The 57,671-nt window shown below is 68.1% G+C and carries 36 protein-coding genes and 1 tRNA gene (2 of these 37 running past the window's edge); 12 read left to right on the top strand and 25 right to left on the bottom strand.

The genetic code is table 11. From position 1 onward, the window contains the following. The 21 genes from ACIBAF_RS23670 to ACIBAF_RS23570 form a co-directional block, all read right to left on the bottom strand. Positions 1 to 663: the 5' portion of a F0F1 ATP synthase subunit delta gene (locus tag ACIBAF_RS23670; protein WP_399465431.1), read on the bottom strand. The gene continues 159 nt to the left of window position 1, outside the view; the window shows 663 of its 822 coding nt (coding positions 1-663); its start codon is at positions 661 to 663; its stop codon lies off the left edge, out of view. Beyond that, positions 660 to 1,211 (bottom strand): F0F1 ATP synthase subunit B, encoded by a 552-nt coding sequence (locus tag ACIBAF_RS23665; RefSeq protein ID WP_079659516.1) that lies wholly within the window; start codon positions 1,209 to 1,211, stop codon positions 660 to 662. Before ACIBAF_RS23665 ends, ACIBAF_RS23670 begins: the two co-directional genes overlap by 4 nt. A 42-nt stretch (positions 1,212 to 1,253) precedes the next feature. After that, a complete protein-coding gene (locus tag ACIBAF_RS23660; protein ID WP_020131181.1) occupies positions 1,254 to 1,499 on the bottom strand; it encodes an ATP synthase subunit C in 246 nt (81 codons plus the stop codon). Positions 1,500 to 1,573: 74 nt separating this feature from the next. After that, a complete protein-coding gene (gene atpB / locus ACIBAF_RS23655) occupies positions 1,574 to 2,383 on the bottom strand; it encodes a F0F1 ATP synthase subunit A (RefSeq protein WP_399465429.1) in 810 nt (269 codons plus the stop codon). A gap of 222 nt (positions 2,384 to 2,605) precedes the next feature. Beyond that, positions 2,606 to 3,019 (bottom strand): hypothetical protein, encoded by a 414-nt coding sequence (locus ACIBAF_RS23650; protein WP_079659518.1) that lies wholly within the window; start codon positions 3,017 to 3,019, stop codon positions 2,606 to 2,608. Between the two features lie 302 nt (positions 3,020 to 3,321). Then, complete coding sequence (locus ACIBAF_RS23645) at positions 3,322 to 4,689, bottom strand: MraY family glycosyltransferase (protein WP_399465428.1); 1,368 nt, start codon at positions 4,687 to 4,689, stop codon at positions 3,322 to 3,324. Positions 4,690 to 4,864: 175 nt separating this feature from the next. Next, entirely contained in the window at positions 4,865 to 6,103 is a 1,239-nt protein-coding gene (glyA, locus tag ACIBAF_RS23640) for a serine hydroxymethyltransferase (RefSeq protein WP_399465427.1), read from the bottom strand. Between the two features lie 120 nt (positions 6,104 to 6,223). Next, positions 6,224 to 6,901, bottom strand: coding sequence for a protein-tyrosine-phosphatase (locus ACIBAF_RS23635; protein WP_399465425.1), 678 nt, complete (start codon positions 6,899 to 6,901; stop codon positions 6,224 to 6,226). Next, complete coding sequence (locus ACIBAF_RS23630; RefSeq protein ID WP_399465423.1) at positions 6,898 to 7,545, bottom strand: L-threonylcarbamoyladenylate synthase; 648 nt, start codon at positions 7,543 to 7,545, stop codon at positions 6,898 to 6,900. Before ACIBAF_RS23630 ends, ACIBAF_RS23635 begins: the two co-directional genes overlap by 4 nt. A gap of 53 nt (positions 7,546 to 7,598) precedes the next feature. Continuing rightward, complete coding sequence (gene prmC, locus ACIBAF_RS23625; RefSeq protein ID WP_399465421.1) at positions 7,599 to 8,444, bottom strand: peptide chain release factor N(5)-glutamine methyltransferase; 846 nt, start codon at positions 8,442 to 8,444, stop codon at positions 7,599 to 7,601. Between the two features lie 45 nt (positions 8,445 to 8,489). Next, positions 8,490 to 9,566 carry a peptide chain release factor 1 gene (prfA, locus tag ACIBAF_RS23620; protein WP_079659526.1) on the bottom strand — a complete coding sequence of 359 codons (1,077 nt, stop codon included), beginning with the start codon at positions 9,564 to 9,566 and terminating at the stop codon, positions 8,490 to 8,492. 107 nt (positions 9,567 to 9,673) lie between these two features. Further along, entirely contained in the window at positions 9,674 to 9,898 is a 225-nt protein-coding gene (gene rpmE / locus ACIBAF_RS23615) for a 50S ribosomal protein L31 (protein WP_079659527.1), read from the bottom strand. A gap of 151 nt (positions 9,899 to 10,049) precedes the next feature. Next, positions 10,050 to 11,186 (bottom strand): LCP family protein, encoded by a 1,137-nt coding sequence (locus tag ACIBAF_RS23610; protein ID WP_399465420.1) that lies wholly within the window; start codon positions 11,184 to 11,186, stop codon positions 10,050 to 10,052. A gap of 169 nt (positions 11,187 to 11,355) precedes the next feature. Next, the gene (locus tag ACIBAF_RS23605) at positions 11,356 to 13,170 is read right to left on the bottom strand and encodes a trypsin-like serine protease (RefSeq protein ID WP_399465418.1); all 1,815 of its coding nucleotides are present in this window, start codon (positions 13,168 to 13,170) and stop codon (positions 11,356 to 11,358) included. A 143-nt stretch (positions 13,171 to 13,313) separates the two neighbouring features. After that, entirely contained in the window at positions 13,314 to 15,338 is a 2,025-nt protein-coding gene (gene rho / locus ACIBAF_RS23600) for a transcription termination factor Rho (RefSeq protein ID WP_399465417.1), read from the bottom strand. Positions 15,339 to 15,746: 408 nt separating this feature from the next. Continuing rightward, positions 15,747 to 16,676 (bottom strand): homoserine kinase, encoded by a 930-nt coding sequence (thrB, locus tag ACIBAF_RS23595; protein ID WP_399465415.1) that lies wholly within the window; start codon positions 16,674 to 16,676, stop codon positions 15,747 to 15,749. Between the two features lie 294 nt (positions 16,677 to 16,970). Further along, positions 16,971 to 18,032 (bottom strand): threonine synthase, encoded by a 1,062-nt coding sequence (gene thrC / locus ACIBAF_RS23590; protein ID WP_399465414.1) that lies wholly within the window; start codon positions 18,030 to 18,032, stop codon positions 16,971 to 16,973. Positions 18,033 to 18,038: 6 nt separating this feature from the next. Then, positions 18,039 to 19,337 carry a homoserine dehydrogenase gene (locus ACIBAF_RS23585; RefSeq protein WP_399465461.1) on the bottom strand — a complete coding sequence of 433 codons (1,299 nt, stop codon included), beginning with the start codon at positions 19,335 to 19,337 and terminating at the stop codon, positions 18,039 to 18,041. A 233-nt stretch (positions 19,338 to 19,570) separates the two neighbouring features. Continuing rightward, positions 19,571 to 20,962 (bottom strand): diaminopimelate decarboxylase, encoded by a 1,392-nt coding sequence (gene lysA / locus ACIBAF_RS23580; protein ID WP_399465412.1) that lies wholly within the window; start codon positions 20,960 to 20,962, stop codon positions 19,571 to 19,573. 20 nt (positions 20,963 to 20,982) lie between these two features. Next, a complete protein-coding gene (nrtL, locus tag ACIBAF_RS23575; protein ID WP_399465410.1) occupies positions 20,983 to 22,011 on the bottom strand; it encodes an ArgS-related anticodon-binding protein NrtL in 1,029 nt (342 codons plus the stop codon). A 392-nt stretch (positions 22,012 to 22,403) separates the two neighbouring features. Then, positions 22,404 to 22,889 (bottom strand): response regulator, encoded by a 486-nt coding sequence (locus ACIBAF_RS23570; protein ID WP_399465409.1) that lies wholly within the window; start codon positions 22,887 to 22,889, stop codon positions 22,404 to 22,406. A 190-nt stretch (positions 22,890 to 23,079) separates the two neighbouring features. Here ACIBAF_RS23570 and ACIBAF_RS23565 point away from each other — a divergent pair. Next, positions 23,080 to 23,151 (top strand) — tRNA-Arg (locus ACIBAF_RS23565). 211 nt (positions 23,152 to 23,362) lie between these two features. On the opposite strand, the gene ACIBAF_RS23560 is transcribed toward ACIBAF_RS23565, so the two are convergent. From ACIBAF_RS23560 to ACIBAF_RS23550, 3 genes are all read right to left on the bottom strand, one after another. After that, entirely contained in the window at positions 23,363 to 24,739 is a 1,377-nt protein-coding gene (locus tag ACIBAF_RS23560) for a tyrosine-type recombinase/integrase (RefSeq protein WP_399465407.1), read from the bottom strand. After that, positions 24,736 to 24,909, bottom strand: a complete 174-nt coding sequence (locus tag ACIBAF_RS23555; protein ID WP_334648894.1) for an excisionase — start codon at positions 24,907 to 24,909, stop codon at positions 24,736 to 24,738. Before ACIBAF_RS23555 ends, ACIBAF_RS23560 begins: the two co-directional genes overlap by 4 nt. A 457-nt stretch (positions 24,910 to 25,366) precedes the next feature. Further along, the gene (locus ACIBAF_RS23550; RefSeq protein ID WP_399465406.1) at positions 25,367 to 25,687 is read right to left on the bottom strand and encodes a MarR family transcriptional regulator; all 321 of its coding nucleotides are present in this window, start codon (positions 25,685 to 25,687) and stop codon (positions 25,367 to 25,369) included. A 729-nt stretch (positions 25,688 to 26,416) separates the two neighbouring features. Between ACIBAF_RS23550 and ACIBAF_RS23545 the strand changes: the two genes are divergently transcribed. The 9 genes from ACIBAF_RS23545 to ACIBAF_RS23505 all read left to right on the top strand — a co-directional run bounded on the left by ACIBAF_RS23545 (position 26,417) and on the right by ACIBAF_RS23505 (position 54,046). Then, entirely contained in the window at positions 26,417 to 27,934 is a 1,518-nt protein-coding gene (locus ACIBAF_RS23545; protein ID WP_399465404.1) for a TIGR02677 family protein, read from the top strand. Further along, on the top strand, positions 27,934 to 29,352 hold the full coding sequence (locus ACIBAF_RS23540) for a DUF2398 family protein (RefSeq protein ID WP_399465403.1): 1,419 nt from the start codon (positions 27,934 to 27,936) through the stop codon (positions 29,350 to 29,352). The genes ACIBAF_RS23545 and ACIBAF_RS23540 overlap by 1 nt, the downstream gene beginning before the upstream one ends. Continuing rightward, positions 29,349 to 33,668, top strand: a complete 4,320-nt coding sequence (locus tag ACIBAF_RS23535) for a TIGR02680 family protein (protein WP_399465401.1) — start codon at positions 29,349 to 29,351, stop codon at positions 33,666 to 33,668. The genes ACIBAF_RS23540 and ACIBAF_RS23535 overlap by 4 nt, the downstream gene beginning before the upstream one ends. After that, on the top strand, positions 33,665 to 34,993 hold the full coding sequence (locus ACIBAF_RS23530) for a TIGR02679 family protein (RefSeq protein ID WP_399465400.1): 1,329 nt from the start codon (positions 33,665 to 33,667) through the stop codon (positions 34,991 to 34,993). Before ACIBAF_RS23535 ends, ACIBAF_RS23530 begins: the two co-directional genes overlap by 4 nt. Before the next feature lie 195 nt (positions 34,994 to 35,188). After that, positions 35,189 to 36,340, top strand: coding sequence for a serine/threonine protein kinase (locus tag ACIBAF_RS23525; RefSeq protein WP_399465399.1), 1,152 nt, complete (start codon positions 35,189 to 35,191; stop codon positions 36,338 to 36,340). A 171-nt stretch (positions 36,341 to 36,511) separates the two neighbouring features. Next, complete coding sequence (locus tag ACIBAF_RS23520) at positions 36,512 to 39,526, top strand: SNF2-related protein (protein ID WP_399465398.1); 3,015 nt, start codon at positions 36,512 to 36,514, stop codon at positions 39,524 to 39,526. Further along, entirely contained in the window at positions 39,523 to 45,042 is a 5,520-nt protein-coding gene (locus tag ACIBAF_RS23515; RefSeq protein ID WP_399465397.1) for a hypothetical protein, read from the top strand. Before ACIBAF_RS23520 ends, ACIBAF_RS23515 begins: the two co-directional genes overlap by 4 nt. Next, positions 45,039 to 51,755, top strand: coding sequence for a DEAD/DEAH box helicase (locus ACIBAF_RS23510; RefSeq protein ID WP_399465396.1), 6,717 nt, complete (start codon positions 45,039 to 45,041; stop codon positions 51,753 to 51,755). The genes ACIBAF_RS23515 and ACIBAF_RS23510 overlap by 4 nt, the downstream gene beginning before the upstream one ends. After that, a complete protein-coding gene (locus ACIBAF_RS23505) occupies positions 51,752 to 54,046 on the top strand; it encodes a UvrD-helicase domain-containing protein (protein WP_399465395.1) in 2,295 nt (764 codons plus the stop codon). The genes ACIBAF_RS23510 and ACIBAF_RS23505 overlap by 4 nt, the downstream gene beginning before the upstream one ends. A 91-nt stretch (positions 54,047 to 54,137) precedes the next feature. On the opposite strand, the gene ACIBAF_RS23500 is transcribed toward ACIBAF_RS23505, so the two are convergent. Beyond that, positions 54,138 to 55,193, bottom strand: a complete 1,056-nt coding sequence (locus tag ACIBAF_RS23500) for a hypothetical protein (protein ID WP_399465394.1) — start codon at positions 55,191 to 55,193, stop codon at positions 54,138 to 54,140. A gap of 666 nt (positions 55,194 to 55,859) precedes the next feature. On the opposite strand from ACIBAF_RS23500, the gene ACIBAF_RS23495 reads away from it, so the two are divergent. Both ACIBAF_RS23495 and serS read left to right on the top strand, forming a co-directional pair. Then, complete coding sequence (locus ACIBAF_RS23495; protein ID WP_399465393.1) at positions 55,860 to 56,366, top strand: ATP-binding protein; 507 nt, start codon at positions 55,860 to 55,862, stop codon at positions 56,364 to 56,366. 549 nt (positions 56,367 to 56,915) lie between these two features. Then, on the top strand, positions 56,916 to 57,671 hold the 5' portion of the coding sequence (serS, locus tag ACIBAF_RS23490; protein WP_399465392.1) for a serine--tRNA ligase. It continues 531 nt past the right edge of the window; 756 of the gene's 1,287 nt are visible here — the first part of the coding sequence; the start codon lies at positions 56,916 to 56,918; its stop codon lies beyond the right edge, outside the window.

Below are 57,671 nucleotides of genomic sequence, written 5' to 3'. Positions count from 1 at the left end.
GAGGCGCTGCTTCTGCGGGTCGCTCAGCGGTACCGCCGAGGTGACGACGGCGACCATGCGGTCCCGGCGCTCCGCGGCGAGCTTGGACAGGGACTCGAGGCCCGCTTCCAGGCTACGTCCCCGGGGTGCGGTCACGAGGCGCGTCACCAGTCGCTCGGTGGCCGCGTCGGCCCGGCCGCCGAGCAGGCTGCGCAGCAGCTCGCTCTTGGCCGAGACGGTGGCCTTCCGGTCGGTCAGTGCGGCGCGCAGCTCGGTGCTGGAGGAGACGATCCGCCCGAAGCGGAACAGCTCGTCCTCGACGTCGTCGAGCGTGCCGGCCTGCTGTGCGGCGGTGAGGTCGGCGATGTTCGCCAGCTCCTCCAGCACGTCCACCAGGTCGCGGGACTGCGACCAGCGGGAACGCACCGTGCCGGACACCAGGTCGGCGGTGGTGGCGCCGATCTGGGAGCCGAGGAGGCGCTGGACCAGGTCGGCCTTGGCGTCGCCCGCCTGCGCCGGGTCGGTGAGGACCCGACGCAAGCTGACCTCGCGGTCGAGCAGCGCGGTGACGGCCGCCAGCTCGCCGGCCAGCTGCGCCGCGTCCACGGACGTGGAGTCCGTGAGCGCGTCGAGACGCTCACGGGCTGCTGCGAATGCCTCGCGGCTCGCTCCGTGTGCGGTCATCGAGACGCCTCGGCCTTCTCCTCAAGCTCGTCGAGGAAGCGGTCGATGACGCGGCTCTGGCGGGCGTGGTCCTCGAGGGACTCGCCGACGAGCTTGCCGGCCAGTTCGGTGGCGAGCTTGCCGACGTCCTGACGCAGCGCGGACGCGGCGGCCTTGCGGTCGGCCTCGATCTGGCTGTGTCCGGCGGCGACGATCTCCTCGCGCTGGCGCTGGCCTTCCGCACGCATCTCGGTGATGAGCGCGGCGCCCTGCTCCTGCGCCTCCTGGCGCAGTCGCGCGGCCTCGTGACGGGCCTCGGCGAGCTGTGCCTTGTACTGCTCCAGAACGCTCTGCGCCTCGGTCCGAGCAATCTCGGCCTGTTCGATCCCGCCCTCGATGGCGTCGCGGCGCTCTTCCAGAACCTTGTTGATGTTCGGAAGGAGCTTCTTGCCCAGGACGAAGAACACGATCGCGAACGCGATCAGGCCGATGACGAGCTCGGGGATCTCCGGGATTAGAGGATTCTGGGACTCCTCCTCAGCCGCGATTTGCAGCAAGGGCGAGATCACATCAGTTCCTTCCGTGGAATTCTCTCGTCTGCGAAGACCGGATCAGGACGTCGGGTAGACGAAGCCCATGACCAGACCGATCAGGGCGAGCGCCTCACAGAGCACGAAGCCGAGGATCTGGTTCTGGCGGATGAGGCCGGCGGCCTCGGGCTGGCGGGCCAGCGCCTGGGTGCCGTTACCGAAGATGATGCCAACGCCGACGCCGGGGCCGATGGCCGCGAGACCGTAGCCGATGGCAGCGAGGTTGCCCTTGATTTCGACCGCGGCGAGGGTGTCGAGAGCGGACATGCCGTAACTTCCTTCTCTTTACACAGGCCGGTGGGGGTTGGCCACCGGAAGTTCAGGGGATGGTGATCGCGTGCTCAGTGGTGCTCGGCGAGCGCGCCCTGGATGTAGCTGGAGGACAGGAGGATGAAGACGTAGGCCTGGAGGGCCTGGATGAACAGCTCGAAGACCGTCATCACGAGGACCATCAGGAACGAGACCGCCGAGTAGGCGATGCCGATGCCGTTGAGCAGGTACCAGGTTCCGATGGTGAAGATCAGGATCAGCACGTGGCCGGCGAACATGTTGGCGAAGAGCCGGACGGCGTGCGTGAAGGGCCGGATGAACACGTTCGAGAGGAACTCGAAGAACATGACCATCGGGAACACGGGGCCGAGCGAACGGTCGTAGCCGGTGATGTTCTTGAAGCCGCCGATGAAGCCGTGGCGCTTGAACGTGATGCTCATCCACACGATGTAGACGAGCGCGGCGAGACCGGCCGGGAAGGCGATGACCGCGGTGGCCGGGAACTGGGCGACCGGGACGATCGACCAGAGGTTCATGATCCAGATGAAGAAGAACAGCGAGAACATCAGCGGGACGTACTTCTCGCCCTCGCGCTTGCCGATCGTCTCGTAGACGACCCCGCGGCGTACGAAGTCGTAGCCGGCCTCGCCGACCATCTGGAGCTTGCCCGGAACCAGCTTCGGCTTGTTGAAGGCGGCCCAGAAGAATCCGATGACGAGGACGGTGCTCACCAGCGAGAGCAGCATCGGCTTGTTGAATTCGATGCCGCCGACGGTGAAGAGCGGCTCGAACATGAACGAGTGCAGGCCGGGGGTCGGGAAACCGCACCCGTCGAAAATATGACAGTCGGTCTCGAAGGCGAGCGTCTTGGCGTTACTCACCGCGAGCTCCTTCAGCGTGGCGCATGGGTACGGCAACCTCGATGTGTCGGCGCGGCCTGCGACCGCGGGACGGCACTGGACTGGACTTGCGGATAAGGGGGCGGCGACTGGGCTCCGAACCGTGAGACGTCACAGGCACGCTTGCCGCCCGCGCCAGCTCTGCCGCAGTTGTGGCGAGACCATAGCAAAAGAGCGGAAGTCCCTTTACACCGGCCCTACAGGTCACGACGACGTCCGAGCGGAATCCGGCTCGACGTAGAGGATCTTGGCTTTCATGTGCGAGCGCACCTGCGCAGCCATCCACACCAGGGTGGACGCGAGCAGTGTGAAGGCGAAGCATTTCGGGTTGAAGGCCGAGGTCCCCTTGAACGTGATCAGCACGATCATCAGCAGCAGGATCTGGGTGGTGTAGAGCAACAGCCCCATCGACTGGAACAGATGGGGAAGTTGGCGCGCGGTGCGCAGCAGCACCACCAGTCCGCCGCCCATGAACAGCAGAACGAGTACCGCGCCGAGGACGGCGCCGAGCGCTCCCTTGCCGCCGGCAACGGCGGCGCTCACCGCGACTCCCGCCGCACCCGCGAGCGCGGTGGGCAGGGCACAGTGCAGGAGCGTTCGTACGTCGTTGGACTGCATGGCGGCAACTCCGCATTCAAGGGGGGCAGGTGTCGTCATGGACGAGCGTAGTCCCGGCCCGAGGGGCGAGAGACCTCGCGCCACCTCGCTCCGATGGGCCGTCGTACTGCGGCCCTTCGGCTCTATCCGGGGGTTCTCGTGAACCGTATCACAAACTATTTGATGAGGTCTTTACCTGGAAGGTGTGCTCACTGTCACACATGAGAGTGACAGTGCGCGTCTGTGCAGGAACCGGGGGAGGTTGTCTGGTAATGGGGGACTTTGCCCTCTCCCGGTTCTCCCACGAGTTGGCAATGCTCTAGTCAGATTCTTACCTTGGAGCTGCGGCGACCACCGATCGCGGTCGCCCCGTTGACCCTCGCCACACCCACCCCGACCGGCGTCTGCTGCTCCTGCTCTTCCCGCTCGTCTTCCTTCTCTTCCTTCTCTTCCTTCTCCGGCTCCTCCGCGACGGCGGCCGAAGCGACCGCGGACTGCTCCTGCGCGGCGGCCACGGCGGCACGGCGACGCCGGTAACGCGGCGGGACGAAGGCCTCGGCCCAGCGCGGCGCCCGCGGCGTGAAGCGCGGCAGCAGAAGCAGCGCCAGCCCGATCGCACTGAGGAACACCACACCCAGCACGATCCACATGGAAGCCGAGTTGACCGAGTAGGCGAGCGCCCCGAACCCGATCAGCGCCGACCAGAAGTACATGATCAGCACCGCGCGGCTGTGCGAGTGGCCGATCTCCAGCAGTCGGTGGTGCAGATGCCCGCGGTCCGCCGCGAACGGCGACTTGCCGCGCCAGGTGCGGCGCACGATCGCCAGGATCAGGTCGGCGGCCGGGATCGCGATGATGGTCAGCGGCATCAGCAGCGGGATGTAGACCGGCACCATCTGATGGACGGCGTTGCGCTCGGACCCGGAGAACAGCTTCATCACATCGGGGTCGACCTGGCCCGTCACGGAGATCGCGCCCGCGGCCAGCACCAGCCCGATCAGCATCGAGCCCGAGTCGCCCATGAAGATCCGCGCCGGATGCATGTTGTGCGGCAGGAAGCCCAGGCACATGCCCATCAGGATCGCCGCGAACAGCGTCGCCGGGGCGGCGGCCTCGATGCCGTACGAGTACCAGATGCGGTAGGCGTACATGAAGAACGCGGCCGCCGCGATGCACACCATGCCGGCGGCGAGACCGTCGAGGCCGTCCACGAAGTTGACCGCGTTGATGGTGATGACGACGAGCGCCACCGTCAGCAGGGTGCCCTGCCACTGGGTCAGCGCGACCGTGCCGACGGTCGGGATGGGCAGCCACAGGATCGTCAGACCCTGCATCACCATCACGCCCGCGGCGATCATCTGCGCGCCCAGCTTGATCAGGGCGTCGATCTCGAACTTGTCGTCCAGGACGCCGATCAGCCAGATCAGCGCGGCCCCCGAGAGCAGGGCGCGCGGCTCGTTCGACTTCTCGAAGACCTCGTTGAGGTTGGTGAGATGGTCGGCGACCAGCAGACCGGCGCACAGGCCGAAGAACATGGCGATCCCGCCGAGCCGTGGAGTGGGTTCCCGGTGCACGTCACGGGCCCTGATCTGCGGCATCGCTCCGGCCACGATCGCGAACTTCCGTACCGGCCCGGTCAGCAGATACGTCACCGCGGCCGTGATGCAGAGCGTCAGCAGGTATTCACGCACAGGCTTCCCCACAGGTCTCGCTGGCCATCTCAGTCCCACACCCTAGCGATCGACTCCTACACGGCGCATATGTGTGAGGACTTCCGGGTAGTGACGATGGTTTCACGTGAGGCTGTGCGAAGCGGCGTACGGGGGGGTGCGCCCCAGGGTGTGCACGGGGCGCGCCTACCCCGGTTCAGCCGGGATACGGCGGAAACGCCAGGCTCAGCTCGCGGACTTCCTCGCGGGCCTTCTTGCCCTCGATCTCCTCCCGCAGCACCCCCGCCAGCAGCGCCGCGATCCGCGTCATCTCCTGCTCCCCCATGCCCTGCGTGGTCACGGCGGCGGTGCCCAGCCGCAGGCCACGGAGGTGATCGTGCGGCAGAGCGCAGCAGTCCAGCACCATCCCGGCGGCCGCGAGCAGGCCGCGGGCGGCGCGCCCGTCGACTCCGAGGGGCGCCGGGTCGGCGGTGATGAGGTGGGTGTCGGTCCCGCCGGTCGTGACGGCCAGCCCCTCCGCGTCCAGGGCGGCCGCGAGAGCCCTCGCGTTGGCGACCACCTGATGGGCGTACGCCGAGAACGCCGGGGTTGCCGCCTCGCCGAACGCGACCGCCTTCGCGGCGATGGTGTGCATCTGCGCGCCGCCCTGCGTGAACGGGAACACGGCCCGGTCGACCCGTTCGGCGAGCTCGCTCCCGCAGAGGATCATCCCGCCGCGCGGCCCGCGCAGCACCTTGTGCGTGGTGGCGCAGACGATGTCGGCGTACGGCACCGGGCTGGGCGCCGCTCCCCCGGCGACCAGGCCGATGGGGTGGGCGGCGTCGGCGATGAGATAGGCGCCGACCTCGTCGGCCACCTCCCGGAAGAAGGCGTGGTCGAGGTGGCGCGGGTAGGCGATCGAGCCGCACACGATCGCCTTGGGCCGATGGCTGCGGGCCAGCGTCCGCACCTGTTCGTGGTCGATGAGCCCGGTCTCCGCGTCCACCCCGTAGGGCACGAAGTCGAACCAGCGCCCGGAGAAGTTCGCCGGCGAACCGTGCGTGAGATGACCGCCGTAGGGCAGCCCGAGCGCGAGGACGGTGTCGCCGGGCCGCAGCAGCGCCGCGTAGGCGGCCAGCACCGCCGAGGAGCCCGAGTGGGCCTGGACGTTGGCGTGTTCGGCGCCGAACAGCGCCTTGGCACGGTCCACGGCGATGCGCTCGGCGACGTCCACGATCTCGCAGCCGCCGTGGTAGCGGGCCCCCGGATACCCTTCCGCGTACTTGTTGGCGAGGGACGAGCCGAGGGCGGCCAGCACGGCGGGCGAGCTGAAGTTCTCCGCGGCGACCAACTGCAGCGTCGTCGCCTGCCGCTCGCGTTCCCCGAGCAGGATCTCGGCCAGCTCGGGGTCCTGCCGGCGCAGGACATCGGCCTCGGGGACATGGGTGACCGACATATGGCACTCCGGGCGTCGACGGTGACGTACGTCCAATGTAGGCCCGGGGAGAGCGGGGTGCGCGGCTTGTTGCACCCGAGCGGGCGCCCCGGTCGGCGCGGTGGCCCCACCCGCCCCCCGTCAAGCCCTCGCCGGTACCCCCGTCAGCGCCGTCACCACGGGGTCCAGGGCCTGGTGTATCTCGTCGCCGATCGAGCGGAAGAAGGGGAGGGGGGCGCCGTAGGGGTCGTAGACCTCGTCCGCTTCCAGGGTGGGGGCCAGGAGCCACCCGCGTAGCGCGGCCGCCGCGCGGACCAGGGCACGGGCGCGCATCACCACGCCCTCGTCGAGCGGGGGCAGGGTCGCGGGGTCGATGGCGTTCACCAGGCGGGTGAACTCCTTGAGGGTGAAGGTGCGCAGGCCCGCCGAGTGGCCCATGGAGATGACCTGGGCGCGGTGGTCACGAGTCGCCGTCAGGACCAGATCGGCCATGATGACGTGCTCGTCGAGGAGCTCGCGGCCGGTGAACCCGGACGCGTCCGCGCCGAAGTCGGCCAGCACGGTCTCCGCGTTGGCCTCCATCGGCGCGCCCTCGTGGCCCCAGGTGCCCGCGCTCTCCACGATCAGCCCGCCGCCCAGCACCCCGAGCCGCTGCGACACGAAATGCCGGGTCAGCCGCTCGGTGATCGGCGAGCGGCAGACGTTGCCGGTGCTGACGTGGAGGATGCGGAAGGTGTCGCGCGGAAACCCGAACGTCGTCGTCTGTTCCGCGGCACGCTCCCCGTTGCCTATGCCACGCCCCGCGTCAGGGGCTGTCAATTCGCCACCTCGAGGTCGGGTACGACCTTCCGCAGCTCGTCCGCGGAGATCGCGCCCGCACGCAGCAGCAGCGGCACGTCACGGCTGACGTCGACGATCGACGACGGGACGTTGCCGGGGGTGGGGCCGCCGTCGAGGTACACGGAGACGGAGTCGCCGAGCATCTCCTGCGCGTAGTCGCAGTTCTCCGGCGCCGGGTGGCCGGTGAGGTTGGCGGAGGACACCGCCATCGGGCCGACCTCCGTCAGCAGCTCGATGGCGACCGGGTGCAGCGGCATGCGGACGGCGACCGTGCCACGGGTGTCGCCGAGGTCCCACTGCAGGGACGGCTGGTGCTTGGCGACGAGCGTCAGCGCGCCCGGCCAGAACGCGTCGACGAGCTCCCAGGCCAGCTCGGAGAAGTCCGTGACGAGGCCGTGCAGCGTGTTCGGGGAGCCGATGAGGACGGGGGTGGGCATGTTACGGCCCCGGCCCTTGGCGTCCAGGAGGTCGGCGACGGCCTCCGAGGAGAACGCGTCGGCGCCGATGCCGTACACCGTGTCGGTCGGGAGGACCACGAGCTCGCCACGGCGGACGGCGGACGCGGCCTCGCGCAGACCGGTCACGCGGTCGGTCGCGTCGTTGGTGTCGTATCGCCGTGCCATTTAGCGAGCCTCCTCGTACACGTACTGCTGCGGGTCGAACGTATGGGGCGCGCTCACGGCATCGCCCTGCGGGCGGTGGCGAAGCGCGGGCGGTTGTTGAGGTCGGGGTGGTCGGCCGCGTCGGCCCAGCCCCGCTCCTCGGTGAAGATCCACGGCACCTGGCCGCCCTGCGTGTCGGCGTGCTCGATGACGACGACGCCGCCCGGGCGCAGCAGCCGGTGCGCGGTGCGCTCGATGCCGCGGATCAGGTCGAGGCCGTCCTCCCCCGAGAACAGGGCGAGTTCGGGATCGTAGTCGCGGGCCTCCGGCGCCACGTACTCCCACTCCGTGAGCGGGATGTACGGCGGGTTGGAGATGACCAGGTCGACCTGGCCGTCGAGGTCGTGGAAGGCGTCCAGGGCGTTTCCCTGACGCAGGTCGACCCTGGACCCCTCCGTGTTCTTCCGCGTCCAGCGCAGGGCGTCCTCGGACAGCTCCACCGCGTGCACACGGGAGCGCGGGACTTCCTGGGCGAGGGCGAGCGCGATGGCGCCGCTGCCGGTGCACAGGTCGACGATGCGGGGCTCGACGACGTCCATGGCGCGTACGGCGTCTATGGCCCAGCCGACCACGGACTCGGTCTCGGGGCGCGGCACGAAGACGCCGGGCCCGACCTGGAGCTCCAGATACCGGAAGAAGGCCCGCCCGGTGATGTGCTGCAGCGGCTCGCGCTGCTCGCGCCGGGCGATGACCTCCCAGTAGCGGGCGTCGAAGTCGGAGTTCTTCACGGAGTGCAGTTCACCGCGCTTCACACCGTGCACGAACGCGGCGAGCTCCTCCGCGTCGTTGCGCGGCGAGGGCACGCCGGCGTCGGCCAGCCGCTGGGTGGCCTGAGCCACCTCTGCGAGCAGCAGGTTCACGCAAGTCCTCCGTGTCGTACTCGTCGTGCGTACGTCCTACAACGCCTACGCGGCTGCGAGCTTGGCGGCCGAGTCCGCGTCGACGCAGGCCTGGATCACCGCGTCGAGGTCGCCGTCCAGGACCTGGTCCAGGTTGTACGACTTGAAGCCGACCCGGTGGTCCGAGATGCGGTTCTCCGGGAAGTTGTACGTGCGGATCTTCTCGGAGCGGTCGACGGTGCGGACCTGGCTGCGGCGGGCGTCGGCGGCCTCCCGCTCCGCTTCCTCCTGCGCCGCCGCGAGCAGCCTGGAGCGCAGGATACGCATCGCCTGCTCCTTGTTCTGCAGCTGACTCTTCTCGTTCTGACAGGAGGCGACGACTCCGGTCGGAATGTGCGTGATGCGCACGGCGGAGTCGGTCGTGTTGACGGACTGTCCGCCCGGCCCGGAGGACCGGTACACGTCGATGCGGAGGTCGTTCGCGTTGATCTCGACGTCGACCTCCTCGGCCTCGGGGGTGACGAGCACACCGGCGGCGGAGGTGTGGATCCGGCCCTGCGACTCGGTCGCGGGCACCCGCTGCACCCGGTGCACGCCGCCCTCGTACTTGAGCCGCGCCCACACGCCCTGCCCGGGCTCGGTGGCGCCCTGCCCGCCCTTGGTCTTCACGGCGACCTGGACGTCCTTGTAGCCGCCCAGTTCGGACTCGGTGGCGTCGATGATCTCGGTCTTCCAGCCGACGCGCTCGGCGTAGCGGAGATACATGCGCAGCAGGTCCCCCGCGAACAGAGCGGACTCGTCGCCGCCGGCGCCGGCCTTGATCTCGAGAATGACGTCCTTGTCGTCGGACGGGTCCCGGGGCACGAGCAGCAGCCGCAGCTTCTCGGTCAGCTCCTCGCGCTGCTTCTCCAACTCCTTGACCTCGGCGGCGAAGTCGGGGTCGTCGGCGATGAACTCGCGGGCGGTCTCGATGTCGTCGCCGGTCTGCTTCCAGGAGCGGTACGTGCCGACGATGGGGGTCAGCTCGGCGTAGCGCTTGTTCAGCTTGCGCGCGTTGGCCTGGTCGGCGAAGACCGACGGGTCGGCGAGCTTCTTCTCCAGGTCGGCGTGCTCACCGAGCAGTTCCTCGACGGCCTCGAACATGGTGGGCTCCTGATGACGTACGTGGGGGAAGGGCGGGCGACCAAAAACGCCGGTCCCGGTGTGCCCCTGGGCGGGGACACGACCGTGGACCGGCGCATTGGGGCTCGCTACTTCTTGGAGCCTGCGGCGGCCTTGCCGAAGCGGGCCTCGAAGCGGGCCACACGGCCACCGGTGTCGAGGATCTTCTGCTTGCCCGTGTAGAACGGGTGGCACTCGGAGCAGACGTCGGCGCGGATGGCACCGCTCTCGATCGTGCTACGGGTGGTGAACGACGCGCCACAGGTGCAGCTGACCTGCGTCTCGACGTACTCGGGGTGGATGTCGCGCTTCAAGGTGTCTCCTAGTTTCGGGAGGGCGCCGGGTCGCTGCCGCGGGATACGACATACGTGAACCGGAGCCGACGTACCAGTCTGCCAGCACTGGCCGCATCCCCCAAAACCGGGGGGCGGGGGGATCTATTCCCTGAGACGCTCACGGCTGACGTCAGGAGGTCACGACGCCCGCCGCCTCGCCCGTGGCGTTGCCTTCCGTGGCCGTCTTCGGGATGGCCTGGTCGTTCTTGAGAGCCGTCCAGACCTGCTTGGCCTTCGCCTCGGCGACGATGACCCGGTTGGGGTTGGACGGGTCGTACCGGACCGGCATCGTGACCATGTTCATGTTGCCCGAGCTGATGCCCTTGAGGCCGTTCGCGAAGGACATCAGGGACTTCAGCGAGCCGAGGTCGGAGTCGGTCGTGACGGCATTGGTGGCGGTGTCGGCGAGGTCGTACAGCTTGGTGCCGCTGCTGAACAGGCCGATGTGCTTCACCTGGTTGACCAGGGCCTTGATGAACGCCTGCTGCAGCTGGATGCGGCCCAGGTCGGAGCCGTCGCCGACGCCGTGCCGGGTGCGGACCAGGCCGAGGGCCTGCTCGCCGGTCAGCGTGTGCGTGCCCGCCTTGAGGTTCAGATGGCTGTCGGAGTCCTTGATGGCCTTGGTCGTGGTGACCTGGACGCCGCCGAGTTCGTCGATGAGCTTCTCGAAGCCCGAGAAGTCGACCTCCAGGTAGTGGTCCATACGGACGCCGCTGATCGACTCGACCGTCTTCACCGCGCAGGCCGCGCCGCCCGTGGAGTACGCCGAGTTGAACATCACGTCGGATGCGGCGTCGTGGGTGCCGCCCTTGGCGTCGGTGCACGCGGGGCGGTCTATGAGGGTGTCGCGCGGTATGGAGACCACGCTGGCCTGCTTGTGGCCCTCGTACACGTGGATGATCATCGCGGTGTCGGAGCGGGCGCTGCCGTCGTCGGCGCCGCCGCCGAGCTGTTTGTTGGCGCCGGAGCGGGTGTCCGAGCCGAGGACCAGGATGTTCTCGGAGCCGTTGTCGACCTTGGTCGGCCGGTCGGTGCCCAGCGCCTGGTCGATGTCGACGCTCTTGATGTTGCCGTTGAGCTTGAAGTACAGGTAGCCCACGCCCGTGCCGCCCAGCACGACGATGCCCGCGGCCGTCCACGCGGCGATCAGCAGCCCCTTGCGCCTGCCCCGCTCCTTGCGGTGGCGCGGACCGTTGCTGCCGGCCGCCCCGCTCGTTGTGCCGGCCTCACCCGGTATGCCGGGCTCCGGCGTGCTCTCGGCGGACACGTCGCTCCTCTGTTGTCGTGCAACCTCACCATCGTCACTCCGCCAGGTCAGACGGGGAAACTCGGGACAGGGTTGCACAACGCTCCGTGCCCGATCCGCGGCGGACCGGGCACGGAGCGTAATGCGGGTGAGCCGGGAGCACCCCGCTCACCTGCGGTTTCGGCCGGACTCAGCCGAAGATGTCGTACTGCTTGTAGGTCGTCCCGAGTGAGACCCTTGTGGCAAAGATCGCACTCGTGGCCTTTCCGGTGCCCTTGAACAGGTACAGCGTGCCGGCCGGGGTACGGGCCAGGACGTCGGCGAGACCGTCGCCGTTGACGTCCCCGACGGTGGCGATGACGTTGTACGTCGTGTTGGTCCAGGTGGCGACCTTGATACGGGCCGCGAAGGCCGCCGTGGCGGTGCCGTTGCCCTTGTAGAGGAACAGCTCGCCGGTGGTCTTGTTACGGGCGAGCAGGTCCGTCTTGCCGTCGAAGCTGAAGTCGCCGTGACCGCGCACGACGTTGTACTGGTTCCAGCCCGTGCCGTTCTTGACGGGCGCGGCGAAGGTGCCGTTGCCCTTGCCCGGGTAGACCCACAGCGCGCCGGCCGAGTCGACGGCGAGCAGGTCGGGAAGGTAGTCGCCCGTGACGTCGCCGGGGGCGACGATCTGCGTGCGGGTCTTCCAGTTGTCGCCGATCAGCTTGGTGTCCCAGGTCCCGCCGGCGGCCACCCAGTGCTTCCAGAAGACGTCGCCGTCCGAGGCGCGGCGCAGGATCAGGTCCTGGATGCCGTCCCGGTCCAGGTCGGTCTGCACGACGAGGTTGTAGGCGCTCATGTTGCCCCACGAGTCGCCGCCGGCCAGCGAGGCGCCCTTGGAGTACAGCTCACGGCCGGCCTTGCTGGACGCGGTGCGCACCCACAGGTCGGCGAGGTGGTCGTCGTTGAAGTTGGTGTCGTCGACGCGCGGGTAGGCGCTGGCGGCGTACGTGGAGATCTTGCTGAAGACGCTGAACGCGCCGCTGTCCACGCAGTTCTCCACGCCCCAGGAGACGACGCCCACGATCCGGTACTCGCCGGCGGTGTTCTTGACGATCAGCGGGCCGCCGGAGTCGCCGTTGCAGGCGGTGGTGGTGCCCTCGTCGCTGCCGGTGGCGGGCGTGCCCGCGCACACCATGTGGCCCTTGATGTAGTAGCCGGCGGGGAAGGCGGCCGCACAGGTCGTGTTCGACTGGATCGGCAGCTCGGCCGTCTTCAGGGTGTCGGAGATGTCCTGCGAGGCGGAGCTGGTGCGGCCCCAGCCGTACAGCGTGGCCTTGGTGCCGGTCGCGTACGAGGCGCTGTCGGTGTTCGTCGTCATCTTGATCGGCGTGGCCTTGACCGGGGTTTCCAGCGTCAGCACGGCGATGTCGTTGTCGAGGGTCGAGTCGCTGTACGACCAGTGGTTCCACTGCCGTGAGACGAACGTGGCGGTGCCGCCGTGCAGGTCGCCGTCGGCGGACATCAGCTGCGTGCTGCCCGTGACGGCCCAGCCGTGGGCAGCCCAGTTGTAGCCCTTGACGCAGTGCGCGGCGGTCAGGATCTTCGTCGGCGAGATGACGGAGCCGCCGCAGAAGAAGCCGATGTCGTCGCCGGTGGCGTCGGTGCCCCGGTCGTCGGAGTACCAGAGCTGGGCCATCCACGGCGCGGTGGTGATCGTCGTCGTGGTGCCGCCGATGATCTTCGGGCTGACCTTGCCGGCGCTCGTGCTCGCGCTCAGGGCCGCCTTGGACCTCGTCCCCGGAGTTTCGTCGCCGGCGACGGCGAGAGGGGCCCGTTCCTTGAGCTCCGCGGCCGACATCGTCCTGGCGGGCGCGGGCGTCGGCGGCGTCTCCGCGGCCTGGGCCGTCGACAGGAACAGCGCACCGGCGACCGCGGCGGCCAGCCCGGCCGCGGCGACGGGCAGGGCGATCCGTATCCGGCGTCTGTGCCGACCGCCGCTGCCCCCGGACGTGGGTGTACCCACTCGAGTCCCCCCTCGGGATCAAGAAGTTCGTTTCAGGAAGTTCGGGTCAAGATGTTTGAAGAGCGAGATCGTATCCCGCGTGCGAAGAACCGATGAGGGCCGCCCCTGTGCAGGGGCGGCCCTCATGGATGTGGTGCGTGACGTCAGTCGTTGTTGCCCGGCGACGGCGTCGTCTTCTGGATCTGCAGCAGGAACTCGCCGTTCGACTTCGTCTGCTTCATCTTGTCGAGGAGCAGCTCGATCGCCTGCTGCTGGTCGAGCGCGTGCAGCACCCGGCGCAGCTTCCAGACGACGGCGAGCTCGTCGTTGCCGAGCAGGATCTCTTCCTTACGGGTACCGGACGCGTCCACGTCCACCGCGGGGAAGATGCGCTTGTCGGCGAGCTTCCGGTCGAGCTTGAGCTCCATGTTGCCGGTGCCCTTGAACTCCTCGAAGATCACCTCGTCCATGCGGGACCCGGTGTCCACCAGGGCGGTGGCGAGGATGGTCAGCGAGCCGCCGTCCTCGATGTTGCGGGCCGCACCGAAGAAGCGCTTCGGCGGGTACAGGGCGGTCGAGTCGACACCACCGGACAGGATGCGGCCGGAGGCCGGGGCGGCGAGGTTGTACGCACGGCCCAGACGCGTGATCGAGTCGAGCAGCACGACGACGTCGTGGCCCAGCTCCACCAGACGCTTGGCGCGCTCGATGGCGAGCTCGGCGACGGTGGTGTGGTCCTCGGCCGGGCGGTCGAAGGTCGAGGAGATGACCTCGCCCTTCACCGACCGCTGCATGTCGGTGACCTCTTCCGGACGCTCGTCGACCAGGACGACCATCAGGTGGCACTCGGGGTTGTTGTGCGTGATCGCGTTGGCGATCGCCTGCATGATCATGGTCTTGCCGGTCTTCGGCGGGGCCACGATCAGACCGCGCTGGCCCTTGCCGATCGGCGACACGAGGTCGATGATCCGCGTGGTCAGCACGCCCGGGTCCGTCTCCAGACGGAGGCGGTCCTGCGGGTAGAGCGGGGTCAGCTTGTTGAACTCCGGGCGGCCGCGGCCGTGTTCGGGCGCCATGCCGTTGACGGAGTCGAGACGCACCAGCGCGTTGAACTTCTCGCGCCGCTCGCCTTCCTTGGGCTGACGGACCGCGCCGGTGACGTGGTCGCCCTTGCGCAGGCCGTTCTTGCGGACCTGGGCGAGGGAGACGTACACGTCGTTCGGGCCCGGCAGGTAGCCGGAGGTCCGGATGAACGCGTAGTTGTCGAGGATGTCCAGGATGCCCGCGACGGGGATCAGGACGTCGTCGTCGGCGAGCTGCGGCTCGGCGGTGCCGATCTCGTCACGCCCGCGACGGCCACGACGGTCGCGGTAGCGGCCACGACGGCCACGGCGACCGCCCTCGAAGTCGTCGTCGTCCTGCGGACCGGTGTCGCGCTGCTGACGGTCCTGACGACCGCCGCTCTGCTGCTGACCCGGCTGCTGGCCGCCACGCTGCTGCTGGCCGCCCTGCTGGTCGTCGCCCTTGCGACGGTCACCGCGGTCCCCCCGCTCACCACGGTCGCGACCGCGCTCACGGCGGTCGCGGCGGCGGCCCTCGCCGCCGTCTGCGTCGCCCCTGGCGTCGCCCTGCGGCTGCGCCTGGGCCTCGGCCTGCGCCGGGGCGGGCGTCTCGGCCTTCGGGGCGCTCTTCGCCTCGGCGGCGACCGTCTCCGGGCTGCCCGCCTCGGCGGTGGCCCGGCGGCGACGGCGCTCGACCGGAGCATCGTTGCTGGCCGGCTGGCCGGGAATCTCGATCTGCTGCTGGGCCACGGCCTTCTCGGCGGGGGCCTCGGCCGGGGCGGCGTCCGCCTTCTTCTCGGCGGCGGCATCGCCCGTACGGGCCTTGGAGGTGGCGCGGCGCTTGGGCTTGGTCTCGGAGGCGGGGGCCTCGGCCTTCGCCGGGGCGCTGCCGCCTCCGGCCTGCGCCTCCTTGATGACCTCGATCAGCTGGCTCTTGCGCATACGCGCGGTGCCCCTGATGCCGAGGCCGGATGCGACCTGCTGCAGCTCGGCCAGCACCATGCCCTCGAGGCCGGTACCGCGGCGCCGCCGGGAGCCGGCACCGGTGGCAGGCGCGGAGGCGTCCGTGGCGGGCGCGGCAGCGGTCTCCTCGACACGTGCGCCCATCAGATCGGTGGTGTCGCTCACGAAGGGTCCTTCCCTGGAGCGGACGTCGGCCTGTCTGGCTCGGCGACCGGTTGTGCTGTCCGACTTCGGTCCCTCGTGTGGCGAAGCCGGGGCGGTGGTCCGCCAAAGCGGCGGAAGAGAGATTTGCTGGTGATGGCGCTTCCTCGACGAGCCGTGACACTCAGTGTCACGTGGCGTGGTCGCACCGATTCCGGAGCGTGCCCTGTGGACCGCTCAGCGTCGCTGCACGGCGTACTGCCCAGGTACGACGTACGGAACGCAGTGCGGCTTGGGGAGCTCCCGGAAGAATGTCTGTCCCGGACGGGGACACGAAGCACCTCGCCGTGGTGGGGTCGGGTGCAGACTTGAGGTTAACACTACCGGATCCAACAAACATTCCCCCTCTCGAAATCCGGCAACCGTGTGCTTTCAGAGGTCGCCGGAGGGCGCAAGGGGCAGCACGCTCGCCCCTTGCAGGTCCAGGGCCAGGCGGTTCGCGGCCCAGTCCGTGCCGGCCGACGCCTCGATCTTGTCGGCCGTGCCCGCGTCGGCCAGCGCCATCACGGTGGGTCCGGCGCCGGAGATCACCGCGGGGATCCCGTCGGCGCGCAGCCGCTCCACCAGCGCCGCGCTCTCCGGCATGGCCGGTGCGCGGTACTCCTGGTGCAGACGGTCCTCGGTGGCGGGCAGCAGCAGTTCAGGACGCCGGGTGAGGGCCTCGACGAGCAGTCCGGCCCGGCCCGCGTTGGCGGCGGCGTCGACGTGCGGCACGGAGCGCGGGAGCAGGCCGCGCGCGGTCTCGGTGAGGACCGGCTTTCCGGGCACGAAAACCACCGGAACGATGGAATCGGCGGGCTCCATCCTGATCGCCCGCGCGGCGCCGGACTCCATCCAGGACAGGGTGAACCCGCCCAGCAGACAGGCCGCCACGTTGTCCGGGTGCCCCTCGATCTCGGTCGCGAGCTCCAGCAGCGCGGCGTCGTCGAGCTTGCTCTCGCCGCCTATGGTCACCGCGCGCGCGGCGACGATGCCCGCGCAGATCGCGGCGGAGGAGGAGCCGAGGCCCCGGCCGTGCGGGATGCGGTTGGCGCAGACGATCTCCAGGCCGCGCGGCTGGCCGCCCAGGGCGTCGAAGGCGATGCGCAGGGAGCGGACGAGGAGGTGCTTCTCGTCGCGCGGGAGCGTCTCGCTGCCCTCCCCCGCGATGTCGATGTGCAGCCCGGAGTCGGCCACCCGGACGACGACGTCGTCGTAGAGCCCCAGCGCGAGGCCGAAGGCGTCGAAGCCCGGGCCGAGGTTGGCGCTGGTGGCGGGGACGCGCACCCGGACGGGGGCGGCACGGAAGGCGGGACCGGCCATCTCGCGATGACTCTCCTTGAGCTGCGGGACTGTCGAATGACATTCGATGGGTACGTGAGGACCCTTGAGGCCCGACGGCGACGCGGTGACGACGCGGCACTGCGGCATATGCGGCGGGCGGGTTCAGTACAGCCTATCGAAGGAAGGTTCTGCGGCGACATAGGGCGCACAGGAGGCGCACGATGCGTGTCGTAAGCCCCCTGTGCACCCCTTACAGGGATTACCCGGTCGAGTACCGGGATTACCCGGTCGGGCTCGTCACGGGGACTGCCCGGTCGGGCTCGGGTTTCCTGCTCAGGCCAGCAGACCGAGGCGCTCGGCCGCGGTCGCCGCGTCGACCGGGACGGTGACCGGCTGCGGGGCGCCGGCGACGGCCCAGTCGGGGTCCTTCAGACCGTTGCCGGTGACCGTGCAGACGATGCGCTGCCCCGGATCGACCTTGCCCTGCTCGGCCGCCTTCAGCAGACCGGCCACGGACGCGGCCGACGCGGGCTCCACGAAGACGCCCTCCTGCGCGGCCAACAGCCGGTAGGCGCGCAGGATCTCACGGTCCGTCACCTCGTCGATGAAGCCGCCGGACTCCTCCTGCGCCGCCAGCGCGAACTTCCAGGAGGCGGGGTTGCCGATGCGGATCGCGGTGGCGATCGTCGACGGGTCCTTGACGACCTCGCCGCGCACGATGGGCGCACTGCCGGACGCCTGGAAGCCCCACATGCGGGGCGTCTGCGCGGCGATCCCGTCGGCGGCGTACTCCTTGTAGCCCTTCCAGTACGCGGTGATGTTGCCCGCGTTGCCGACCGGCAGGACATGGATGTCGGGGGCGTCCCCGAGCATGTCCACGATCTCGAACGAGGCCGTCTTCTGGCCCTCGATCCGCACCGGGTTGACCGAATTGACCAGCGCCACCGGGTAGTTGTCGGACAGATCACGCGCGAGCGTGAGGCAGTCGTCGAAGTTGCCGTCGACCTGGAGGATCTTCGCGCCGTGCACGAGGGCCTGGCCCATCTTGCCGATCGCGATCTTGCCCTGCGGGACGAGCACGGCACAGACCATGCCGGCGCGCACCGCGTAGGCGGCTGCGGACGCGGAGGTGTTGCCGGTGGAGGCGCAGATGACGGCCTGCGCGCCCTCCTCCTTGGCCCGCGTGATGGCCATGGTCATACCGCGGTCCTTGAAGGACCCGGTCGGGTTGGCGCCCTCCACCTTGAGGTGGACCTCGCAGCCCGTGCGCTCGGAGAGCACCTGCGCGGGCACGAGGGGCGTGCCGCCCTCGCGGAGGGTGACGACCGGCGTGCTGTCGGATACCGGCAGCCGGTCCCGGTACTCCTCGATGATTCCGCGCCACTGGTGGGTCATTGCTGGTTACTCTCCTTCAACCCGCATGATGCTGGCGACACCCCGCACGGTGTCGAGCTTGCGCAACGCCTCGACGGTCCCGGTGAGGGAGGCGTCGGACGCGCGATGGGTGACGACGACGAGGGAGGCCTCGCCGTCGCCGTCTTGGCGTCCTTGCTGCCGCACGGTATCGATCGACACCCCGTGCTCGGCGAACACCGTGGCGACCTGAGCGAGAACGCCCGGTTTGTCGGCGACGTCGAGGCTGATGTGATAGCGGGTGACGACATCGCCCATCGGCGACACCGGCAGGGCGGCATACGCCGACTCGCCGGGCCCCGTTGCCCCGCTGAGCCGGTTGCGGCAGACGGCGACTAGGTCGCCGAGCACGGCGGAGGCGGTGGGAGCACCGCCGGCGCCGGGGCCGTAGAACATGAGCTGCCCGGCCGCGTCCGACTCCACGAACACGGCGTTGTACGCGCCGCGCACGGAGGCGAGCGGGTGGGTGAGCGGAATCATGGCCGGGTGCACGCGGGCGGTCACGGACCCCCCGTCGGCGGCCCGCTCACAGATGGCGAGCAGCTTGATGGTGCAGCCCATCGCCCTGGCGGAGGCGAAGTCGGCCGAGGTCACCTCGGTCATGCCCTCGCGGTAGACGTCGTCGAGGCGCACGCGCGTGTGGAAGGCGATCCCGGCGAGGATGGCGGCCTTGGCGGCGGCGTCGAAGGCCTCGACGTCGGCGGTGGGGTCGGCCTCGGCGTACCCCAGGGCGGTGGCCTCGTCGAGGGCCTCCTGGTATCCGGCGCCGGTGGAGTCCATCTTGTCGAGGATGAAGTTGGTGGTGCCGTTGACGATCCCGAGCACCCGGTTCACCTTGTCCCCGGCGAGGGACTCGCGCAGCGGCCGGATCAGCGGGATGGCGCCGGCGACGGCGGCCTCGTAGTAGAGGTCCTCGCCGTGCTCCTCGGCGGCGGCGTGCAGCGCGGCGCCGTCCTGGGCGAGGAGCGCCTTGTTCGCGGATACGACGGAGGCGCCGTACTCGAAGGCAGTCGTGATGAGCGTACGAGCGGGCTCGATGCCGCCGATGACCTCGACGACGACGTCGATGTCCCCGCGTTTGACGAGGGCGGTGGCGTCGGTGGTGACGAGGGCGGGATCGATGCCGTCCCGGACCTTGGAGGGCCGCCGCACCGCGACGCCCGCCAGCTCCACCGGCGCCCCGATGCGTGCGGCGAGGTCGTCGGCGTGCGTCGTCATGATGCGCGCCACCTCTGAGCCGACCACTCCACAGCCCAGCAGCGCCACCTTCAGCGGACGCGTACGCATCATCCGACCTCGTTTCCTCATACCGTCTACGGTTGTTTCCGGTTGCCCCAGTCTCACTCACCGGACCGGACTTTCTGCCCCTGGTCCGGATCGTGAGACGTCTATTTCATTTTCTCAGGGACGGCAACAGGAGATCTTCCGCCCTGTTCCTTCGGCATCCCGTCGGCATCCCTTTCGGCATTCCGTTCTGCCGTTCCTTACGGCCGTTCCTTACTGCTGTTCCTTACTGTCGTTCAGCCGACGTCGAGGCGCAGCAGATCGTCCTCCGTCTCCCGCCGCACGATGACGCGCGACTCCCCCTCGCGCACGGCCACGACCGGCGGCCGCAGCACATGGTTGTAGTTGCTGGCCATGGAGCGGCAGTACGCGCCCGTCGCGGGCACGGCGATCAGGTCACCCGGTGCCACGTCGGACGGCAGGAACGCGTCCTTGACCACGATGTCGCCGCTCTCACAGTGCTTGCCGACGACCCGGGCGAGCATCGGCGCCGCGTCGGAGACACGGGAGACGAGGGCGACGCTGTACTCGGCGTCGTACAGCGCGGTGCGGATGTTGTCCGACATGCCGCCGTCGACGGAGACGTAGGTCCGCAGCCCGTCGAGGGGCTTGATGGTGCCGACCTCGTAGAGCGTGAAGGCGGTGGGCCCGACGATGGCACGGCCGGGCTCGACGGAGATACGGGGCGTGCGCAGGCGCGCGGCCTCGCACTCGCGCGTGACGATCTCGGTGAGCGCCTTGGCGATCTCGTGGGGCTCGCGCGGGTCGTCGTCGCTGGTGTAGGCGATCCCGAGGCCGCCGCCGAGGTCGATCTCGGGCAGTTCGACCCCGTGCTCGTCACGGATGTCCTTGAGCAGTCCGACCACCCGGTGCGCGGCGACCTCGAAGCCGGACATGTCGAAGATCTGCGACCCGATGTGGGAGTGGATCCCGATCAGCTCGAGCCCGTCGAGCTGCAGTGCCCGGCGCACGGCTTCGGCTGCCTGCCCACCGGCCAGCGGAACCCCGAACTTCTGGTCCTCGTGGGCGGTGGCGATGAACTCGTGCGTGTGCGCCTCGACGCCGACGGTGATCCGGATCTGAACCCGCTGCCTCTTACCGAGGGACTGCGCGATGTGCGCGACCCGCACGATCTCCTGGAAGGAGTCGAGAACGATGCGCCCGACACCGGCGTCGACGGCCCGGTGAATCTCTTCCGTCGACTTGTTGTTGCCGTGGAAGGCGATGCGGTCGGCGGGCATACCGGCGGAGAGGGCGGTGGCCAGCTCGCCGCCGGAGCAGACGTCGAGGTTGAGCCCCTCCTCGTGCAGCCACCGCACGACGGCCCGGGACAGGAACGCCTTGCCGGCGTAGAAGACGTCGGCGTCGCCCCCGAAGGCGGTACGCCAGGCACGGGCCCGGTCCCGGAAGTCGGCCTCGTCGAGGATGTAGGCCGGGGTGCCGTGCTCCTGGGCGAGGGTCTTGACGTCGACCCCGCCGACGGTGACGACACCGTCGGTGTCACGCGTGACCGTCCGCGCCCACACCTTGGCGTCGAGGGCGTTGAGGTCGGTGGGCGGAGCGGAATAGTGCCCCTCGGGAAGGACGTCGGCGTGACGGGGCCCGGCGGGGTGGGCGGAACGGCTCATGTCTTCAGTCTCTTCTTGGCTCAGAGGTGGTCGGGTGCGTCGATGCCGAGCAGGGACAGGCCGCCGGCCAGCACCGCCCCGGCGGCTTCGGCGAGCGCGAGCCGGGCACGGTGGGCGGCCAAGGGTTTCTCGTCACCACGGGGAAGGACGCTGGGGAGCAGGACGAGCGTGGCGTCGGCGAGGGCGAGGAGATGACGGGTGAGACGGGAGGGACCGGAGGGGTCGAGGGCTGAGGAGGGGGTGCCGGTGGAGGTCCCCCGGGGGCTCGGGAGCGGGACGGCCGCGGCGATGATGCGGGGGTGATCCGCGAGCAGGGCGACGAGCGCGGCGACGAGGCCATCCGCGTCCAGCGGGCCGGGCCGACCGGTGAAGCCGAGATCAGCGGCGTTACGACGCACGGCCCGGGTGCGGGCGTGGGCGTAACGGACCCGGAAGAGAGGGTTGCTCTCACGCTGGACCAGATGGTCGGCGGTGATGCGGGGCCGGTCGTGCGGAGCCGGGTGAAGCAGCGCCCAGCGGGCGGCGTCGAGACCGAGCGGCGCGGGATCCTCGGGAGCGGGAACGGGCCTCAGGGTGACGGGCTCACCGTGACCGATGTCGACCCGGCCGCCCTGCGCCCCGACGATCCGCGCAAGCACGTCGGCGAGGACCTCGGCCCGCACTTCGTACGGCACCCGCACCGCGAAGACCTGACCGGCGAGGCGGTCGGTGTGCCCGTACCGCAGACCTTCGAGCTGAATCCGCCGGACGAGGGCGGAGGCGGCGGAACCGTCGAGGCTGATGTTGAGGAACCCGGGCCCGGTGATCTCGACCCCGGCGACGCCTTCGGCCCGGGCCAGATGCGGCCGAAGCACCTCCGCGACCCGAAGCGGTGGCTGCCCGGCCGGCCGGGCGAGCTGCAGGGCGATGTTGGTGGCGTAGTCCCCCCGCCCCCCGGGCCCCGGCGGCGTGACCACAGCCCGCTCAGGAACACCCACACTGAGCTCCCCGTCCTCCACAGCACAACGCACCGCGCGCAGCACGGTACGGGAGAGCTCGACGGGGGTCACGGGGACAAGCGTAGGCGAGGAGGGGGGCGGGTAGGCGAACAGGTTTGGAGAGGGTCCGGGATGTGGACGGGGGCGACGAGGGCGGGGGATGACGGGGGACGGCGGAGGCGGGATATGGCGGGGAATGACGAGGGCGAGGGATGACGGGGGCGGGGAATGACGAGGTCTGACCCGACACGTCTCCTGGACGCCTCCGCTACATGGCCTGCCCTTCGCCTGCTCCCTGCCGTACGGCAGGTCGGAGCTATCCATCCCCCGACGGCCAGGGGCTGCTGTGCGGTGGTGGTGCTCTGCGGGCGGGGAGGCGCTCTCTGGTGCCCTACCGGCAAGGGGAGCTATCCGGCGCCCTACCGGCAGGGGGGTGCATCCGGTGTCCTACGGGCAGAGTCGTGCTACTCGGCCGCAGGCCCAGCGCCCGGCCCGCCGCCTTTCCCCGCGCCCACGCCCTCCCCCGCGCCCAGCGCAGGCCCGATCCCCAGACCCACCCCCAGATCCATCCCGGCCCCGCTTCCCCCACTTCCCCCGTCCGCCGCCGCCCGCTCCATCAACTCCCGTACGACGGAGATGAGTTCGGTGGGCTCGAAAGGCTTGGCAAGAAAAGCGTCGACGCCGACTTCGAGGCCGGCCTCGACCTCGTACTGCGTACAGGCGCTGATGATGACAAGGGGAAGATCACGCGTGCGCGGATCGGCACGCAACCGCGCGGCGGTGCGCAGCCCGTCCAGCCGGGGCATGACGACATCGAGGGTCACAAGATCGGGCCGCACCTGATGAACGACATCCAGACACTCGGCACCATCGGACGCGGTCACGACCTCGATGCCCTCCAGCTCGAGATTGACCCTGATCAGCTGCCGGATGACCTTGTTGTCGTCCACAACAAGCACCCGGCCCGACGCGCCTGGCACAACTCGAGAGTAGGTCGGGACCGGCCACCGCGTCCGGGTTTTCGCCACTTCCACCCCGTGCGGGCGACCCCCACCCCCACGGATAACCCGTTCATGAACACCCCGAGCAAGCTGGTAGTGTTCTACCCGTCGCCGCGAGCAACACCCTCGCAACCGACACGCCCCCGTAGCTCAGGGGATAGAGCAACGGCCTCCGGAGCCGTGTGCGCAGGTTCGAATCCTGCCGGGGGCACTGCAGGTCAGAGGGTTAAAACGCCACCTGACCAGCGCAGGTGCCAAAAAGAAGTAACTGCAGCCATATGCAGCCGAGGGCCAGCGAAAGCAGCCGTAGGACGCACGCTGCGGGACATACGCGGGATCGGACATTGGGTAACCAAACGCCCGATCGGCCACATAACAAACGCCCCGAGGGTTCATCCCCGGGGCGTTCAGTGTGATCATCGTCACTCGTATTCGAGCAACAGATCCTCGATTCGTTTGTTGGCCACCACATGCCTCCCATGGAGGCACTTCGCATACCGAGCCAGCAGCACCTCCACCGTGTTTCCGGCTCGCTCTGCGACCTCCGTCGGATCGACTCCGGCGTTCAGCCAGGTGGACAGCGCCGAGTGGCGCAGGTCGTACGGACGGTCCGCAAGTGGACTCGCGACGAGTTCCGGTGGCAGGCCGAGCTCTCGGGCCTCGGCCCACACGCGCGAGTAGGTCGAGGAGCCGACCAGTCCGCCTCGCTCGTTGAAGAAGAGTCGGCCGTCATCTGCCGTGCCGAACGTGTCGATGCTGTCGCGCCAGATGGCCACGAGGGCCGGCGGCAGAGGCGTCGGACGCACCTCCTCGGGATCGCGGTTCTTCAGCCCGCGGTCGTCGTGGACCTCGCCCGTCTTGGTCCACTTCTTCCCTGCCGTCGGTCTGGTCCGATGGAGGTTCGCCAGCCCCCAGCCCTCCTCGGGGAGGTGGCAGTCCTGGACCGCGACGCCGACGGTCTCCGCCGGGCGCATCCCGGCGTAGTACATGCCGGCGAACATGCCCACCAGTCGCCTGCCCCTGGCTCGGTGGTAGCCGCCCACGTACGAGACAGCGCCGATCAGGTTGCCGGCCTGCTTCGGGTTCGCCACGACACGCGGGTCAACGGCAACGATTCTTGACGGTTTCTGCATGGAAACCGAGTTGACGGGATTCTCGTCGAGCTCGCGCAGCTCCGTGGCGTAGTTGAGTGCGTTGACGAGGACCTTACGCTTGCGCTTGAAAGTTTCACTCGACGCCGCTTCTCCATCGAGTTTCAGCTTGAGCGCTTCCAGCACTCCTCGCATAACTGCGGGCTTGGCCAGATCGGCAAGCGGCGGCGAATTTCTGGCCACCCAGTTGACCACGGCTCTGACCTCCGGCGGGATTTCGCGATCTTCCGGACCGGGAAGAACAAATGCCCAATCCCGAAGCGCGCGCTGCATTGCTGTATCCGTCGGCCGGCCGGGCCGCTTCGGCATGAGCGCCTTTGTGACACCCGTCAGCGCCTCGTTGATCTCGTCCCGATAGTTCGGCGCTGCATGCGGCCACTTCACCTTCAGATACTTCAAGGCGAAGGCGTACCAGGTGAGGGCGGGCGCCTTTTCCTCCATCGAAGGAGGAAAGCCCGTCTCCGTATCGAACTGCTCCCCATTCTCCTGGGCCATGAGGAGCTGCGCGCGCAGCTTGTCGGCAAGCCCCTTAGTGCGACGCGAGCGAGATACCTCACGCCCTGCCACGACCCAGCGCACCTCATAGGTGTCCTTGCCCTGGCGCTGCTTTACCCTGACGTCCCATATCCGAACGTCGGTCGTCTTCAAGCTGCGGCTTCCTCTCTCTCATGTAGCCAATCCATAAAGACGCTCCGCCACACACGCAGCTCGCCGTTCGGCAGTTTCAATACCGCAGGTCCGGTGCCCATTTCGCGCCATCGGTAGAAGGTTCGGCGGGATGTGCCCTTCAGCTCTGCCAGCACCTCAGGGACAGTCATCAACTCGTCGCCCTTATCGCCCTTCCTCACTCAGCGTCTCCCGTGCGGAACTGCCAAAGAGCGAAGCGCCGCCGTGCAACAGCCGGTACGCCATCAAGCACGAAGAAGCACTGCGGCGGGCGCTCGCGGCTCAGTTTTTGGGCAAGAGGTATCGCGAAAGGGCACATGAGGTTCCTTACGAGTGGTGCAGAATCCGGGGCAGCCTGTGGTGAGGTGGCTGGCCGTTGGGCGCGTTTCGTGCCTTTCATGGTTTCCGGGATCTGGCCCTGCGCACTGAACAGGCGCTAGACGACACCTGGGCACCGGGAAGGAGCTGTCCGCTCCAGGTCCACCGCCAAGCAGCCGGTGCGAACGGCATCAATACTCCGGACGATCGCCGGTTTGGCTAACCGGCGATCGTCGGCTATGTTGCGCGCCCGCATAGGGAGGTTCACGGGCTGCTCCCAGCGGACGAAGCTCAGGAGGCCAGCTGGTACGACCGGAGACCGGGGGCCTCGACGCCAATGACGAGCACCAAGAGCCCATCGCCAGTGAGCCGGTCGAGCTTGCGAGATACGACGCGCTCGGATGCGCCAACGGCTCGGGTAACCTGCTGGGTTGCGGCTCCGGGGTGCGTCGCGATGTGCGCGAGCACCACTCGGTCCCGGCGGTAGCCGCGTTGCAGCAAGTCCTCGCCGAGCAGCCCGGCCGCACAGACGCAGAGGCACAGGGCCGTGGAGAGGGCGCAGTAGTCGCCTCGCTCCTGTGCGGTCCACGCGTTCAGGTCGCCAAGCGCCAAGCGGATGGGAGTAGTGAAACGGGCGGATCGGAAAGCGGCATTCGACAGGTGGTGCTCCTTGGGGCGGGACCTCTGTGAGGAGGCCGAGCAGCACGAGATACCAGCTGCCGTCATGGCCGACCTGTCTGTTGATCGGCCCGGAAGCCCGAACCCTGCTGACCTGGTGTTTTCCGGGACGTTGTACGTTGACATGATCCCGGACGACGTTCCAGTCCCTTGAGGCTCTTTCTCGTCTGCCGTGGGCGAATCCGGCTGGAGACGCCCAGCGCTGCGACTGATGTGGCTGGGATTATCCGGCTAAGCAGGTCTCCCGCGCCCTGATCGCGTAAGGGCTGGGCGATCTTATCGATGGTGGCTTGGTCGTCACCGACCCAGCCGGGCCTTCGCGGAGGACCGCCCTCTGCCCGACGACGGATGCTTGGACCTCCACGTGGGTAACGGATTCGTCGAAGGCAGCGTAGGCGGAGCAAGGAGTGTGCCAGTCACCGCCCAGGGCTCCCGAGAGGGTGACGGCGCGCGAGAGCCAGAGCGGATGCGACTTCACAGAGTGTGGGTACCGGCGTCCACTGCCGAGAGCGCTGAGGATGACGGACAACGGCCTCTCTGCCCCGACGGGTCGATTGTCAGTGGCGTCTGTCAGGGTATGCGCAATGCGTGGCGAGACGAGGGGCGGCATAGGTGTTCCAACGTGATGACTCGGGAGTCTCCGAGTCATTCGATCTTGATTCGTTGACGGTTGGCGACCGCCTGCGGCTGTTCAATTTCACGCAGCGCGATGATCCCTTGGCGTACCTGTGGGTGCTGCGGGCGATGAACGTACTGCGAGCGGTACACCAGTTGCAGGTCCACCCCGACGATGTGGCGAATACGCTGAACGAGCTCGCGGCAGCGCACGACGAGGTACCGGCCGCCGCCGACTTGAACCTGCGCGGGATGCTCGACAACCTCTCCTCGGACAACGAGCAGGTCCTCTACCGGGTGGAGGACCCGTTGCGTTGCGGCAATCTGGCCGCGTACCGGAACCGGCAGTCGGTCTACCAGTTCACGGAGATCGGCTACCGCGTCTACTGCGCGGTGGAAGAGGTCATCGGGTCCCGGGTACAGGACGCGAACCTGTCGCGGCTGGTGTTTGCCGACATCCTGGCGGACTTCAAGGCGCTGGCGACTGCGAACCGGGAGGGCGACCAGGACGAGGTGTATCGCAAGCTCGCCCGGCTGGACAACGTGCTGGAGGACATGACGCAGCGGGCGGCACGGTTCTATCTGACCTTGAACGACGTTGCGCGTACGACGGACGTCTCCCCAGAGACGTTCCTGCGGTACAAGCACGCGCTGCTGGCGCACATGAGTGAGTTCACGGCAGAGCTGGAGCGCTACGCGCCCCGGCTCGCCGAGGCTGTGTACGAGGTCGAAGACAGCGGAGTGGAGACGCTGTTGGAACGGGCTGCGGCGGTGGATGAACGGCCGATGATGCGGCCGGCCGCGCGGCTTGAGGACTGGCGGCGGCGGTGGATGGGCCTGCGCCAGTGGTTCTTGGCCGACGGCCCTGGGGAGACCAAGGCCGCTCAGCTGCAAGGTGCTACCCGCACGGCCATCTCCGGAGTCATTGGGTTGCTGCGGCAGGTGACGGAGTCGCGTCGAGGAGGGGTGAGCCGGACCACCCAGTTGAGGCATCTTGCCGCCTGGGCGGCTGCTGCGCCGGATGAGCAGGCGGCGAACGCGCTGGTGTCCGCCGCTTTCGACCTGCGTTCGGTGCGGCATCTGTCGGGTGCCCACGACGACGATGACCAGATTTCGCCGCGGGCGACGTGGTGGGATGCGCCCGGTGTGGAGATCAGCGTCAGCCTGTTCCGGCATGGCAAGCGGCCTGCGCCGGGCGGGCCGCAGCCAGTCCGGACGCGTCGTGGCGCGCACGCCCGGCTGCGAGAGCAGCAACTGGCGGATCGGGCCGCGGACCGGGAGGCCGCCACGGATCTCCTGGACCACGGTCCCCACGACCGGGTACTGAACGAGGCGGAGACCCGCGCCGTGCTCAAGCTGCTGACCCGTGCCCTCCAGGCACGAACGGTCGTCGCGGGCCGGTTGCGTTCGGGGGCCGGCAGCAGCGACGTGCTGACGCTACGTCTGGTCCCGAACGAGCGCGGCAGCCAGTTGCGGACCGAGACCGGCACACTGCGCCTGCCCGGCTTCGCCCTGGAGATCAAGCCTCACGGTGCGATGCGCCGGCGCCGAACGGAGAAGCCCTGATGCCTGCCCATCGCGTCGCCGCCTCGGTGGAGCCTGCGGACCTAGGCTCGTACCAGCAAGCTGCCCGGCTCATTCTGCTGCACGGTGTTGTCACCGAGAGTTATCCCCGAGCCAAGGCTCTTGCTCTGGTGTTGCAGTGGTCAGACGAACTGGCCAAGGACTTCCGTGACTTGTTCGGATACTCCTTGCAGACCAGCGCCCGTCATGCACGGCTGCTGCGGCGGCTGGACGCGTTCGATGCCAGCCAGGCGTTCCTCACGGTGAAGAGCAAGAGGCCGTTCGACCGGCGGCGTCTGGCCTACCTGTGCCTGATCCTGGCCTGCTTGCACCGGTCACGCATCGAGATCAACCTCGCCGATCTCGTCAAGCTGCTCACACCGTCCGCCAACGCGATCGAGCACCTGGGCTTCGATGCAACCGCGCCGGGCCACAAGGACGCAGTCGTGGATGTGATGGACTGGCTTGTCGACCGGGGTGCGCTGCGGATCTCCGATGGTTCGATGGAGGATTGGGCCCGTGACCACGACCGCGGCGACGCGCTATTCGACATCGACCACGACACTTGCGCGGCGCTTTTCAGGCCGAACAAGCCGCTGCAGCATCTGGTCAGCGCTGCCGGCCTGCTGGACACCCCGACCGCCGGCACCGGACGGGACCCCCGTCGGCGGTTTGCTGCCCAGCGAGCTCGCCGACTGCTGATCGAGCACCCGGTGGTCTACTTCAGCGACACCGACGCGGAGACGGCGATAGCGCTGCGCCAGCCCACCCTGGCGGAGGACATCGCGCGGCTGACCGGATTGCCGGTCGAGCGCCGCGCCGAGGGGATCATGCTCGTCGACACCACTGGGCACTTCACTGACAAGCGATTCCCCGGCCGCGGTGGAGCGGTCAACCGCACTGCCGGACTGCTGCTCGCGAAGATCGCAGACTTGCGGGAAGACCCGGACCGGGCCAGCAGTCTTCAGTACCTCCTGCCCGCCGGGCCAGGGGAGGACCACGCGGACCTGCTCAGCCGCATCGACATGGCCCTGCCGCAGGCCGGCACGCTCGAAGCCTTGGCGCACGACCCGCATGCGGACGCTGGTTGGCACGCGGACGAGGCCGATCCGGACGTCCCAGAGCATGAAGGGCAGACGGGCCTGCCTTTCGTGGAACACCGCACGGTGGAGCAGATGATCACCGAGCTCTACGAAGAGTTCGGACCCTCCTCCTTCACCAACAAGTGGCAGGCCGACCCCAGCGGGCTGCTGGCAGAGGCTGTCGCTCTCCTAGCGGATCTACGCCTGGTCCATGTCGTCCCTGGCGGCATTCTGATCCGGCCCGCGGCCGGCCGCTACCGCAACATCACCGCCGTCCTGCCGCGCCCCGCGCACGGCCAGTTCGCTTTCGACTTCCCCGCTGAGGACACCTCTCGATGACGCTCATCCCCCACTCTCGCACCGCTGACGAGTCGGAGGTTCGCTTTAAGCCCACCCGCGCCGGAGTGATCGGCCTGTGGGACTACACCGACGAAGAATTTGTCTTCGCCGATGGCCGACTGGTCCTGCGCGGACACAACGGCTCCGGCAAGACCAAGGCCCTCGAAGTGCTGTTCCCCCTCGTGCTGGACGGTGTCCTCGACGCAAGGCGTCTCGATCCGTTCAGCGGCGAGGAGCGGACCATGAAGTCGAACCTGCTCTACAAGGGGCAGGAGTCCGCCTACGGTTATGTGTGGATGGAATTTGCCCGCACCGACCCGGACGGGGAGGTTCTCGAAGCCGTCACCGTGGGGATCGGCATGCGGGTGACCAAGGCGATGTCCACTCCCGCCCGCTTCTTCTTCGTTACCGACGGCCGAGTCGGCATCGACTTCGGCCTGCTGGACGGGGCCTCGCGCCCGCTGCGGGAGAAGGCCCTGGAGGCGCTGCTGGGCAAGAAAGCCATCTTCGATACGGCGGAGGCGTACCGGGAAGAGATCGATGACCGGCTGTTCGGGCTGGGCCGTGAGCGCTACAGCCAGCTGGTCAGCCTTCTGCTCCAGCTGCGGCGCCCGCTGTTGGCCAAGGATCTTGACCCGGTCAAGCTGTCCGAGACCCTTACCGCCGGCCTGCGCCCCGTCGACGATGACCTCATCCTGCAGGCCGCCCGCGACTTCGAGAACCTCGCCGAGATCCAAGCGCTCCTCAACGCCCTGACGGGGGCGGATACCGCAGTCCGTAACTTCCTACGTGACTACACCACTTACCTGCGCGCCCATGCCCGTGACCGCATCGACCACGTCACGGGTCGCATCCAGGACACGGCCGCCCAGTGCGAGAAGATCATGGAAGCGGCGGAGGACCGCCGTGCCTCGGAGCGGCAGCTGGCTTCCGCACAGCAGGAGCGGGATGCCGCTGAGCGCCAGTGCAATGAGCTCGGCGCCCGCCTGGCCGAGTACAACGACCACGACGCCATCAAGCAGCGGGACGGCCTCAAGGAACTGCGCGATCGCGTACACGCGGAACGCCAGGGCCTCGCCGAGAGCGAACGCCACCTCAGCCAGGCCCAGAAGAGCTTGGCCGCCCTCAAAGGGGAGGCTGAGCGCGCTGTCCAGCGGCACGGTGAGCTGCGCAAAGCGGCCTCCCGGCACACCGACAACCTGATGGACGCCGCGCGCCGCTGCGGCATCCTGCACGACGACGCCACGCTAGATCTTGGTGCCGAGCTGGACACAGACGTGGCAGGTCGCGTAGCCGCGCGGCGCAGCGAACTGAAGGACGTACACGCCCACCTCGGTGCATTTGAGGACGCCAGGAAAGCCCAGGAACGCGAGCAGGATCACTGCGATACGGCCAGCGGTGAGCTGACCGAGGCCGAACGACAGTCCGCCGCAGCAGCTGAGCAGCTAGAGATCGCCCGCACCACGGCCAGCCAGGAGCTGGACGAATTCATCAGCCGCTGGAGCAGCGGCAACGGCATCACGGTCTTGGCGGCCAGCGACGGTGACGCGCTACGCGCGGCCGTCGACGCAGTGGGGGAACCCGAAGCGGCCCCGCTCTTGGAGGTGTTTCGTTCCCTCACCGACCAGCGCCGTACCAGGGCTGCGGCCCGCGTCGATACCTTGGAGCGGGAGCACAGCGGCGCTGCGGATGCTCTGCGCAGCAGACAGGGTGAACGCGACACCGTGGCCGCCGAGGCTGATGACGCGCCCCCGCCCAGTGACCTGCGTCCTGCCAGCCGCGATGAGCGGCCCGGCGCGCCGCTGTGGCAGCTCGTACGGTTCGCCGATCACGTCCCGGACGACCATGCAGCCGCTGTGGAGGGCGCCCTGTACGGGGCCGGCCTGCTCACCGCCTGGCTGCACCCCGACCCCGTGCTCACCGACCAGGCACTGCACGACAAGGTCGCCGACGCCTATCTGCGCCCGCTGCCTCCCGCACAGCGGCCCACCGGACCCACCCTGGCCGACCTACTGGTCGTCGAAGATCAGCAGCTCGTCGCCGCCGCGACCGTACAGGCTGTCCTGGCGTCCATCGCCGTAACGGACGACATCCCCGCAACGGACGACGCACTGCACGCTCCTGCGGTCACGACCGGCTCGCACTTCAGCCTCGGCGTCCAGGTCGGTGCGCATCCCAAGGAGCAGCCGGAGTACATCGGCGCCACCGCGCGAGCCGCCCGTCGGCGCGAACGGCTGCGCGTGCTCGACGAATCCATCACCGCCCTGGAAGCTCAGCTCGCCGGCATCGAAGAGCAGCAGCGGTACGCGCAAGAGGCATTCGACGACTTCGACCGCGCCAGGCGCGAGCTCCCCCGCACCCGGCCGATCACCGAGGCTGTAGGCGAGGTGGCCGTGGTGGCGGAGAAGGTCACCGGTGCCCGCCGCCGCCTCGCCGAAGCCCGCAAGCGGCTCGACGGGGCGATCGCGCGCGCCCATGAGAAGAACCGGCAGCTTCGGCATGCGGCCACGGCTGCACGACTGCCCACCGTCCGTGAGGAACTGGACAAGGTAGCCCAGGCGCTCGACGACTTCGCCGGCGCCGGCAAGGCGCTCTCCACCTGCCGTGAGCAGGCCGATGCCGCCGAGCGCGACATCGCCGGCCGCCGGGACATCATCGCAACGCAGACCGAGTCGTGCACAGAACAGGCTGAGGCGCTGCAGGTACGTAGGGATGCGTTCGCCGTTCAGGAGGAACGTCTGCGCACCCAGGAAGCAACGCTCGAAGCCCCTCTGCAGGAGATTCTGCAACAGATCGCGGACGCGGAAGAGCAGCTCACCGCAGCGCGGAAGACGTACGGCCGTGCGAGGAAGGACGCGGAAGAGCAGCGAGACCGGCTTCTGAAGGCTGACCACGCCCTGGAGTTCGGCCGTACAGCACTGGCCACGGCCGTGGCTGAGCAGGTGCGCACCACGCTCACGCTGGAGCCGTATGCCCGGCCCGACCTCCTCGGCCTCCTCGAAGCGCACGCCGAGACCGTCTGGCTGCCGCACGACGTGTGGCCGAGCCCCGAGCAGGCAGTCCAGACCCTCATGGACAGCCTGACCTCGCCCGGCACCTCCCTCACGGGCATCCAGGGCGCCCAGAGCGTCGTCCCCGCATCCGTCGCCTCCTTGATCAACGCGCTCGACGAGGCGACCCGGGGCCGGCCGATCACCGCGAGCCTCCTGAAGACCGTGACAACCAAGATCTCTACCGCTATCACCGCGCTGGAGGCAGCCCTGCTGGAGTCCGATCAGGGTTACCTCTTCGAGTGGGAGCCGGCCGGTGACATCATCCTGGCTCGGGTCACCGACAGCGAAGGGCCGGCTCCCGTAGCGGACTTCGCCCGCCGCCTGGCCGAACAGCTGGCTGATCAGAGCGTGCTGCTGGAAGACAAGGAACGGACCGTCCTGGAGGACGGACTCCTTACCGGGCTGGCCGAACAGATCCACGATCGCACCGTCGCCGCCCGCGACCTGGTCAGGAGCATGGACGCTGACACCCGCTCCAAGCCGATGTCCTCCGGTCAGACGGTGGGCATCAACTGGGTGATCTCCGACGCGCTCACCGACTCCCAGCAGGCTGTCAACAAACTGCTCGACAAGAACGCCTCCGGTCTCGGCCCGGCCGGACTGGCCGAACTCCGCTCCCACCTGCGCAGCCAGATCCGCACCAAGGCCGCTGCCGACAAGAAGAGGAGCTACCAGCAAGTGATCGCGGAAGTCCTGGACTACCGCGCCTGGCGCAAGTTCGAACTTCGTCTGTTCCGGCCGGGCATGAGCGAGGAGGAGCGGAAGAAGGGAGAACTGCTCACCAAGGCCAAGCACAGCGTGATGTCCGGCGGCGAGAAGTCCGCCTCCATCCACCTGCCGCTCTTCGCAGCCGCCCACGCCCAGTACACCTCCGCGTACCCGACCTGCCCGCGGCTGATCGCCCTTGACGAGGCTTTCGCCGGCATCGACGAGAAGTACCGCCCCGACCTACTCGCCCTCACGGCCAAATTCGACCTCGACCTCTTCATGACGGGCTACGACCTGTGGATCACCTACCCCGACGTGCCGCAGATCTCGCACTACGACATGAAGCATGACGAGGCGTCCCACACCGTCTCCGCCATGCTGCTCGTCTGGGACGGCGAGCAGGTCCTCGATGACCTCGAGTACCCCGGATCCGACGATCTGGCCGCCGAACTCCTCGGCTTCGCGCCCCGTCGGCACGTTCCCGCCCAGGCAGGACTGCTCGCGGACATCCCCGAGGACGAACCAATGAACGACGATGCCGAGGAAGCGGAATGACTGGGTCGACAGAGGCGTACGAGCGCTACCGGGCTCCTGAGTTTCGCCGCCTCCTGGCCGCTGCCCGTCGCTCACTCGAGCGTAACGGCGGCAAGGTCAAGGGCTCCATCGGCCTGGCCAACCCGACCCCGGCCGAACGCAACGCCATCATCGGCATCACCGGTACGTACCGGTCGGCCGACGTCCGCCGCATCACCATCCCCCTCTCAGCGTTGGAGCAGAGCGTCCGCAACGTCACGGGCATGGCGCTCCGCGATGTCCTGGAACGGATCGGCCCCGAGCTTCGCTTTCGCGCCGATGAGCGGACCGCGCTCGATCAGGCCCGGCAATCGGTCCTCGCTGAGGGCGAAGCCAGCCCGCTGCACGCCGAGCACTCCTGGTACCGGCAGTGGCTGGCCAGCCTCGCATCCGACGGCACGATCACAGCACTGATCAATAAAGAGGACACCCACCTCTTCAGCCAGGCCGTCCGCGTCCTGGAACACCTCTACAACCGGCCCAGCGACGCTCCACCGATCATGCTCCCTGCCTTGGCCGACGCCACCACAGGAGACACCAAAGCCCTCAACCCCGGCCGCGGCTCGCTGCCGACTCTGGTCCTGCGTGCCCTGGCCATGGCACGTGGAATCCCACTCGAATCAGGAGCCGAGGCTCGGCGCGAGCTGTGGGACGCCTTCGACGTCATCGTCGACGACCTCGCCAGCCGTGTCCTCGTCCTCAACCTCCCCGCCACCGGCCAGGGACTGGGCCAGTGGCTCACCGACGCCGCCCGCTACGGCACCCCCTTCCACGTCACCCTCCACCAGCTCATCACCCTCCCGATCGCCGTGAACCTGCCAACGGTGTACGTCTGCGAAAACCCGGCTGTCCTCCGCCGCGCCGCCGGTGAGCTCGGCGTCGGCAGCCCGCCGCTGATCTGCACCGAGGGCCGTCCCTCGACCGCCTTCCACCGGCTGGCGCGACTGATCATCGAAGCTGGCGGCACCTTGCGCTACCACGGGGACTTCGACTGGCCCGGCATCGACATGACCAACCAGCTCCGCACCCGCTACCAGGCCGAACCCTGGCGGATGAGCGCCACGGACTATCTCAGCGCTGTTCGCGCCGACAGCGATCACATCCCCCTGAGCGGCAAAGCACAGGACACCGCCTGGGAGCCAGGGCTCGCTGAGGCCATGAAACGAGAGAACCGCGCGGTCTACGAAGAGGCCGTCGCTGACGTCCTCCTGGCGGATTGGAAGGGCCCGGCCAGGAAGGAGGGCGACGGGCAAGCGCCAGGGCTACGGCACTGCCTCCCCCATGAGGTACAAGAGCATGCCCAGTGACGCGCATCACTCAAGCACCTTTTTCAAGCCAATGTCGGTCCGCGGTCCGCCCAGCCGCTTGAAGCGGCGGATCATGGTCACACCCTGCGCGCCTTTCGGGAGCGGGGCTGGTCTTCAGGAGTGTTCGGATAACAGGCAAACTGATGGACGACGTGAATCTGGGAGTGCGTACGTGGAAGGGCGTGGACTGAGCTCATGACCAAGAGCCCCACTCTGATCGGCCGCTACACGGTGGCGAGGGAGCTCGGCTCGGGCGGCATGGGTGAGGTCTACCTTGCGTACTCCCCCGCAGGGTCTCCGGTAGCGGTGAAGGTGATCCGGAGCGACAAGCTCGACCCCATGACACGGGCGCGCTTCGAGAAGGAAGCATTGATCGCCCGGACGGTGGTAGGCACCAACCGGGTGGCGCGGTTCCTGGACGCCGACCCATACGCGGACCGGCCCTGGCTGGCCATGGAGTACGTGGCCGGACGCACGCTGCTGGCCTGTGTGGACAGCGACGGCGTCCTTCCGCTTCCTCTGGTGGCCAGCCTTGGCGCGCTGCTGGCAGAGGGTCTGGATGCCGTACACCGCGCCGAGCTGCTGCACCGGGACCTGACGCCGAAGAACGTCATCATGGGGGGCGACGGCCCGATGATCATCGACTTCGGACTGAGTGCGTTCATGGATGCTACTCAGGAGTCCCTGTCACACAGCGGCATGATTGTCGGCACTGTGCGTTGCATGCCTCCCGAGCAGGCGAGCGGCCATCCGCAGGTGACGCCGGCCGCTGACGTGTACGCGCTTGGGACGGTCCTGCTGTACGCGGCGGCCCGCCACTATCCGTACGACGGGTCGCGGTGGGAGGCCATCGTGGCTCAGATCGCCAACGCCGGGATCGCCCCGGATCTCAGCGGTGTGCCCTCCGGACTGGTGCCGTTGCTGACGTCGATGCTCGCCCACGCTCCGGAGGACCGGCCGACACTCGACCGCGTCGCTGATTCGTGCGGCGACCTCATGGCGGCTTCGGGCATGGCGCCGGCGGACGCGCGGCTCGCCCTCATCGCGCGCTCCATAGCGGAGCAGGCACCGGGGCCTTCCGTCGAGCCCATGTCCCCGGCGGTCGAGAAGGTCCTCGCAGAGCAGGCTGCGCTCTTCGAGACCCCGGGCAGTCCGCTCGATGTACCACCGGGAGCAGATGCAGCCGCCGTGGCGGAAGAACAGGAGGACCAGCAGGGCGCGCCGTCCGAACCGCCCGCAAGTCCGCACAAGAAGGCTGCGAGTCCGTCGCGCCCCAGCCGGCCACCGGCGTCCGAGCGGGTGGCCGGGGAGCTTCGGGCCGCGTACGCAGCGGCCGCGGCCCTCTGACCACGGGCGCTGTCGGTGCCCGCTGGGAAGCTGATGCGACGGGTGTGTACCCCGCCAGGACCAGCAGCGTATGTATCTGGTGGACGATGAGCGGCAGCCGGTGCTGCTGGTGAGGGAACGGAGCGGACGTTGAGCGTCGAAACTGGGGCCACGGGCGGCCAAGGCGATGCAGTGTGGGACGCCTGGGAGCCCGACGAGCCGCCAGTGGGCGGGCAAGGCCGGTTGTCGGCCGGCTACGCACCAGGGGCTCAGGTACTGATCCGCGACGAACTGTGGCTGGTACGCAAGGTCACCAACACCCGGCATGACGGGTGGATGGTCGAAGTCACCGGCGTCTCCTCATTCGTCCGCGGCACCGACGCCGTGTTCTATGACCGGCTGGACGACATCCAGGTACTCGATCCCCGCGAGACGCAGCTGGTGGCCGACGACTCGTCCAACCATCGACGCGCCCGCTTGTTCCTCGAAGCGGTGATGCGCAAGACGTATCTGCCGCAGACCGAACACGGCCTGGCCCTTTGCGACGGCTTTCTGATGGACCAGCAGGTCCATCAGCTGCGGCCGGCGGAGCTCGCGCTGTCCATGAAGAACCCGCAGCCCCGGATCCTGATCGCGGACGTGGTGGGTCTCGGTAAAACCCTGGAGATCGGGGTGCTGCTGGCCGAGCTCATCCGGCGCGGGCGCGGTGAGCGGATCCTGGTGGTCACCCCGCAGCATGTGCTGGAACAGTTCCAGCGCGAGCTGTGGACCCGGTTCGCGATCCCCCTCGTGCGACTGGATTCGACCGGTATCCAGCGGGTGCAGCAGGAGATCCCGGCCGGGCGCAATCCGTTCGCCTATTTCAAGCGCGCGATCATCTCCGTGGACACGCTGAAGAGCGATGTCTACGCCCATCATCTGGAACACACCGACTGGGATGCGGTCGTCATCGACGAATCACACAACCTGGTCAACCGGGGCACGAAGAACAATGCGCTGGCCCGGCTGCTGGCGCAGAAGACCGACGCCCTCATCCTTGCCTCGGCCACGCCGCACAACGGTGACGCTGCCTCGTTCGCCGAGCTGATCAAGATGCTGGACGAGGCCGCGATCGCCGATCCGTCCAAGTACGAGGTGAAGGACCTCGAGCACCTTTACATCCGGCGTACGAAGACGACTGCTGAGGTACGCGAGGGTCTTAAGGGTGCGTGGGCGGACAGGGGGCCTTCGCAGCCCCTGCACGTGCCGGCCGGGGAGAAGGAGCTCGCGGTCTTCAAGGAGCTGGCCTCGCGCTGGATCCCCGCCGATCCTTCGGTGCCGTCCGTGAGTACGTATCCGCTCGTCCCCTATCAGCTGCTGAAGTCATTCTTGTCCTCGCACCGGGCCCTCCTGGCAACGATCAAGACCCGCCTGACGAACCTGGACAAGCCGCCGACCGAGAAGCCGGCCGCCAACGCCAAGCGCAGGACACGCCCGGTTGATCCCGCAGTCCGCGAAGCGGCCCGCAAGGCGGAGCGAGCCGCTCTGGTCGAGCTGCAGGCCCTCGCCCAGCAGATCCAGGACGACGACTCGGCGAAACTCGCCGCGCTGCTGAAGGAACTGCGCGCGCTGGGTGTCGGACCCGGCTCGGATACCCGGGTCGTGGTGTTCTCCGAACGCATCCCGACCCTGAAATGGTTGGCGGAGACGGTGCCGGCGGCTCTGGGCTTTCCCCGTGGCACCACTGCAGACCCGAACAAGCCCTGGCTGGACTTCGGCGGAGCGGTGCAGGTCATGCACGGCGATGCCACCACCGATGAGGAACAGACTGACATCGTCGAAAAGTTCGGCCTGCGCGATGACCCCGTGCGCATCCTGTTCACCGGTGACGTCGCCTCGGAAGGCGTCAACCTGCACCAACAGTGCCACCTTCTGATCCACTACGACCTTCCGTGGTCCCTGATCCGCATCGAGCAGCGCAACGGCCGCATCGACCGCTACGGACAGGAACACCAGCCCCAGTTCCGGGCGCTGATCCTCACCAGCGATGTCCCGTGGCGCACCGACGAAGCCACCGGCCAGCCGCGCACACTCGATGACCGTCTGGTCGGCGAGAAGCTCCTGAAGCGCGAGGAACAAGCACACAAGATCGAAGGATCGGCCGAGGCCGTCACTGGCCTGTACCGGGCCCAGGAGGAAGAGAACCGCCTCACACAGGACCTGATCGCCGGCCGAACCGTCGAGGACTCGATCAAGCAGTCCCAGCAAAGCGGCGCCGCCTTCCTGACGGGCCTCCTCGGCCAGGTCGGTGCCGTGCCTGAGCACCCCGAAGTGCCCCGCGCAGTAGTCCCCAACCTCTTCCGCTCCACGGCCGACTACTTCAACGAGGCGCTGCGGCAGGTCTGCCATCCCAATCCCGAAGATCAGTTGTCTTTGCTGCGCTACGACGACGGCACGATCGCCTTCGAGCCCCCGCGCGACCTGCTGTACCGGCTGAAGTCCCTGCCCAAGTCCTACCTGGACGAGCAGCGGATCCTGCCGCGCAAGAACGAAAAGGGTCGGATGCGCATCACCTTCTCCAAGACACTCGCCAGTGCGCGGCTGAAGGCCGCCCGGGATTCCTCCAAGTCGCAGTGGCCCAACGTGTCCTACGTGACCGATGTGCACCCGGTGCTGGACTGGCTCACCGACAAGGTGCTCGTACAGGTCGGCCGTCACCAGGCACCGGTGCTCGCAGCCGCCGTGGACCACCCCGTGTTCCTGGTCCAGGGCATCTACTCCAACGCGATGGGCCGCCCTACCGTCGTCGAGTGGATGGCCGTCACCGGGCTTCCCGACGCCCCGGAGATCAAGCCGCTGACCGCACAGCTGCTGGAAGACTACGGCGTCGGACCGAACATGCCGGGCCGCGCCACTCCCCTTGGCCTGCCGGGGCTCGCCGAACTCGTGCCTGCCGCCATCGACGAGGCCGAGCGCTTCCTCAAGAGCAGGGAAGAGGACTACAGGCTCCAGATCGACGAGACACTCGCTCCTTACCGCAAGCGCGTCACCCACTGGAAACAGGAATCCCTCTTCGCCGGCACACGCCGCGACAAGCAGGAAGTCGATCTGACCGCCAGCCGCCGCCTGAGCCTGGTCAAGTCCCTGGAAACGGCGGGCAAACCGATGTTGCGTCTGCTGGCCGTCCTAGAACCGCACGCCGCCACCGCAGGGGACACCGCACGATGAGCATCGAGTTCGACTCCTTCACCAACCGCGGCGAATACCTGTCCGCGCACTACTTCGCCGAGCAACTCGCCACCGACCTCAAAAAGGGCCTGTTCGCCACGTGGACCATGCGCGAGGGCGACGACAACGACCCCCGCAAGACCCCCCGCGAGCAACTGCGCACCTTGCGGAGCACCTACCACACCCCGGAAGTCCGGGGCTACTTCGCCGAAACCACCCAGCGCGACGCGGACGACGAATCCTGGCTGCGCACCTACGACAACCCTGAGTGGACCAAGCGGCTGACCTCCTGGCACCAGGACGTGCTCAAGGCCCTCGGATACGACGCCGCCCCCGGCGACCTCACTGTCCACCGCGCCGGCCGCGCACACACCCTGCCCGTTGCCTACCACGGCCACGGCATCATCGCGATCGACTGTGGATGGGCCGCCGACAACGACGCCGCCCTCGACCCCGACGGGCCCGGACGCCTGCTGTCACCCCAACGCGTGAGCAGCAGTGAAACCTACGAGACCGGGGCGGCCCTGGCCTCCTGGCTGTTCCAGAGCGAACTCGGCAAACCCGGCGGCCCTCACCCTCGGTTCGTCCTGCTCCTCCACGGCGGAGTGCTCCTGCTCGCCGACCGAAGCGCCTGGAACGAAGGCCGCTACCTGGCCGTCAACCTCGACGCCGCTCTGGAGCGCAACGATCGCACCCAGCAGGGCGAACTCTCCACCATCGCCGCGCTGCTCAGCCTGGAAATGCTCCGGCCCGGCGAGAACAACCAAACCCGCCCCATCGACCCCCTCCTCAAGTCCTCCAGCGCCAACGCCGCCGGCGTCTCCGGCGAACTGCGCTATGGCCTCCAGCGCTCCGTCGAGATCATCGCCAACGAAGTCCTGCGACGAATGGCCGAGCCGCAGAACAACGTCACCCCGGCCGACATCCAAAGCCCCAAGATCCCCTTCACCCGGGAACTCACCCGCGAAGCCCTGCGCTACCTCTACCGCATCCTCTTCCTCCTGTACGCCGAAGCCCGCCCCGAACTCGGCATCCTGCCCGCTGACGACGGCACCTACGAGGCCGGCTACTCCATGGCCCGACTGCGCGAACTCGTGGCCACCGACGAGGAACTCATCGACGAGGAAGCCAAGAACGGCTTCCACCTCTTCCAATCCCTCGACGTCCTGTTCAACAAGGTCAACTTCGGTCACCGCCCGTACGGCACCGAAGCGGACGACGACCAACCCGGCGACGACGAAGCGACCCGCAAGGCCAAGGCCGGTCGCCGCAGCGAAGACCGTTTCGGCCTGCGTTTCGAGCCCTTGCGCAGCGAGCTCTTCGAGCCCGCCGCCATCCGCCTCATCGGCCGCGGAGTGCTGGACCCGAACCGTGACGAGGACAGCGCCCCGCGCTGGCTCGACCTGCGCCTGCGCAACTCCGCCCTGCACGAAGTGCTGCGCCTGCTGACCATGAAGAAAGGCAAACGCGGCGAGCGAGGCGGCTTCATCTCCTACCGCAACCTCGGCATCAATCAACTCGGCGCTGTATACGAGGGCCTGATGTCCTACACCGGCATCATCGCCAGCGAGGAGCTGTGCGAGGTCGCCAAGGGTGGCGACCCTGAGAAGGGCTCCTGGCTCATCCCCTCACACCGCCAGGACCAGTACCCCGACAAGACCCTCGTCCACTACAACGAGGACGACGCCCGCAAGGGCCTGCGTGGAGTGAAGAAATATGCGAAGGGCGAGTTCGTCTATCGGCTCGCCGGCCGCGCCCGCGAGACGTCGGCGTCGTACTACACCCCGGAATCGCTGACCGAGGTCACCGTCGAGCTGGCTCTCAAGAACCGCCTCGACCAGGAGCGCGACGCCGACGGGAACATCATCAAGACCCGGGCCTCCGAGCTCCTCAAGTTCAAGATCTGCGAGCCAGCTCTCGGCTCGGGCGCGTTCTTGAACGAGGCCATCAATCAGGTCGCTGACGAGTACCTGCGCCGCCGCCAGGCCGAGCTGGGTAAGTCCATCCCGACAGCCGATGCCCTCACAGAGAAGCAGAAGGCCAAGGCGTATATCGCCCTGCACAACGCCTACGGAGTGGACCTCAACGCCACCGGAGTCGAACTGGCCGAAGTCTCCCTGTGGCTCAACACCATGCACCCCGGCATGCAGGCCCCCTGGTTCGGCCTCCACCTCCGCCGCGGTAACTCGCTCATCGGCAGCCGCCGCGCCGTGTATGCGGGGGACGATGTGTCCTCACCGGACAAGGCGTGGCTCAAGACCAAGGGTGCCCTAGCACCGACCCCGTTGCCGTTCCTCAAGGAGGGCGTGCCGCAGTCGCTGCCTCAGGATGCGGTGCACCAGTTCCTGCTGCCGTGCCCGGGATGGGCCGCGGTCACCGGTTCGAAGGAGGCCAAGGAACTCGCCAGGGAAGGGGTTGAGCAGCTGGCTGCCTGGAAGAAGGGCATCCTCCAGCGGCCCAAGCGCAGCACCGCGCACCTCAATAAGGATGGAAGCCCCAAGCTCGACCCGAAGACCAAGCAGCCGAAGGCCGAGGCGTCGTCGCAGTTCACGCGCCTGCGGGATGCCGCCCGGCGGACCGAATTCCTGTGGTCGCTCGTCATCAAGCGCATGCAGATCTCCGAACAGGAGATCTCACGCAGAATCGACGTCTGGAAGGCCGATCCGTCCGACCCCGAGTTCGCCTTCATGAAGCACCCCGACCATGCGGTGCCGAAGGAGAAGGTTTTCAAGGACCTCTTCAACACCGTCGACACGCCGTACTGGCGCCTGAAAACGGTCATGGACGCCTGGTGCGCCCTGTGGTTCTGGCCGGCGGACAAGACGAGTCTGCTGGACGGCACCGACGGCGCCTACACGAGGCCCGCTGCCGGCAGCACCACCGACAGCCTCGCGACGCTACTCGGGAGCGTGCCGATGCTGGACGGCCAGCCGCGCCCTCAGTCTCCCAAGGCCATCCCCGCGCCCGAACCGCAAGCCACACCCCGCGTGGTGGAGAACATCGGCTTCTTCGAGGTGGAAAAGGGGCAGAAGACCCTGGAACACCTTGAACTGACAACCGGTACTGAAGTCGTCGTCGAGACCAAGAAGATCACGCCCAAGACCCAGAAGCTGGGTCAGGTGAAGCAGCCCACACGTCGGCCGGTGATCCCCCTCAAGGACTTCGACGACTGGCTGGACTTTCTGGAAGCGATGCTGGGCACGGCGGAAGTACCCGAAGGCACCCTCATCGACCAGTTCGAAACGCTCGACGAACTCAAGGAGTACGAGCGAACGCTCCCTGACTTCATGGGCATGGACACCCTCAATCCCGAACAGCGCTTCCCGTGGCTGCATACGGTGCGCGAAATCGCCGCGAGCCAGGGGTTCCTGCACTGGGAGCTGGAGTTCGCGCTCGTCTTCGCACAGGGCGGTGGCTTCGACCTTCAGGTGGGCAACCCACCCTGGGTACGGCCGGAATGGAAGGAGAACTCCGTCCTTGCTGAGTATGAGCCGTGGTTCATGCTCACGGAGAAACCTCCATCGGCAGAGAAGAACCGGCGACGCTCAGCCGAACTGGCCAAGCCCGAGGTGCGCAACTACCTTCTCGGCGAGTTGACCGCCACGGCCACCACCGCCGACTACCTGGCATCACCACAGGTGTATCCGCTCATCGCCGGAAGCCAACCCGACCTCTACCGCGCGTTCATGTGCCAGACCTGGGACCACACTGCTGCGGGCGGGGCCGTCGGGCTCATTCATCCCGACACGCACTTCAGCGGTGACAAGGAAGCGGCCCTCCGTGAGGCGGCCTACCGGCGACTGCGGGTGCACGGGGACTTCGTGAACGCTGGCAACCGTTTCTTCCCACCTCCTGTGGGCCGGTCCAGCCACTTCGGGGTGCACATCTACGGCGAGCAGGGTGAGATCGACTTCGACCACCTGTCCTGGCTGTTCTCCGTCGATGCACTACGCCTGTCGAGCACGCACGACGGTAGCGGCGACGCGCCCGGGGTGAAGTACGGGGGCGACTGGGACGAACGCCCACATCGGCAGCGGATCATCCGTGTGACGCCCCACACCCTCGCGCGCTGGCAGAAGCTGTCCGGTGAGAAAGATGTGCCCGTTGAGCAGGCGCGGCTACTCACGCCAGTGAGTACGGCGGAAGACCCGGCAATCGACGCGCTGGCCGGGTATCCGCTGCGGCTCGGTGCACTCGACCCGCGAATCACGCGCGGGTTCGATGAGAGTGGTGCCAAGAAGTCCGTGTATGGCCCTGCCAAGGACAAGCCACTCATCGATTACAACAAGGACCAGGAAGGGCGAGAGGACTACCAGGCCGACTTCTGGGACGAGGTCATCCTCAAGGGTCCCCAGCTGGGCGTCGGCAATCCACTCTTCAAACAGCCCAGCCAGGGTGGCGGCGAAGTCCGCGGGCTGAACCACCTAGAGATCCCGTCGGACGCCGTACCGGAGTCGGAGTACCGGCAGGTGGCGGACGACGCGACGTACCAGGGAGAGCAAGCTAAGTGGCTTGATCATGAACTGCTCGCCCGAATGCGCAGGAACGCCGCAGCGCTGTTCTTGGCACGTTCGGAGATCGCGCTCTCCTGTGGCCGCTCCCCGGACAAGGTGTCGGACGCGGAGGTGGACCGCCGACTGATCGCCAAGGCAACTAAGCCGTACACCGAGTTCTACCGGCTGGCCTGGCGCGAGCGGATCGCGGCCGACACGGAACGTGGTCTGTATGTTGCGTTGATTCCGCCAGGAGCAACGCACGTCCATTCCGTCCGTTCCGCTGCCCTGGGCGATGTTCGCGGCTCAACTCTCATGGCTGGCTACTGGGCCGCATTGCCTACGGACTACTTGCTCCAGACAACAGGGGTGGGGCACCTCGACGTAGCACAGGCCCGTCGCCTCCCGGCTCCGACCGCCGACCACCCGCTTGCCCCCGCGCTGCTTCTCCGCACCCTTCGACTCAACTGCCTCACCACTGCCTACGCCAGCCTTTGGCAGAAGCTCTACGACCCCACTTGGAAAACCGGCGAGCCCTGGGCCCGGAAGTGGACAGGCATGAACACGGAGCTCCACGCCGTAACGCCTACCTGGCAACGTGACACCCCCCTTCGTACGGAATACGCCCGTCGCGCAGCACTGGTGGAGATCGATGCTCTGGTCGCTGTCTGGCTCGGCATTGACGCCGACACGTTGATCACCATGTATAGGGCTCGTTTCGACATCATGCAGGGCTTCGACCTGGTCACTTGGTTCGATGCCAGCGAGCGCAAGATCGCTGGTGACCGCTACACCTATGGCCATGGCCAGGAGAAGGAGCACTTCACGCAGCTCCAGACCTACCTGGCTGACAAGACCCACCCCAAGACCGCTCCCGTACCCGACGGCTACACCGCTCCCTTCTACAAGGCGGATCGCGAGTCGGAGATGCGGGAGGCGCACGCAGTGTTCCAGGCGCGGCTGGATGCCGCGGTCGCCCGCGGTGAGTGGGACTCGGAGAAGCAGGAGGTACCGAAGCCGTGAGGCCGACGCTGGAGGCGCGGGGGCTCAAGGAGAGCCTGCTGCAGTACTTGTCGACGACGTACGCGCTGACGGACGAGGGGGCGCGTGAGGCGCTGCACCGGTTCCTCGGGGACGAGACGTCGGGGATGTTCCGGGGCCCGTTCCTGAGGATTCGCACCCCGTTCACGGTGGCTGGCGAAGAGTGGCGCGCTCACCTGGAGTGGCAGCGGGAGGGTTGGACGCCGTATGCCCACCAGGCGGCTGCCTTCGCGCGCTTGACGTCGGCGCACGGGCATACGCCGCAGCCGACGCTGGTGACCACGGGCACGGGCTCGGGGAAGACGGAATCGTTCCTGTACCCGGTTCTGGATCACTGCCGCCGCGAGCAGGCCGCGGGGAAGGCCGGCATCAAGGCGGTCTTCCTGTACCCGATGAACGCACTTGCCACCGACCAGGCACAGCGCATCAACGATCTGCTCACCAGGAACGAGACGGAGCTCGGCAAGCTGTGGGCGGGTCTATACATCGGGGACCGGGCGGCAACTCGGTACGAGAAGGTGTACACGCGGCGCTCGGACATGCAGCTCTCCCCGCCTGACATCCTGATCACGAATTACAAGATGCTGGACCTGCTGCTGCAGCGTTCGGACGATGCCCCTCTGTGGCGAGATGCAGACATCCGCTATGTGGTGGTGGATGAGTTCCACACCTACGACGGCGCACAGGGCACCGATGTGGCGATGCTGCTGCGCCGACTCGCCGCGGCGGTGGGCGCGGCCGAGGAGGACCGGCCACTCGGTCGTATCTGCCCGGTGGCGACGTCGGCGACGCTCGCGTCGGGGACCGACCGCGCGGGGGTGGCCAGCCTGCTGGAGGTCGCGACGCAGGTCTTCGGCACGGAGTTCACCGCCGAATCCATCGTCGGAGAGGACCGGCTGTCGGTGGAGGAGTTCATCCCGCTGACGGAGATCAAGATGCAGCCGCAGCCGACTCCGGACGAGCTGCTGGCGCTGCCCGATCCCACCACGGGTGATGAGGCCCTGTTGGACCTCATCGAGGCGGTGACCGGGGTACGTGATCTGAACCCGTTCGTGCTGGCCGACAACCTGAAGCGTCATCTGTTCACCCGAGCGGTCATGCACGGGCTGGGCGGTGAGGTCAGGACCAGCGCCGAGGTGCTGGATGTCATGTGGCGCGCCGGGGCGGCCGGCTGGTCGGAGGCAGTGGCCAGCAGGCCGGAGCAGGCCGCCGAGGCACTGGCCCGTTTCGTGGCCCTGCTCTCCTACGCCCGTGATCCAGCGTCCACGCCCGAGGAACCGCGTCCGTTTGTGCATCTTGAGGTGCATCAGTGGGCCCGCTCGGTGACCCGGCTGCTGCGCGGCGTGCTGCCGTGGCCGAAGGCGGAGTTCCGCTGGGACATGGCCGGCGCGGCGGATGGCGGGGCGGGAGACAGCCACCGCATGGCGCCGGTGACCACGGCGACGTCGGGGCAGAGCGCGAACCTGTTCCTGCCTGCGATCTACTGCCGGGACTGCGGGCGGTCCGGCTGGGCGGTGTTCTCGCCGGAGAGCGACGACCACGATGTCCAGTTCGACACCTACAAGATCCGTCGTGCCTCCACCGGGCAGGACAAGATCCGGGTGCGGAACCTGATCGCGGCCACCGCTCAGCAGGCCCGCGAGGGCTCTGGGGCGACGCCGATGCCGGCCAGCGGCCGTAGCGGAAGGGGAGCCCCTTCTGCGTTGCAGGGGGCCGGCGGGTTGCTGATGGTGCTGGACGGGGCGCGCAAGCGGCTGCGGCTGCCCGATCCGCTCAACGACTATGACCGGGACACCAAGGAGCCCCGGCTGACGGCCCGGGACTCGGCGTTCGTTCTGGTCCACTTCGGGGCGACTGCGAATACCGCGGCCAGGGAGGACTGGTGCCCGGCCTGCGGTGAGCGCAACGCGATTCGCTATCTCGGTACGGGTGCGGCGGCGATGGCAGCGGCGTCGATCACGCGGCTGTTCACGGGCGGGGAGCTCGACAAGAAGCTGCGCGAGAACAAGACGCTGATGTTCAACGACTCAGTGCAGGATGCCGCGCACCGGGCCGGGTTCGTCGCCAACCGTTCGTACACCTTCTCGCTGCGCGCTCTGCTGGCCCGGCACCTGCGCCATGACGCTCCCACGGCGCTGAACGACTTGATCGCGAACGTGGTGCAGGCAACCACGGACAAGGACACGCTGTCTGCTGTGGTGCCCCCGGATCTGCACGCTTTCAAGGGGGTGGATCGTCTGCTGTCCGGAGAGGGCCGCGGCGGTGACCTGAAGACGTGGCGGCTGATCGGCCAGCGGCTGGCCTTCGAAGCTCTGATGGAGTTCGGGTTCCGCTCCCGCAACGGCCGCACGCTGGAATTGACCCGGACCGCTGCGGCCCAGGTGCGGATCGAGGATCCGGCCGCGGCGGTGGCCCTGGTCAAACGCATCCATGAGGAGTGCAACCGCGCCGACCTGACCTTGGTGGATCAGAGCGATGACCGGTATCTGGCGTTCCTGCGGGTTTTCCTGGAGCGGCTGCGTACCCGGGGCGCGGTGTCCCACAAGTGGCTGGACAAGTACGTGGATGAGGCGGGCGCCAGCCGGTATTTCATCTGGGGCAATCGTCCGCCCGGCATGCGGGCATTCCCCAGGGGCGTGGCGGCACCGGTGTTCCTACTGGGTCAGCCCAAGGACCGCAGCGAGTTCGACTTCGCCACGGGCCGGCTGTCCTGGTACGAGCGGTGGGCCGGGCGCTGCCTGGATTTGCCGAGGGAGGTCGCGCCGGAGTTCTGGAGCCGTCTGTTGCCGGAGCTGGCTGGGGCGGGGCTGCTGTCGGTGCGCACACCGAACGACAGCTCACTGCGCGTCTACGGGCTGAAGCCGGGCAACATCGAGGCGCTGCTGCTGGACGACGAGCAGGTGCGCCACTCTTATGTGCGCTGCCCGGTGTGCTTCTGGGAGCAGACGGTCCACCCGTCGCTGCTGGATCAGTGGCATGACCAGCCATGCCCCTCCTACCGGTGCCGTCTGGGCCGGCTGGTGGCCGGTGACCGGCCCGAGGCTCTCGGAGTCCATCACCGTGACCGGGACTACACCCGCGACTACTACCGGCGCCTGTACCGGAAGGCGGGACCGTACCAGGTGGTCGTCGCCGAGCACACCGGGATGCTTACCCGGGCGCAGCGGGAGAAGGTGGAGGAGGCATTCAAGCGCGGCGGGGGCTTCAAGGACCCCAACGTGCTCTCCTGCACCCCGACGTTGGAGATGGGTATCGACATCGGTGACCTGTCCGCGGTGGTGCTGGCCGCGCTGCCGCGCCGGCCGGCCAACTACGCCCAGCAGGTCGGGCGGGCCGGGCGCCGGACCGGCAATGCGTTCTTGCTGACCATCCCCGACCGGCGGCGCCGCGACCTGTACTTCCTGGAACGTCCCAAGGACCTGATCGCTGGCACGATCGTGCCGCCGGGCTGTTATCTGTCCGCGGTGGAGATCCTGCGGCGCCAGTACCTGGCGCACCTGCTGGACCTCGCGGCAGCGGGACAGCTCGTGCGGGCGGACGGCATCGTGCTGCGCGCGCTCCCGAACAAGGCGCCCGCCCTGTTCGGTCCGTCGGGCTACCTGACCGACCTGGTGGAACTGGCCGTCGCCCAGGGCGAGGTCCTCGTCGGCAGATTCCTGAAGATGTTCCCCACCGGCATCAGCAACCAGGCCAAGGCCGATCTCAAGACGTATGCGACACACGGCTTGCGCGGCAAGGTGGAGGAAGCCGAACGCGAGTGGCGCCAAGGCGCACAGGCCCTGCGGGCGCGGCTTCGCGAAATCGATGACGCCTACGGCGAGCTGCACGACACCGACCCCGAACAGGCACGGCAGAAAGCCGAGCTGGACGCCGAGCGGCGCGGCGTGGGCAAGCGGCTCCTGGACCTGGGTGAGACGCCGGCCCAGAGCGCACTGTGCGACCTGGGTCTGCTGCCCAACTATGCGCTGATCGACTCGACCACCACCTTGTCCGCGACCTTGTACGGGGTGGAGGGGATCGATCCACGGACGGGGAAGGTGAAGTTCACCTCCACGACCGCCGCCTACGAGCGACCGCGCCGCTACGCCCTCCAGGAGCTGGCCCCGGGCAATACCTTCTACGTCAACGGCTACCGGCACGAGATCACCGGTCTGGAGATCTCCACGGGCGGCGGGCAGACGTGGCGCACCTGGCGCGTGTGCCCGGGCTGCGGATACGTGCGCACTGAGGACGCCGCCACCGACCGCTCGCCCTGCCCGCGCTGCGCCACCAGCCAGATCGCGGACGACGGCTCGTGCCTGTTCCAGATTGTCGAGCCGACCACCGTGACGTCCCGGGACAAGCGGGATGACGCCCGGATCCGCGATGACAAGGACGACCGCGACCGCCGCTTCTACACGGTGGTCGACGCGGTCGACATCCCCGTCGGGGACATCGAACCGGGATCGTGGCGGCATGCCAAGCAGACCTTCGGCGTCGACTACTGCCGTACCGCCATGATCCGCCGGATCAACGTCGGCCCCGTCCGCTATGACGCCCCGGCACGTGACGACTTCGCCGGCCACTACGTGCGGCTGAACCCGTTCCATGTGTGCACGGCATGCGGCGCGGCGAGCGCGGACGGCAAACCCGTCTTCGACTATGACACCGATGCGCTGACCTCGTCGGCCGCGCGCACCCCGCAGCTCAAGCACCACCGTCCGTGGTGCCCGCTGCGGCGAGGCAAGTCGGCCGGGGTCACCCAGGAACCGGTGCTGCTCGCTCACCAGTTGAAGACTGAGGCTCTGCGGGTGCTGATCCCGGCCGCCACGGCGGACATCGACGCCAAGGTGCAGTCCTTCCGGGCCGCGCTACGGCTCGGCGTTGATCTGCACTTCGGTGGTGACCCCCAGCACCTGGACACCACCGTGGCGTCCATGCCGGACGCCGAGAGCGGTGAACGCCGCTGGTTCCTGGTCCTGTTCGATTCCCTGCCCGGCGGCACCGGCTACCTGGACCGGCTCACCAAGCCGGATGCCTTCCGCGAGACCCTCGCCAAGGCGTACGACCTGCTCAAGCAGTGCCCGTGCCAAGAGGAGCAGCGCCGGGCCTGCCACCGCTGCCTGCACCGCTATGCCCCCGAGCAGTTCCAGGATGTCGTCTCGCGCAATGCGGCCCTGGCCATGCTGGAGTCGCTGCTGTTCAAGGGCGAGGGAGAGGACGGCTGGGAGACCACCGAGGTCCGGCACACCGGACTGGTCGGCCTGGACAAGCAGGTCGAATCCGACCTGGAGGCCCGGTTCCTGGCCGCGCTGCGCGGCTGGGTGAAGATCACCGACGATGCCGCTCTGGACGAGGACGGGCACGCCAGCGGGCATCTGCGTTTCACCAGCGGCCCCGACGTCATGCACTGGCGGCTGACCGCGCAGCAGCAACTCGAAGGGACTCGGACCGACTTCACCTTCACCCGCGTCGACGGTCCGGCTCAGAGCGTGAAGGTCTATCTGGAAGGTTTCCGTTTCCACGCCAGTCGCGACCACAACCGGATCGCTACCGACGCGGCCCAGCGAACCCGGCTGCGCGCCGGCGGTGAAGTGGTCTTCCAGGTCACCTGGGCCGACATCGACCTGTTCGAGCAGCGCCCCACCAAGTCAGCACCCGTCTGGCCGCCCTACCCCGGCACCGCGCAGGAACAGGCCAAGGCCGCCTACGAGCAGTACGGCGGACAGCGCGCCCACTTCGCCGAAGCGGTGTTCGCTAACCCGATCGACACGCTGATCGCCTACCTGCGCGACCCCGACGCCGCGCGCTGGGCCCGCCGTGCCTGCGCCCTGGTCACGGGGCTCGTCGCCACCGCCGGCGCCACCCAGGTCGCCGCGACCGGGCGGCGCAGCGAGCTGGTGGCCGCCCTGCGCACACAGCTCGCCACATTCACCGACGGCCAGCGCAACGATGCTCCCCTCGCGCCGGACGCCGCCGGGATCGGCCCCGTCCACGTCTTCCGCACCCAGGACGGCAGCGGCCTGCCGATCCTGTTCACCCTGGATGCCGCCGACCCCGAGAACCCCCGCTGGTCCGCGCTCACGGTCCTGGACAACACGGACGCCGTCCTGGAGACGGAGGAGCACAAGCTGCGCTGGCGGTCTTGGCTGTACTGGACCAACCTCACGCAGTTCCTGTCCCTGGCCGGCGGCGACGGAGTCCAGCTGGCCACCAGCGACGCCGCCGGCTTCGAGGTCGAAGTCCTCGCCGTGTGCGGCGGGGTCGGTGAACTCGAGTCGCTCAACGGCGTCACCGCTCCCGCCACCGCCCAACCCGCCGTCCTGGAACCTGCTACGGAGGCTCCAGGTGCCCCGACCCCGGCACCGCGGGATGCCGCCTGGGACGAGGACATCCTGGAGATCCTGCGCGAGGATCCCAGCGAGGCACCCGAACTCCTGCGCCTCGCCGAGATCCTTGCCGACCACGGCAAACGCGCACCGGTCTTCGGCTACGAACTCGGCAACAGCGGCTGGCAGGCCGAGTTCGCCTGGGACACCCCCGGCATCAAGATCGCCGTGGTGACGAACCACCACAGCACGGACGACCCCGAGGCACAGCGACGCGACGCCGCGTACGCCGAGGCCGGCTGGACGGCGCGCACCGCCGCCGAATGGCTCGACCACCTCGACGAGCTGCTCCCCCAGCTCCCCAGGACGGAAGGCAACACCCGATGACCGCCCGGCTCAGCCTGTATCGCAAGGCCGAACAGGAGCTCCACAAGCTCGATCTCTCGATCAAGACCGACTTCTACGACTTCTGCCACGCCTTCCGGGAAAACCCCGACCAGCAAGGGCTGGTCAAGCGGAAGCTCAAGGGTGACTCCCGGATCTACCGGGCCGAGATCAACCAGCACTACCGGGCGCTTCTGACCCGCACCGGCACCGACGCGGACGGCACCGAGGACTGGCTGATCATTGCTGTCCGACACCGCAAGGACGTCTACGAAGAGCTCCAGGTCGCCGTCAACCGTGTCACCGGCGAGATCGAGTTCGTCGACCTCGCGGTCGTCGGAGACAGCGCCCTGCGCCGCGCCGGCATCACCCTGACCCCCGCCGAACCGGACGACACACCCAAGCCCCCCATCGCCGAACCGGCACAGCCCGAGGCAGCGCCCGCACTACTCGCCGGGTACAGCGCAGACGACCTGCGCGGGCTGGGCGTTGCCGACCAGCTCATCGACCTGGCACTCACCGGCACCGACAGCCAGGAGCTCGATCAGCTGGTCGAGGGTGCCCCCATGCTGTCCAAGGACATCCTGTACGGCCTCGCCGCCGGCATGAGCATCGACGAGGTCCGCAAGGAAATCACCGCACCGGTCGAACTCCGCCAGGAGCCAGACCCCGACGATTTCGCAGCCGCCCTCACCCGCACCAAGGTCACCACGGTCGACGACGCAGTACAGGCCATCATCGAGGAAGGCGACTTCCGCGCCTGGAAGGTCTTCCTCCACCCCACGCAGGAACGCATCGTCCACCGCCACTACACCGGCCCCGCCCGTGTCTCCGGCGGTCCCGGCACCGGCAAGACCATCGTCGCCCTGCACCGGGTCAAACACCTCGCCGAACAGCTGCCACCCGGTCACAACAAGCCGATCCTGCTGACCACCTTCACCAAGAACCTCACCACCGACCTGCGGCTGCGCCTGGCTTCCCTCGTCGAGCCCGAACTCCTGGCCCGTGTCGAGATTGCCCACATCGACCAGCTCGCCTCACGCGTCCTGGGAGAGAACACCGCGCCGGGCCGCGGCAAACAGCGCGTCTACGACAACGTGGCACTCAACGAGATGCGGCAGCTGCTCGCCGAGCTCGACGACCGCCGCTGGGAACCCGAGTTCCTGCTCGAAGAATGGGAACAGGTCATCCTCGGCCAGTCGGTACCGACCCGCTCCGCGTACTTCCAGGCCCGCCGCGCCGGCCGGGGCCGCGCCCTCACCCGCCCCGAGCGCAATCACGTCTGGAAGCTCATCGAACAGTTCACCGCCCGCCTCGACAAGCTCGGCGTCGAAACGTGGGGACAGGCCGCCGAACGCGCCGCCCGCTATGAGATCGAGCGCGCCGCGAAGATCCAGGCCCGCCGCGCGCACAAGGCCGAAGTCGGCGGCAAGGACCTCATCCACCGCGACGACAGCTCCGGCATGCGCTACCTCAACTACCGTTATCGGCACATCGTTGTCGACGAGGCCCAGGATCTGCGCCCGGCGCACTGGAAAATGCTGCGCGCCATGGCCGACCCCGACCTGCCCAACGACATGTTCATCGCCGGTGACACCCACCAGCGCATCTACGACCACCAGGTCGCCCTCGGAGCCCTCGGCATCAACATCCGCGGTCGCGCTTCCCGCCTGACGCTGAGCTACCGCACCACCAAGGAGATCCTCGCCAAAGCACTGCGAGTCGTCGAAGACAAACACGTCACCTATGACAACCTCGACGACGGCACCGACAACCTCGCCGGCTACCGCTCCGTCCTCCACGGCCCCGCCCCCACCTTCACCCCCTACCGCACGTGGGACGACGAACTCACCGGACTCGCCTCCACCCTGCGTGCCTGGCGCGAGGAACTGTCCACCGGCGGCAACGGCGCCTACCGCGACCCCAGCGGCCGGATCGCCGTGTGCGTCGCCGACCGCGACATGGTCAGCCAGACCATGTACTACCTGGTCACCAAAGCGAACATCACCTGCGCCGAACTGACCAAGGACGGGCCCAAAGGCGACGGCGAGGTCCACGTCGGCACCATGCACCGCTTCAAGGGCCTCGAATACCAAAAGCTCGCCATCGTCGGCGCCAGCGACGGCATCATCCCGCGCACCACCATCATCGAGCGCTATCGCACGGACGACCCGCCGCGCTACGAGCGTGAGCAGCGAAAGGCACGCTCCCTGCTCTTCGTCGCCACGACCCGCGCCCGCGACGCCCTGAACATCAGTTGGCACGGCAAACCCAGCCCGTACCTGCCGGTCTGACAACACAGGCGCCGGCCTGCCGCCCTGCCCTCTGACCGTCTCGCGCATGGTGGAGGGCAGGGCCAGGCTGGCACTCCGCCGCATGCCCCGATCAGGCGCTCGACAGAGAACTCGCCTCGTACCGCAGCTGGTAGGCGCGCACTCCACTGCCGTTCATCCGGTAAATCGTGATCGCCGACAAGAACTGCTCCTTGACCTCCAGGGTGCGCCGCCGCTCCTTCTCTGCGATACCGCTGATCCACCGCTCCACATGCTCCGGGAGCTTGAACGCCAGCTCGTACGCCCCCTCGGCGGCCACCGGCGAAACGGTCCACTCCGCCGCCGCTCCGTGTCCCCGCCGCCTGATCCGCACCGCATGGTCCGGCATCGACTCCGCGTAGGCCAGGAATCCTTTGTGGTCATCAGCCGCAAGAGGAAGGATGAACGGAGCCGACGGGAACCCGAGCAGGAGTTCCGCACCGTTGTGCTGCTGGAGCACCGCGACGAACTGCGCGATCGCCGCTTCGGCAGCCTGCTTGAACTTGCCCTCGCCCAGAGACGCCGAAGGCAGCAGGTTCACCGGAGCCGTCTCCAACGCCTTCCGCAGCTCCGTCCGCACCCACGACAGCGGGAAGGGCTCGCCGTCGGGCCAGTACTGCTTCTGTGCCTGAAACAGGGACCATGCTGTGCTCCCGATGATCCCGATCAACCACGAGAAGGACGCCCCGGAGAGGTCGACGAGCGAAATCTGATGCGCCAGTGCGTACTTCTGCGCTTCCGACGTGAAGCCGTTCGCGGAGAACAGTGCGTACGAATACTGATAGCGCTGCCTCGGCCTCGTGCCGGCGTGCGTCATGAAATTCTCGTTCACGTCGTGCAGCACGCCATGGCCGTTGCGAACAATCTCCAGTCCGCAAGGCGTCTGGTAGAACTTGGCCTCAAGGAAGAGGCGGACCGGCATGGAGAACGCCGGAGTGAAGGCGAACTCTCCCAGCACATCAACCTGGTGGAGAGCTCCCCTCCCACGTACCCGCAGCGTATCGCCGGTCGACACCAGCTCCACCGGATCCTGATCTTCATGAACCAGCAGGCGGTACCCGCTGAAGCGCAGCAGCCAGGCCAACGACTCCTCCAGCAGATAGCCCCGCAGCGCGGAATCCTTGGCCACTCCCCGCCCCTCCTTGTGAACTGCCGTGTCGCACCACCTCGATCTTCTCACCCGTCCACGTGGTTGGTCTGCCGGTCAAATCTTCTCTACCGGGAGTCCCACACACCTCGCTGCCCGCCCACCCATACGTAGAGCCATCGCCTCACCTGGAGGTGGGCGTGGCGCTGACTGCCCTGAAGAACATCGGCCCGTCTCCGCCACGGAGCACAGCGGCGAAGCCGCTGGAGAACCCACTTCCGACACTCGCCCGGCGCCCGCTACGCCGCCCAGGCGTCGAAAGCCATGCCGACGGATGCCCCGCAGGAGGTCGATGCTCGCGTCCGGGACGCCTCACATGACAGGCGGGCCACCCGACGCCATCGACGTCGGGCGGCCCGCCTGTCATACGGGAGCAGACTCAGGCGATCGACGAGTGGGCGAAGCTTTCGGCACTGGGCCCTGAGTGCATGGCTGGCTCAGCCTCGAATGACATTGCGGCCGTGATATCACCCTAGCGATAGAGCGCCAGGCCGCCTGTGGTCCATGGTGGTCGTCCGCCATCTGCTGGGCTGCTGACGGTTTCGTCGGGTCACTTGTGGACGCGCCCGGTGAAGTCGGCGAGCGATCCATTCACTTGTGGGAGATCGCGCTGACGCCATAGCTCCCGCCCTGCGAGAGGTCACAGCCATGCCCCGCCCGTTCGCAGATTCGCCCTACGCGTTCACTGTCCCGCCATCGGTCGAGGCGGTGCCAGCCGCACGAGACCGCGTTATCCACCGTGCGCAGCGACTCGGGCTGGTCCTGGATGAGGAGCTGACCAACGACTTGCGGTTGCTCACCGGAGAAGTAGTCGCGAACTCGGTCACGCACACGCAGGCCGCGTGCGTGGTGTCCGTGCAGTGGACCGGAGAGCGGCTGCGCGTGGAAGTCACCGACACTGACCCCACCTTGGTGCGTCCGTCCCAAGCTGAGGCGATGGACGAAAGCGGGCGGGGTCTCTTCCTCGTTGACGCATTGGCAACCGAGTGGGGCTCACAGCCTTGTACAGCGGGGAAGAAAACATGGTTCGAATTGGCAGTCCCCTCTTCCTCAGAGGGCACCGTAGCCGTGACCGCCTCCCATGCTGATGCCGCTGCAGAGGAGCCCGTGCCAATTATCTGTGCACCTGCGCAAATCGAGCATCAAGCGGCCTGAGCTACTCGCGCCCGGCCGCCATCGCCCCTTGCGGACCGCTGTTGGCACGCCTGCGGCCTAACGAGCGGGCACGTCTCGTCGCCTTTCGGGGTTTCCAGGCCAGCGCCGCCATCCCCATCACTGAACGGGTCCCACCTTGATCAGGTCTGCTTCCAGCCCTGCTCGTGCCTCTCACTCAAGGTGCACCTGCTTAGCCGGCCAACCGTGTGGGACGTCTTCGGCGATATTTGGTATCGCTGCGAGAGCTCTCGTCCTAACCTCTTCACCAACGCGATGACGGAGACAAGTAGCCCGGGTCCACGCGAGCTGAGAGAGCTGTCGGTAGCTGGGAAGGCAGCCTCGCGCCCTGCGGCGAATCCCCTCCCGAGTGCGGGGAGGAACGGCCTCAGCGGAGGCCCAATGTCCCGCCGGATGACCCCCGTAACAGGGTCGTGAACGAGGCCACCACTTTGTGGTGGCGAAGGCGCGGTGGCACCGCGAGTCGCCCCTTCTCGCCCGCGCTCCCAAGGGATCACGTCCTAACGACTGATCGAACGGAGCACCGGCACGATGATCGATGTCACCCTGATCCGCGACAATCCGGCCCACGTCCAGCAGGCACTGGCCAAGCGGGACGTCCACGTCGACCTCGATGGGTTTCTGCAGCTGGACGACGACTACCGGCATACGCGAGCCGAGGTAGAGCGCCTTCGCGGGGAGCGGAAGAGGATCTCGGGCGAGATCGCGAAGCTGCAGCGGGCCGGCGAGGACGCGGCAGACCTGCACCCGGAGGCGACGGCCGTCGGCGACAATCTGACCGCCGCCGAGACGAAGCTGGCCGAACTGGAACAAGCGCGTCGAGCCTTCCTTGATCCGTTGCCGAACCTGCCCGACGCGGAGGTGCCGGCCGGAGGCAAGGAGAACAACGAGGTCGTCCGCGAAGTCGGCCAGCGCCCGGAGTTTGGCTTCGCGCTGAAGGATCACGTGCATCTCGCTCGGCACCTCGGCCTGGTCGACTACGAACGAGGAACGAAGCTCGGAGGCAGCGGCTTCTGGCTCTACCGGGGAAACGGCGCGCTCCTCGAGTGGGCGCTATTGAACTACTTCGTCGAGGCCCACGTGCGGGATGGCTACGAGTTCGTGCTGCCGCCGCACGTGCTGACCTTCGCAGCCGGGTACACGGCGGGCCAGTTCCCGAAGTTCGCCGACGAGGTCTTCGCCTTGGAGGAGGGCGAGCAAGGCCCGGCACGGTTCCTGCTGCCGACCGCGGAGACGGCGCTGGTCAACCTGCACCGGGACGAGACGCTGCCCGAGATGGAGTTGCCG

Source organism: Streptomyces sp. NPDC051677 (assembly GCF_044453465.1).
GTDB lineage: Bacteria > Actinomycetota > Actinomycetes > Streptomycetales > Streptomycetaceae > Streptomyces.
The sequence above is the reverse complement of the archived record's forward strand: the minus strand, read 5'-3'. Positions and strand labels throughout refer to the sequence as shown.

Coding starts and splice junctions, on each gene's coding strand:
- prfA (WP_079659526.1), bottom strand. CDS start 9,566: ATGTTCGAGGCCGTCGAGGAACTGCTCGGTGAGCACGCCGACCTGGAG.
- thrB (WP_399465415.1), bottom strand. CDS start 16,676: ATGGCCGGTCCCGCCTTCCGTGCCGCCCCCGTCCGGGTGCGCGTCCCC.
- ACIBAF_RS23515 (WP_399465397.1), top strand. CDS start 39,523: ATGAGCATCGAGTTCGACTCCTTCACCAACCGCGGCGAATACCTGTCC.
- ACIBAF_RS23650 (WP_079659518.1), bottom strand. CDS start 3,019: ATGCAGTCCAACGACGTACGAACGCTCCTGCACTGTGCCCTGCCCACC.
- ACIBAF_RS23505 (WP_399465395.1), top strand. CDS start 51,752: ATGACCGCCCGGCTCAGCCTGTATCGCAAGGCCGAACAGGAGCTCCAC.
- lysA (WP_399465412.1), bottom strand. CDS start 20,962: ATGAGCCGTTCCGCCCACCCCGCCGGGCCCCGTCACGCCGACGTCCTT.
- glyA (WP_399465427.1), bottom strand. CDS start 6,103: ATGTCGGTCACCCATGTCCCCGAGGCCGATGTCCTGCGCCGGCAGGAC.
- ACIBAF_RS23530 (WP_399465400.1), top strand. CDS start 33,665: ATGACTGGGTCGACAGAGGCGTACGAGCGCTACCGGGCTCCTGAGTTT.
- ACIBAF_RS23660 (WP_020131181.1), bottom strand. CDS start 1,499: ATGTCCGCTCTCGACACCCTCGCCGCGGTCGAAATCAAGGGCAACCTC.
- ACIBAF_RS23525 (WP_399465399.1), top strand. CDS start 35,189: ATGACCAAGAGCCCCACTCTGATCGGCCGCTACACGGTGGCGAGGGAG.
- ACIBAF_RS23555 (WP_334648894.1), bottom strand. CDS start 24,909: ATGACTGTCCCTGAGGTGCTGGCAGAGCTGAAGGGCACATCCCGCCGA.
- ACIBAF_RS23495 (WP_399465393.1), top strand. CDS start 55,860: ATGCCCCGCCCGTTCGCAGATTCGCCCTACGCGTTCACTGTCCCGCCA.
- thrC (WP_399465414.1), bottom strand. CDS start 18,032: ATGACCCACCAGTGGCGCGGAATCATCGAGGAGTACCGGGACCGGCTG.
- ACIBAF_RS23630 (WP_399465423.1), bottom strand. CDS start 7,545: ATGGCACGGCGATACGACACCAACGACGCGACCGACCGCGTGACCGGT.
- ACIBAF_RS23540 (WP_399465403.1), top strand. CDS start 27,934: ATGCCTGCCCATCGCGTCGCCGCCTCGGTGGAGCCTGCGGACCTAGGC.
- ACIBAF_RS23585 (WP_399465461.1), bottom strand. CDS start 19,337: ATGCGTACGCGTCCGCTGAAGGTGGCGCTGCTGGGCTGTGGAGTGGTC.
- ACIBAF_RS23535 (WP_399465401.1), top strand. CDS start 29,349: ATGACGCTCATCCCCCACTCTCGCACCGCTGACGAGTCGGAGGTTCGC.